52 protein-coding genes and 3 pseudogenes (2 of these 55 cut by a window edge) are annotated in these 57,671 nt (G+C 52.3%); 28 read left to right on the top strand and 27 right to left on the bottom strand.

What is annotated here, in order from left to right; genetic code table 11:
- From M2401_RS23160 to M2401_RS23140, 5 genes are all read right to left on the bottom strand, one after another.
- Window positions 1-415 carry the start of an ABC transporter ATP-binding protein gene (locus M2401_RS23160; protein ID WP_259106171.1) on the bottom strand. 506 nt of this gene lie to the left of the window's left edge, so the window shows 415 of its 921 coding nt (coding positions 1-415); the start codon lies at window positions 413-415; the stop codon falls past the left edge of the window.
- Window positions 412-1,323, bottom strand: a complete 912-nt coding sequence (locus M2401_RS23155; RefSeq protein WP_259106170.1) for a LysR family transcriptional regulator — start codon at window positions 1,321-1,323, stop codon at window positions 412-414. The genes M2401_RS23160 and M2401_RS23155 overlap by 4 nt, the downstream gene beginning before the upstream one ends.
- A gap of 569 nt (window positions 1,324-1,892) precedes the next feature.
- Window positions 1,893-2,282 (bottom strand): MarR family winged helix-turn-helix transcriptional regulator, encoded by a 390-nt coding sequence (locus M2401_RS23150; RefSeq protein ID WP_259106288.1) that lies wholly within the window; start codon window positions 2,280-2,282, stop codon window positions 1,893-1,895.
- A gap of 136 nt (window positions 2,283-2,418) precedes the next feature.
- Entirely contained in the window at window positions 2,419-3,981 is a 1,563-nt protein-coding gene (locus M2401_RS23145; RefSeq protein ID WP_259106169.1) for an MFS transporter, read from the bottom strand.
- A 408-nt stretch (window positions 3,982-4,389) separates the two neighbouring features.
- Entirely contained in the window at window positions 4,390-4,599 is a 210-nt protein-coding gene (locus M2401_RS23140; protein WP_259106168.1) for a hypothetical protein, read from the bottom strand.
- Window positions 4,600-5,029: 430 nt separating this feature from the next.
- Here M2401_RS23140 and M2401_RS23135 point away from each other — a divergent pair, with 430 nt between their 5' ends.
- Window positions 5,030-6,655, top strand: coding sequence for a methyl-accepting chemotaxis protein (locus M2401_RS23135; protein ID WP_259106167.1), 1,626 nt, complete (start codon window positions 5,030-5,032; stop codon window positions 6,653-6,655).
- Between the two features lie 128 nt (window positions 6,656-6,783).
- Complete coding sequence (locus tag M2401_RS23130) at window positions 6,784-7,023, top strand: hypothetical protein (protein WP_259106166.1); 240 nt, start codon at window positions 6,784-6,786, stop codon at window positions 7,021-7,023.
- A 636-nt stretch (window positions 7,024-7,659) separates the two neighbouring features.
- Here the strand turns inward: M2401_RS23130 and M2401_RS34715 are convergent.
- From M2401_RS34715 to M2401_RS23095, 8 genes and pseudogenes are all read right to left on the bottom strand, one after another.
- Window positions 7,660-8,700 (bottom strand): methyl-accepting chemotaxis protein, encoded by a 1,041-nt coding sequence (locus tag M2401_RS34715; RefSeq protein WP_409033973.1) that lies wholly within the window; start codon window positions 8,698-8,700, stop codon window positions 7,660-7,662.
- A 63-nt stretch (window positions 8,701-8,763) separates the two neighbouring features.
- A pseudogene (locus M2401_RS34710) lies at window positions 8,764-9,270 on the bottom strand (MCP four helix bundle domain-containing protein); the annotation flags it as partial.
- Between the two features lie 217 nt (window positions 9,271-9,487).
- The gene (locus M2401_RS23120) at window positions 9,488-11,827 is read right to left on the bottom strand and encodes a bifunctional diguanylate cyclase/phosphodiesterase (protein WP_259106164.1); all 2,340 of its coding nucleotides are present in this window, start codon (window positions 11,825-11,827) and stop codon (window positions 9,488-9,490) included.
- A complete protein-coding gene (locus tag M2401_RS23115) occupies window positions 11,824-12,840 on the bottom strand; it encodes a methyl-accepting chemotaxis protein (RefSeq protein WP_259106163.1) in 1,017 nt (338 codons plus the stop codon). Before M2401_RS23115 ends, M2401_RS23120 begins: the two co-directional genes overlap by 4 nt.
- 534 nt (window positions 12,841-13,374) lie before the next feature.
- Window positions 13,375-13,764 (bottom strand): annotated as a pseudogene (locus tag M2401_RS23110) (ExbD/TolR family protein); the annotation flags it as partial.
- Window positions 13,765-14,053: 289 nt separating this feature from the next.
- Window positions 14,054-15,010 carry an amidohydrolase gene (locus tag M2401_RS23105; protein ID WP_259106162.1) on the bottom strand — a complete coding sequence of 319 codons (957 nt, stop codon included), beginning with the start codon at window positions 15,008-15,010 and terminating at the stop codon, window positions 14,054-14,056.
- 133 nt (window positions 15,011-15,143) lie between these two features.
- The gene (locus M2401_RS23100; RefSeq protein WP_259106161.1) at window positions 15,144-16,088 is read right to left on the bottom strand and encodes a LysR substrate-binding domain-containing protein; all 945 of its coding nucleotides are present in this window, start codon (window positions 16,086-16,088) and stop codon (window positions 15,144-15,146) included.
- Between the two features lie 76 nt (window positions 16,089-16,164).
- Window positions 16,165-16,743: a TetR/AcrR family transcriptional regulator gene (locus M2401_RS23095; protein ID WP_259106160.1), complete on the bottom strand. Its 579-nt coding sequence runs from the start codon at window positions 16,741-16,743 to the stop codon at window positions 16,165-16,167.
- A gap of 68 nt (window positions 16,744-16,811) precedes the next feature.
- On the opposite strand from M2401_RS23095, the gene M2401_RS23090 reads away from it, so the two are divergent.
- Window positions 16,812-17,711 (top strand): alpha/beta fold hydrolase, encoded by a 900-nt coding sequence (locus tag M2401_RS23090; protein ID WP_259106159.1) that lies wholly within the window; start codon window positions 16,812-16,814, stop codon window positions 17,709-17,711.
- 259 nt (window positions 17,712-17,970) lie between these two features.
- On the opposite strand, the gene M2401_RS23085 is transcribed toward M2401_RS23090, so the two are convergent.
- From M2401_RS23085 to M2401_RS23070, 4 genes are all read right to left on the bottom strand, one after another.
- On the bottom strand, window positions 17,971-18,744 hold the full coding sequence (locus M2401_RS23085) for a hypothetical protein (protein WP_259106158.1): 774 nt from the start codon (window positions 18,742-18,744) through the stop codon (window positions 17,971-17,973).
- Between the two features lie 150 nt (window positions 18,745-18,894).
- Window positions 18,895-20,169 carry a beta-ketoacyl-ACP synthase II gene (fabF, locus tag M2401_RS23080; protein ID WP_259106157.1) on the bottom strand — a complete coding sequence of 425 codons (1,275 nt, stop codon included), beginning with the start codon at window positions 20,167-20,169 and terminating at the stop codon, window positions 18,895-18,897.
- Window positions 20,170-20,213: 44 nt separating this feature from the next.
- Entirely contained in the window at window positions 20,214-20,531 is a 318-nt protein-coding gene (locus M2401_RS23075; RefSeq protein WP_259106156.1) for a LysR family transcriptional regulator, read from the bottom strand.
- Window positions 20,531-22,009, bottom strand: coding sequence for an efflux transporter outer membrane subunit (locus tag M2401_RS23070; protein ID WP_259106155.1), 1,479 nt, complete (start codon window positions 22,007-22,009; stop codon window positions 20,531-20,533). The genes M2401_RS23075 and M2401_RS23070 overlap by 1 nt, the downstream gene beginning before the upstream one ends.
- A gap of 223 nt (window positions 22,010-22,232) precedes the next feature.
- Between M2401_RS23070 and M2401_RS23065 the strand changes: the two genes are divergently transcribed.
- The 4 genes from M2401_RS23065 (at window position 22,233) to M2401_RS23050 (ending at window position 28,293) form a co-directional block, all read left to right on the top strand.
- Complete coding sequence (locus M2401_RS23065; protein ID WP_259106154.1) at window positions 22,233-23,327, top strand: efflux RND transporter periplasmic adaptor subunit; 1,095 nt, start codon at window positions 22,233-22,235, stop codon at window positions 23,325-23,327.
- Window positions 23,324-26,440, top strand: coding sequence for an efflux RND transporter permease subunit (locus M2401_RS23060; protein WP_259106153.1), 3,117 nt, complete (start codon window positions 23,324-23,326; stop codon window positions 26,438-26,440). The genes M2401_RS23065 and M2401_RS23060 overlap by 4 nt, the downstream gene beginning before the upstream one ends.
- Window positions 26,441-26,787: 347 nt before the next feature.
- Window positions 26,788-27,570: a TetR/AcrR family transcriptional regulator gene (locus tag M2401_RS23055; protein ID WP_259106152.1), complete on the top strand. Its 783-nt coding sequence runs from the start codon at window positions 26,788-26,790 to the stop codon at window positions 27,568-27,570.
- An 84-nt stretch (window positions 27,571-27,654) separates the two neighbouring features.
- Complete coding sequence (locus tag M2401_RS23050) at window positions 27,655-28,293, top strand: TetR/AcrR family transcriptional regulator (protein WP_259106151.1); 639 nt, start codon at window positions 27,655-27,657, stop codon at window positions 28,291-28,293.
- Window positions 28,294-28,346: 53 nt separating this feature from the next.
- On the opposite strand, the gene M2401_RS23045 is transcribed toward M2401_RS23050, so the two are convergent.
- Window positions 28,347-28,841: a DUF302 domain-containing protein gene (locus M2401_RS23045; protein ID WP_259106150.1), complete on the bottom strand. Its 495-nt coding sequence runs from the start codon at window positions 28,839-28,841 to the stop codon at window positions 28,347-28,349.
- 82 nt (window positions 28,842-28,923) lie between these two features.
- Window positions 28,924-29,496 carry a TetR/AcrR family transcriptional regulator gene (locus M2401_RS23040; RefSeq protein ID WP_259106149.1) on the bottom strand — a complete coding sequence of 191 codons (573 nt, stop codon included), beginning with the start codon at window positions 29,494-29,496 and terminating at the stop codon, window positions 28,924-28,926.
- A 422-nt stretch (window positions 29,497-29,918) separates the two neighbouring features.
- Between M2401_RS23040 and M2401_RS23035 the strand changes: the two genes are divergently transcribed.
- Entirely contained in the window at window positions 29,919-30,818 is a 900-nt protein-coding gene (locus M2401_RS23035) for an SDR family oxidoreductase (protein WP_259106148.1), read from the top strand.
- A 117-nt stretch (window positions 30,819-30,935) separates the two neighbouring features.
- On the opposite strand, the gene M2401_RS23030 is transcribed toward M2401_RS23035, so the two are convergent.
- Both M2401_RS23030 and M2401_RS23025 read right to left on the bottom strand, forming a co-directional pair.
- A complete protein-coding gene (locus M2401_RS23030; protein WP_259106147.1) occupies window positions 30,936-31,187 on the bottom strand; it encodes a DUF1652 domain-containing protein in 252 nt (83 codons plus the stop codon).
- 303 nt (window positions 31,188-31,490) lie between these two features.
- Window positions 31,491-31,700 (bottom strand): hypothetical protein, encoded by a 210-nt coding sequence (locus M2401_RS23025; RefSeq protein WP_259106146.1) that lies wholly within the window; start codon window positions 31,698-31,700, stop codon window positions 31,491-31,493.
- A 179-nt stretch (window positions 31,701-31,879) separates the two neighbouring features.
- On the opposite strand from M2401_RS23025, the gene M2401_RS23020 reads away from it, so the two are divergent.
- Both M2401_RS23020 and M2401_RS23015 read left to right on the top strand, forming a co-directional pair.
- Window positions 31,880-32,122, top strand: a complete 243-nt coding sequence (locus tag M2401_RS23020) for a hypothetical protein (RefSeq protein WP_259106145.1) — start codon at window positions 31,880-31,882, stop codon at window positions 32,120-32,122.
- 649 nt (window positions 32,123-32,771) lie between these two features.
- Window positions 32,772-35,042 carry a patatin-like phospholipase family protein gene (locus tag M2401_RS23015; RefSeq protein ID WP_259106144.1) on the top strand — a complete coding sequence of 757 codons (2,271 nt, stop codon included), beginning with the start codon at window positions 32,772-32,774 and terminating at the stop codon, window positions 35,040-35,042.
- A gap of 114 nt (window positions 35,043-35,156) precedes the next feature.
- Here M2401_RS23015 and M2401_RS23010 read toward each other — a convergent pair whose 3' ends face one another.
- A complete protein-coding gene (locus M2401_RS23010) occupies window positions 35,157-35,381 on the bottom strand; it encodes a hypothetical protein (protein ID WP_259106143.1) in 225 nt (74 codons plus the stop codon).
- Between the two features lie 411 nt (window positions 35,382-35,792).
- On the opposite strand from M2401_RS23010, the gene M2401_RS23005 reads away from it, so the two are divergent.
- From M2401_RS23005 to M2401_RS34700, 4 genes and pseudogenes are all read left to right on the top strand, one after another.
- Window positions 35,793-36,134 carry a helix-turn-helix domain-containing protein gene (locus tag M2401_RS23005; protein ID WP_259106286.1) on the top strand — a complete coding sequence of 114 codons (342 nt, stop codon included), beginning with the start codon at window positions 35,793-35,795 and terminating at the stop codon, window positions 36,132-36,134.
- A 182-nt stretch (window positions 36,135-36,316) separates the two neighbouring features.
- Window positions 36,317-36,910, top strand: a complete 594-nt coding sequence (locus tag M2401_RS23000) for a TetR/AcrR family transcriptional regulator (RefSeq protein ID WP_259106142.1) — start codon at window positions 36,317-36,319, stop codon at window positions 36,908-36,910.
- Window positions 36,911-38,474: 1,564 nt separating this feature from the next.
- Window positions 38,475-39,257, top strand: a pseudogene (locus M2401_RS34705) (MCP four helix bundle domain-containing protein); the annotation flags it as partial.
- Window positions 39,252-40,115: a methyl-accepting chemotaxis protein gene (locus M2401_RS34700; protein WP_409033972.1), complete on the top strand. Its 864-nt coding sequence runs from the start codon at window positions 39,252-39,254 to the stop codon at window positions 40,113-40,115. The pseudogene M2401_RS34705 and the gene M2401_RS34700, both read left to right, overlap by 6 nt.
- Window positions 40,116-41,770: 1,655 nt before the next feature.
- Here M2401_RS34700 and urtA read toward each other — a convergent pair.
- Window positions 41,771-43,033 carry an urea ABC transporter substrate-binding protein gene (urtA, locus tag M2401_RS22990; protein ID WP_259106140.1) on the bottom strand — a complete coding sequence of 421 codons (1,263 nt, stop codon included), beginning with the start codon at window positions 43,031-43,033 and terminating at the stop codon, window positions 41,771-41,773.
- Window positions 43,034-44,146: 1,113 nt separating this feature from the next.
- On the opposite strand from urtA, the gene M2401_RS22985 reads away from it, so the two are divergent.
- The 11 genes from M2401_RS22985 (at window position 44,147) to M2401_RS22935 (ending at window position 52,029) form a co-directional block, all read left to right on the top strand.
- Window positions 44,147-45,121: a GTP-binding protein gene (locus M2401_RS22985; RefSeq protein WP_259106139.1), complete on the top strand. Its 975-nt coding sequence runs from the start codon at window positions 44,147-44,149 to the stop codon at window positions 45,119-45,121.
- Window positions 45,122-45,175: 54 nt separating this feature from the next.
- Window positions 45,176-45,679: a DUF1097 domain-containing protein gene (locus M2401_RS22980; protein ID WP_259106138.1), complete on the top strand. Its 504-nt coding sequence runs from the start codon at window positions 45,176-45,178 to the stop codon at window positions 45,677-45,679.
- A gap of 28 nt (window positions 45,680-45,707) precedes the next feature.
- Window positions 45,708-46,451: a nitrile hydratase subunit beta gene (gene nthB, locus M2401_RS22975; RefSeq protein WP_259106137.1), complete on the top strand. Its 744-nt coding sequence runs from the start codon at window positions 45,708-45,710 to the stop codon at window positions 46,449-46,451.
- A gap of 56 nt (window positions 46,452-46,507) precedes the next feature.
- Complete coding sequence (gene nthA / locus M2401_RS22970) at window positions 46,508-47,131, top strand: nitrile hydratase subunit alpha (RefSeq protein ID WP_259106136.1); 624 nt, start codon at window positions 46,508-46,510, stop codon at window positions 47,129-47,131.
- Window positions 47,132-47,141: 10 nt separating this feature from the next.
- Window positions 47,142-47,522 carry a nitrile hydratase accessory protein gene (locus M2401_RS22965; protein ID WP_259106135.1) on the top strand — a complete coding sequence of 127 codons (381 nt, stop codon included), beginning with the start codon at window positions 47,142-47,144 and terminating at the stop codon, window positions 47,520-47,522.
- Entirely contained in the window at window positions 47,519-47,698 is a 180-nt protein-coding gene (locus tag M2401_RS22960; RefSeq protein WP_259106134.1) for a CbtB domain-containing protein, read from the top strand. Before M2401_RS22965 ends, M2401_RS22960 begins: the two co-directional genes overlap by 4 nt.
- Before the next feature lie 25 nt (window positions 47,699-47,723).
- A complete protein-coding gene (locus tag M2401_RS22955) occupies window positions 47,724-48,467 on the top strand; it encodes a CbtA family protein (RefSeq protein WP_259106133.1) in 744 nt (247 codons plus the stop codon).
- Window positions 48,468-48,560: 93 nt separating this feature from the next.
- Window positions 48,561-49,565 carry a GlxA family transcriptional regulator gene (locus tag M2401_RS22950; protein ID WP_259106132.1) on the top strand — a complete coding sequence of 335 codons (1,005 nt, stop codon included), beginning with the start codon at window positions 48,561-48,563 and terminating at the stop codon, window positions 49,563-49,565.
- Window positions 49,566-49,812: 247 nt separating this feature from the next.
- Window positions 49,813-49,989, top strand: coding sequence for a rubredoxin (locus M2401_RS22945; protein WP_259106131.1), 177 nt, complete (start codon window positions 49,813-49,815; stop codon window positions 49,987-49,989).
- Window positions 49,990-51,153: an NAD(P)/FAD-dependent oxidoreductase gene (locus M2401_RS22940; protein ID WP_259106130.1), complete on the top strand. Its 1,164-nt coding sequence runs from the start codon at window positions 49,990-49,992 to the stop codon at window positions 51,151-51,153.
- Between the two features lie 105 nt (window positions 51,154-51,258).
- Complete coding sequence (locus tag M2401_RS22935; RefSeq protein ID WP_259106129.1) at window positions 51,259-52,029, top strand: MOSC domain-containing protein; 771 nt, start codon at window positions 51,259-51,261, stop codon at window positions 52,027-52,029.
- 363 nt (window positions 52,030-52,392) lie between these two features.
- Here the strand turns inward: M2401_RS22935 and M2401_RS22930 are convergent, their stop codons facing one another.
- Window positions 52,393-52,896, bottom strand: coding sequence for an HNH endonuclease family protein (locus M2401_RS22930; protein WP_259106128.1), 504 nt, complete (start codon window positions 52,894-52,896; stop codon window positions 52,393-52,395).
- 269 nt (window positions 52,897-53,165) lie between these two features.
- On the opposite strand from M2401_RS22930, the gene M2401_RS22925 reads away from it, so the two are divergent.
- A complete protein-coding gene (locus M2401_RS22925) occupies window positions 53,166-54,107 on the top strand; it encodes a cupin (RefSeq protein ID WP_259106127.1) in 942 nt (313 codons plus the stop codon).
- A gap of 37 nt (window positions 54,108-54,144) precedes the next feature.
- On the opposite strand, the gene M2401_RS22920 is transcribed toward M2401_RS22925, so the two are convergent.
- Window positions 54,145-55,050, bottom strand: a complete 906-nt coding sequence (locus M2401_RS22920; RefSeq protein WP_259106126.1) for a LysR family transcriptional regulator — start codon at window positions 55,048-55,050, stop codon at window positions 54,145-54,147.
- Window positions 55,051-55,256: 206 nt separating this feature from the next.
- Between M2401_RS22920 and tnpB the strand changes: the two genes are divergently transcribed.
- Window positions 55,257-55,484, top strand: a complete 228-nt coding sequence (tnpB, locus tag M2401_RS22915) for an IS66 family insertion sequence element accessory protein TnpB (protein ID WP_310504151.1) — start codon at window positions 55,257-55,259, stop codon at window positions 55,482-55,484.
- 77 nt (window positions 55,485-55,561) lie between these two features.
- Here the strand turns inward: tnpB and M2401_RS22910 are convergent, their stop codons facing one another.
- Entirely contained in the window at window positions 55,562-56,506 is a 945-nt protein-coding gene (locus M2401_RS22910; RefSeq protein WP_259106125.1) for a LysR family transcriptional regulator, read from the bottom strand.
- A 71-nt stretch (window positions 56,507-56,577) separates the two neighbouring features.
- On the opposite strand from M2401_RS22910, the gene M2401_RS22905 reads away from it, so the two are divergent.
- Window positions 56,578-57,318 (top strand): SDR family NAD(P)-dependent oxidoreductase, encoded by a 741-nt coding sequence (locus M2401_RS22905; RefSeq protein ID WP_259106124.1) that lies wholly within the window; start codon window positions 56,578-56,580, stop codon window positions 57,316-57,318.
- 219 nt (window positions 57,319-57,537) lie between these two features.
- On the opposite strand, the gene M2401_RS22900 is transcribed toward M2401_RS22905, so the two are convergent.
- On the bottom strand, window positions 57,538-57,671 hold the end of the coding sequence (locus M2401_RS22900; RefSeq protein WP_259106123.1) for a reverse transcriptase domain-containing protein. Its footprint extends 697 nt past the window's final position; only the last 134 of its 831 coding nucleotides appear in the window; the start codon falls outside the window, past its right edge; the stop codon is at window positions 57,538-57,540.

Genomic DNA, 57,671 nt, shown 5'->3' with positions numbered 1-57,671 from the left:
TTCCCCCCGACAGCTCAAGAGTGGACGCCTCACGCTTGTCCCAAAGCGATAGCTCGCGCAGCAAGCGCTCTAGCAAAGCCGCGTCCGGTGCTTTGCCAAACAATCCGCGACTAAATCGTACTGCCGACCAAACGCTTTCAAAGCCTTGGCTTACGAGATCTTGCGGTACAAGACCGATTTTGACCCTGGCTTCTCGATAATGCTGAGGAAGTGGCTGGCCATCAATCGCGATGCTTCCACTGCTGGGCCTGACTAGCCCACATATGGCCCCAATCAAGGTCGACTTACCTGCGCCATTGGGCCCAAGTAAGGCGAAGATTTCACCTGGAAAAATGTCAAGATTCACGCCTTTAAGGGCCTGAAACCCAGAGTCATAAGTTTTGTATAGATCACGTATGGAGACCGCGGGCGTCATTGCGCATCTCCCAGGCAATCCAGCACCTTCCCGCGTAGCCAGCGTTGAGCCGGATCCAGATCTTGGGTAGCGCTCCAAGCCATAGATAAATCATAAACGGGAGCAGGAAATGGCAGCTCTTCACTTCGAAGCTGTCCGTTGGCCGTCAGTGCGGCAGCCGCGTAATCCGGTACGGTAGCAATCAGCTTAGTACCAGGGAGCAATGTGCCAAGCCCATAAAATTGAGGTATAGCGCGAGTTACCTCACGGCAACGCCCGATGCCAGCCAGTTCTTCGTCAATGAATCCACTCAGATCACCCGCGAAAGACACCAATGCATGAGGCCGCGCGCAATACTCCTCCAAGCTGATCGGCTCGTTGGCTACTAGGTCAGCATGCACCATAACTGACCTGCTACGGCGTAATGTTCTTCGTTTGGCATTGGCTGGTAGGTCACCGGTATAGCAAATACCTAACGAAATCTCCCCGGAGAAAAGCTGTTGGTTGATCGTGAGGTAATTCGTTCGGCGGATTACGACCACCATGCCCGGAGCATCGTTGCCGAGGCAGCGCATCAGTTGGGGAAGTAAGGCAAGCTCTACATCATCGCTAAGCCCAAGCCGAATGACGTCTTTGCTGGTGGCCGGGTCGAACTGGCTGGTATGGCTGACAGCATCTGAAATCGAGTCGAGCGCTGGTCGCAGAACAGCTTCAATTTCAACGGCCCTTACTGTTGGTTCCATTTTCCGGCCGTTGCGTACAAAAAGTGGGTCGTTATACAACATGCGAAGGCGCGTCAACGCGGCGCTCACAGCGGGCTGGCCTAAAAATAGCCGTTCCGCCGCGCGAGTAACGTTACGCTCAAGCATAATCATCTCAAAAATGACGAGCAGGTTAAGGTCAACGTGGCGTAGATCGATACGAGTCATAGAGGTGCTCCCAGATATATACCGGGATCATCGACGAGTCCCCCGCAGCCGGGAATAGAGATGTCTGCAAAGGCACTTTGCTCAGACGCATAGGTTGCGGTGGAGATGGCAGCGCCCCTCCCCGCTCGCACATATCAGGGCATGAAGAACCAGTTCAATGATTGCCAACGCCTCAGTCGTTTTAGCGAGGGCGTCAGAGAGGCAATAACTGGCAGCGCTGGTGCCGACGGTGTTGCCTAAAGCGGCAGCCAGTTGTCGATCATTTTGGTGGTCATGCTGCGGCGAATCACGATGGACGTGGGATAGGATTACTCCTGATCGCAGACATGCCATAAACCATATGGGCCCAATGGTCTGTGATCAGCGCTTCGTTTGTATCAAAAACTGACGGTAGGAGCTCTCGCATAACACACGGAAACCATCGACTTTAATGCTGAATCCCAGAGGCAGAATGGGCCGACCGCTTCAGCTATCTCCCCCCTTCTTTCGAACGAAGTTGGTATGAAATGCCCAAGCGCCGCATGGGAGTAAAGAGTTTAAGCACCGCGCCGCAATGCCTATTCGCTTTTTTAAATCGCGTGTTGCCCTAGCGCCTCATAAACACCGTGAGTCGTGGATAACAAGGCGTCCGAGAGTTCAGGGCCCAGTATCTTTCGAGTTTCAGCTTGAGCCGCGACCCAAGCGCAATGTGACGCCTTGTATTTATGCATGCCGGCAGAAGTCAACTGCAGTCCAAACGATCGCTTATCAATCGTGCCCTCCGGCATCACCACGGTCTCGATCCAGTCCGCGGCGATTAGAGGCTTGATCCCACGACTCAACGTTGTCCGATCCATGCCCATCTGAGCTGCAAACTCCAAATTCGCAACCGGCGCCAACTGGTGTAGCCGCTGGAGGATCGAGAACTGAGGGACGCTAATCCCGTGAGGTGCCAGATGCGCCTCATACACTGACGTCATCCGACGGGCCAGGCGACGGACGCTCGTGCACAAGCACTGAGTAGTCATGAAATCTCCTTCAACCTCTCATAATGGATCAATACAGTGTGCATCTCACCTTGGTTTTGGCACAACGAATAAGGACAGAAGTTCTCGCTCATTCATCTGCAACAAACAATGCCTCAGCCGCCCTGGCCTCTGAAACGTCGCTCGGACTCCCGACCATCAGCCGTCGAGTAAGAACCAGGCATACCACTGCAAACCCAGCTGCAGCCCATGCTGCACTGCCGAACCCGGCCTCGAAGGCCGAGCGAAGCGATAAGGCTACACCGTCTCTGAGCGCTGGAGGTAATGTAGAAAGCGCTGATTCTGCGTCTCCAGCCGAGAACCGTTTGGCAATCCCTATAGCATCGACGGCCGAGATTCCCAGAGATTCTGTGCTCGGGACAAACCTCTTAAGCATCGCGGACAAGAGAATCGCGCCTAGCGCAGCAATGCCGAAAAGGAGGGAGGTGAACCGAATTGTCGACGCTATACCGGAAGCTACACCCGATCTGTTTGCCGGTAGTGCGCCCTGAACCGCCTTTGCGGTTTCGCCGTTTAGAATGCCGGCGCCGGTGCCCGCAACGATCATAGCCAATGCGAATAATGCGTAAGAGGAGTTAGCATCAGACAGTAGCGCCATTAGCACATTGCCACTGGCCGTAATACACAGCCCGAACGAGAGAATGGATTTGGAAGGCAAGGTGATTCTGGCGCTTAGGCGCGGAACAAGAAACATCGGAAGCGCGAATGGAAGCATCGAAAACCCAGCTGTCATTGGAGCAAAGCCAAAGGCATTTTGCAGGTAAAGCGGTAGGTAAAAAATCATCACCTGCGCTCCTACCGCATAACCAACCATGGACGCTACGGTGCCTCGAAAATAGACAGGACGAAATATCTCAAAATCCAACATAGGATTAGCCTGACGTTTTTCGACAATCACAAACAGAACGAGCAAGGCGATACCACCAAGCACACGCCACAGTACCGCCGGTGCGAGCCACCCCAGAGCGTTGCCATCAATGACCGCCCAAGTCAGTAGAAACAGGCCGGAGCTGAAAGTCAGTATCCCCGCAAAATCAAGGCGCTTCGCGTCTGGATCACTAGACTCTGGGATGATTTTCAGTGTGGCAATGACTAAAGCAGAACAGAGCGGAACATTGATCAGAAACGCCCATTCCCACCCAAATAGGCTGGAAATAACGCCGCCCAGGATCGGGCCGCAGGTAATCGCTACACCCAGGCTCGCGCCCCAGAATGCATAAGCCTTCGCACGATCTGCTCCGTTAAAAGTATGGTTGATGACTGCAAGTGACGCCGTAAGCAGCAAACTTGCCCCGGCCCCTTGGACTGCGCGCGAAATGTTGAGCATCAGTGGCGAAATAGACAGTCCGCAAGCGAGAGATGCAGCGCCAAACGTCACCATGCCGATGACTGCGCTGAGGCGGCGCCCAACTTTATCGCCGAATGATCCAGCGGCGAGAAGCAGGGCGGCGAAGGGAAGAACGTAAGCGGTGATGACCCACTGGACGTCAGCGAAGTCAGCATTCAGTGAGCTGGCTAGCGTCGGGAGAGCCACCGCTACAAGATTCGTGTCGAGCATGACCAAGGATGACACAAGGCAGATTACCACCAGGATCAGTCTTTGGTTCGCGGGTGGATCAACGTTCTGGTTCACGATAACTCTCCAATAGATGCGTAGACGCCCGGGCCAACGCCCAATCGACCAGATCATATCAGTGCATATGCATCGATCAAGAGGTAATCACGATTTTCTCGACGTAAGGGCACCTTCCGTGAGCCGACTGTGAGCCTGGATTACCCAGAACTGGGTTCGTGCCAGCACCTTGATCTCGCTGCTGGACGAAGCATACTGATGGGATATCGACTGGGATGATTGCTACCACGCCAAGGCAGGTGGTTGCGCAGGCAAGCAACGACAGCGTCGTCACACAGTTCAATATTGATGCGGAAAGAGAGGTACTACAAGCATCCGCAGTTTGGTAGATGGCACATCTTTATGTATGTCCAATTAGCGTATTTACAGACTTCATATACTCATTAGCGGCTAGCCGAACATCACTCTCTAACCTAAAAGGGCTTCGTTAGCTCTACTATACAGCTCTGCCGCTTCATCTTCGCCAATGACGTCAGCCCACAGCATACTTTCGACATTTTCCAACAACAGCTTAAGTAAAATATCGGGACGACCTTCCCTCGACCGGATCATGCTAATTTTCGTTTCGGCGTGGCTAAAAAAAACTTGACGCAAAGCGTTATTTTCTATCTTGCGCATCTCGTGCTTCAGTCCGAGTAGTGGGGGCAAAGTACGTCAACGCGAATTTGGAGCAATATTATAATTTAGTCAAGCCGTCTGACCTCACTCAGCACTCACATAACAGTACGCAGAATAAAAACGGATATTTTTGGATCCATTCTTACTCATTGCACTAGTACTATCAGTACTTCGAATATTACTTTTTCAGCTCAAACCTTACCCTGCCCTCGCCTTCTAAACCCCCTATACTATTCCCAATTCGAATAATACTATCGTCAAACACGTGCATGCACAGACTTGAAGCGTCTTGCGATGCTCTCTCCTATACGTGGAATATAGTGGTGCATAGCCATGATGAAAATTTCTTCATCTACCTTCTTGTGTCCTGATTGCGCGCTGTATATATTCAGACTCAAATCAATGCACCGCCGACGAACCGAGAAGCCTTATGTCTGTACGGAATATAAGTATCGCCCCGCGCGCCTTCCTAGGCTTTTCATTTATTGCTATTTTGGTAATTATCTTAAGTGTTTTTGCTATAGACCGCATGAAAACCATCCGTTCAGCGACAGTAGCACTTGAGACTAACATGCTACCAAGCATTGGCTTCCTCGCGGATGTTAACGAAGACATAATGCGCCTTCGCAACAGTATGTTTCGAATGATACTTAACAGAGACCTGGCGACGTTACAGCAGTCCGAAGCCACAACGACTGAGTTAATTAAAAAACTTAGCAGAGACAAGGAAAGTTATGCTGCTTTGCCTGCTGAATCAGACGAGAAAGCGCTATACGCCGCGCTCAATAAAAACCTCATAAATTTTCTATCAATACAAAATCAAGTTTTCGAGCTTTCTAAGAAAGATGATACAGAAAGTATGCGCAACATCATAAACACCACACTCAGAACTACCGGGGATCAGGTGATTGAGCAGGTCGCGGGAATTATAAGACTGAACAAAGACAATGCTGCTATTGCATCTCAACTCTCGGGCAAACAGTATGATTCAGCTACCCACGCGGTGGTCATAGTTTCTATATCAGCCGTACTACTTACAATTCTACTCGCGTGGATATTGACGGGAAGCATCGTCAAGCCCTTGGCGGCTGCGGTGCTTGCTGCCGACCAGATTGCAGAAGGTGACCTGACGAAACAGATCATTATATCGGGTAAAGATGAACCGGCCAGGCTGCTGGGCGCGCTAGTTACAATGCAAACCAATTTACGAGGAACAATCCAGAAAATTTCAGGTTCAGCCACGCAGCTAGCCTCTGCTGCAGAGCAGCTAACCGCAGTTACTGATGAGTCATCCCGTGGTTTGCAGCGACAAAATGATGAAATTCAACAAGCGGCAACAGCCGTCAATGAAATGACCGCCGCAGTTGAAGAGGTAGCAAGAAATGCAGTATCTACCTCAGAGTCGTCACAAAACTCAGCTCATACGTCGCTACGCGGACGTTCTAAAGTCGCAGAAACGGTGGCGGCCATCCAGGCGATGACGAACGATGTGCAGACAACCACCATCCTGATAGAGGGACTTGCGGAGCAGGGTCGCGAAATCGGTACTGTACTTGATGTAATTCGGTCAATTGCAGAACAAACTAACCTGCTGGCTTTAAATGCCGCTATCGAGGCAGCCCGAGCAGGTGAGGCAGGACGTGGGTTCGCGGTTGTTGCCGATGAGGTAAGAGCATTGGCTCACCGTACTGCACAATCGACTCAAGAAATTGAGCAAATGGTAGTGGGTATTCAAGGTGGAACAGGACAAGCCGTACAATCCATGACAGCCAGCACCAGTCGCACGCGCTCTACGTTAGAATTAGCACAGGCTGCAGGTGCGGCTCTAGAGGAAATCACCGAATCTATTTCCCATATCAATGAGCGAAATCTAGTAATCGCCAGCGCATCCGAAGAGCAAGCTCAAGTTTCACGCGAGGTCGACCGCAATCTGGTAAATATCCGGGATCTAGCAGCGCAGTCGGCGGCTGGGGCAAGTCAAACGAACGCGGCCAGTCAAGAACTATCGCGTTTGGCAGTTGAACTAAATTCTATGGTGGCAAAGTTTTCTATATAGACGATCTTTTGGTGCCAGCGCTTGCCTCTCGCAAGCAAGGCTCCAATCTTCCAAGGCTCACCGGTTGCGAGCATTCATGTAGCATTGAAGTTTTTCAATCTATCACAGTAAGGAATAGCAGGTGTTTCATGTTAGACTTAACAGATCTTTACGTAAGCTACACCCTTCTTCTTGACAAGATCGATCTTATGCAGAAGGAATCTATCAAGCCCGATCAATCATTCCTCAATGCTCTGTCAGAACTAACTACGGCCACGGAGCGCCTCAAGCAGCTTTTATTATTAAAAAATAGCTCACCCGACAATGGCCCCTATCTCAAATTGGTCGCCACAGTAAAAGCGGAGGTGAACTCCGAACACGCTCAATGACTGACAGAGGTCACTCACATTAAGGTTTCAGGCTTAGCATTCAGCCTTGATCCTAGTCCTCGCACAAAAACGGTCATCTGGCAAGCTCCCCCATTAGACGTATATTAGATAATCCATCAACTGTCAGACTGTCTTTTTGGAAGGCATCTATGCGCCTCAAACACAAAATGCTTCTGATAAGAGCGGCAATATATTTATGCGTAAGTATTCATATAACCTTTTGGTTTATTACCCCACCTGACTGAGCAAAAAAATGCCAAGCTGAGAGTTAACCAAGGCACCGAAATTTAAAAATCTGCCACTAAGGGTGTCGTATCGTTATCCGCTGGAGTAAGCATCTTAGATAACTGTATGTATATATTCGAAAAGGTACTCGCGACACCTTTACCCTCTTCTACCGCTCAGCGATACGGCAATAATGTGGCAGCCTATCCAGCAACGCTGTGCTCATCCTAGGGTCGCTGAACACGCACTATCAATCCGAGAAGCTCAGGCTGCAAATCAAAAACCCCGTGTTCTCCTGCTCAAACAGTGAGCAGAAGCAGTTGAACACCTGGTTCAGTTTTCGATCGGCAGAACAGCTTTCCAGATCAGCCGCAACACCAGTGAATCGTCACCTAAAGCTGCCCAGGGCAGCTACATTACAAACCTCGTCACCAGGCCGTTTAGGTCGATCGCTAAGCGCGAGAGCTCCTGACTTGCAGCCAGGGTTTGTGTGGCTCCAGCCGCCGTTTGGCCTGATAGATCACGAATGCTCACCAGACTGCGATCTACTTCACGAGCCACTATAGACTGCTGCTCGGCGGCGCTGGCGATGACCAGGTTGCGCCTGTTAATTTCAGAGATGGCTACAGTGATCTTTTCTAACGCCAAGCCAGCGCTACTTGCTCGCTCTAGCGTTTGTTCAGCATGAGTAGCGCTGTCTTGCATTGCGCCGACCGTGTCCAAGGTACCAGCCTGGATACTGCTGATCATGGTATCGATCTCCTGTGTTGAATTCTGCGTGCGCTGGGCAAGCGAACGGACTTCGTCGGCTACAACAGCAAACCCTCGCCCCGCCTCTCCTGCACGAGCGGCTTCGATTGCTGCATTTAACGCCAAAAGATTCGTTTGATCGGCAATCGCTCGGATCACCTCAAGGACTTTACTGATGTCCTGTGCCCGAGTAGCCAACCCTTTAGCCTGATCAGATGCCCCCATCACCCCATCAACGAGTCCCTGTATTGAGTCAATGGTTTCTTTTACCTGCCGATGTCCGTGCTGACTGTCCACATCTGAAGCTTTTGAGACTTGCGATGTCGACACGGCATTGCTGGCCACTTCCTCCACCGCAGTACTCATTTGGTTAACCGCCGTCGCGGCCAACTCGATCTCGTCATTTTGAGCTTGCAAGCTTAAAGTACTCTGCGCCATCACTGCGCTCATTTCTTCCGCCGCCGAGGCCAGCTGTTGCGATGACTCACTGATACCTTGAATGGTCGAACGAAGGTTTTGCTGCATCACAGATAACGCATCTAATAGGTGCGCCGGCTCATCGCTCCCGGCACTACTGATATCACTTCCAAGGTTACCCGCCGCGATCATCTGCGCCACACCCAAAGCTTCCCGGATAGGCTTGACGATGCTGGAGGTCAACAGCCATGCGAGTGTAAGCGTTAACAGAACTGCGATGACCACAACAGCCGCAACGACTTTCTGCGTCTGCTGGTAAAGTCTACCCGCATCACCTACTGCTGATGAGGCGCCTTGCTGATTTTGAGTAATGAGGGTCTCAAAATACTTCTCAAGCTTGAACCCCAACGGCGCCATTTGGCTGTTCACAATAATCTGGGCTTGCTCGACCTGCTGAGCCTGGATTGCCGTGATCAGTTGGTCAAGATTGCGCTGATAGTCGTTAAAAGCTTGATAAACTTCAGCAAGCAATGCCAGATCTGCTTTATCTTGAGTCAACAGTTTGTAGTCTTCAAGACGCTTAAGCAGCTCTTTACGCTCACCCGCGATAATACTCAAGCTTTGCCGATGAGTATCCATATTATTGCTTGCCATTAGACGCAGGGCTTCCATGCGAATAGTCATGATGTTATCACTGGCATCATGCATACTTTCAATCTTTGGCATCCACTGCCTTTCAATGATCTCAGCACTCGACCTAACGGACGCCATCTCTTTCAAGCAAAAGCCGCCCTCCAATATCAACATCAGAGCAACCAATCCGAATCCTAAACTAGCTCTCACGCCTATACGCATATTTCTAATGAACATTCGAAACGCTCCTGCATCCGTATTGGATGGCTATAATTTTTTTAAGTTGGTGAGTCGGCCATCGAGGGCTATGAGCCAATTTTGTTGAGTCAGTGTACTTCTGCGGTCAACGCATTATTATGCAGACGTAGTAACTTCTGCTTGCTCCATCTTTAATTCGCATTGGATTTTGCGATGTAATTGCCTGGCGTCAGGCACTGACTCATACCCAGTTTTCCGCCAAGAATGCCGACTCGATACGCGCCTGCATGAAAAGCTCGAACGCCATTGGGGGCAACGCTTTCGAGTAAAAATACCCTTGCGCCTCGTCGCAGCCCTTGTTGGTAAGCGCGTCTAGGGCAGCGAGTTCCTCGACCCCTTCGGCAATTACCCTCATGCCAAAACTATGACCCAACGCGATCATCGCCTTGATGATGGCGGCATCTTGAGGATTACTGGTCATGCCGCGGACAAACGATTGATCAATTTTCAGCTTGTCTACCGCGAATCGTTTCAGGTAAGCCATGCTCGAATACCCAGTGCCGAAATCATCAAGGGACATGCGTACCCCCAAGGCCTTTAGGGCGTTAATGGTCTCAATGGCTCGTTCTGAATGCCCGATCAAGATCGACTCAGTAATCTCTAACTCCAGTAAATGAGCCTTCAACCCACTTTCGTGCAGCGCCACTCGGACATCCTCAACAAGATCTCCCTGGCGAAATTGGACGGCCGAGCAATTCATTGCCACGCTAAGCTCACCAAATCCTGAGGCCTGCCATGCGACTGCTTGCCGGCAAACCTTGCCTAGCAGCCATTGGCTAATAGGTATGATCATTCCAGTCGACTCTGCCACTGGAATGAACTCACTGGGAGGGATCGCCCCCTCGCCGGGATGCTGCCAGCGCAGTAACGCTTCGGCACCAACCACTTTTCCAGTGCTTAATTCGATCTGCGGTTGATAGTGAACGTCCAACTCCTGGTGCAGAAAAGCCTGCCTTAGCTCCGTCTGGACATAGTGAAGTCGCAGTTCACGGGCACCCATTTGGGTCTCGTAAAATACCCAGGTGTTGCGCCCGTTCAGCTTGGCCTGGGCTAAGGCCATATCGGCAGCCTTTAGCAACGATCCAAAGTCGAAGCCATGCTTGGTATGAAGTGCGATGCCCACTGAAGCGGAGATAGAAAGTGGTTGCCCTTTAATAATCAACGGTTCTTGCAATACATTAAGCATGCGTGCCACCAACTCAGCTACCTGGTCGGGATCATCGTTCTCAACCAGCACAAGAAAATCATCGCCGCTGAGTCTTGCGACCGTGTCTACCAAGGGCTTCAAAGACACCAATCTTTGCGCCAGGCGCTGAAGAATAAGGTCGCCTTCAACATGGCCAAAGGAATCATTGATATTTTTAAAGTTATCCAAGTCAACATACAACAGTGCGAGTTTCTGCCCACGACCGCATTTGCTGATCGCATTATTTACGCGCTGGAGTAGGTACCGCCGGTTTGGTAATTCAGTGAGTTCATCGTGGAAAGCGCTGTGACTTAACTCGTCAAGCATTTGCTGACGACGAATTCGATTGGCCTGCAACCGAACCGTCAGGCTGATAATCAGAAGGAACAATCCGCCACAAACCGTTGATGCAGCCAGAACCGTGTACTTCCAATTAAGCAGGTAGTCCTCCGCGGCGAATCCTGTCACCAGTATCAGTGAGAAGCTACCAACTCGCTCAAAACTATAGACACGTTTGACGCTATCCACACGGGAATTGGTAATCAAGATTCCTTTTTGATGTCCAGCTGCGATAAGGTCATCAATCATGTCGGCTTGGTAGCTGCTTGCCATTTTGGCAGGGGGCGGCACGCGCAAGACGATGGTTGGAACATCAGCGCGGCGCAATGTTATGACTCCATGAGCACCAACATCCACTTCGCTGATGATCTCCAGAATTTGCTTGAGCGGCAGCTCTCCTACTATCCAGCCTGTGTGTTGCTGGCCATTAAAAATTGGTACAGCCATATTCAGAAGCTGACTAGCGTTATCGTGATCAAGCATTGCTGGCGTATTTGGGCTGGGGGAGTGCACCGCCAATGTAGCGCGAAAGCCTAACTGGTCTTGAGTGGGGTTGTCCGGTTTTCCATCGGAGCCGAATAGGAACCGGCCGTCAGTTGTGAGAACGTCATAATGAACTACCTGAGGAAATCGCCGATTCAGCGCCCTCAGCTGCCAACGCTCCGATGGCGGTGTGGTCGCAGTGCGCAATAGATCTTCATCCATGCGCGAGGCGATATTTAGAAGGTTTGCTTGCGCACCATCGAAAATCCCTTGCAAGCGTGTTTCGAGAATGTGATTCAAGTTGCCTACGTCCGCAGCCGCCTGATTGCGCGCCTGCTCATACGCTAATCCGAGCAGCGCAACGAGAAGCATGATTATTGCGAGCGCCAATGCTCCCCACCACCATATCTGCGGTTTCCGCGTAGCGGCGATTAGTGTCCGCGCACCTGTATCCACTGGCATCAGACAATTTGTGCACGTCATATCATCGTTGAGCAGATCGGCATTCATCATGGCGTCTCATAGTGAGAAGCGTGGAACCGGCTGGTCGAGTTTTGCGGTATTCGCGACAACTCTTGACTGGTGAGACTCGGTTGCGGTGTTTCGATAGGCGGCTGCGCAGAGCGGTTACCGGTGACCATGACCTCTCGATTTCCTTCTCCTTTAATCTGCGCAGTGCCATCAAGAGAGCTAACTTCGTCCGGCTTGCGTGGAACTATCGTCGAGATAAAATCAATGATTCGCTCAATGGCTACCTCTGCTGACTTGGCCATCTCCAACGTGACCGCCGCATGACCCGCGCTGTCATGCAATGCAGAGACAGTGGCGTCGGTACGCGTGAGGTAGTTGTCAATAATGTTACCGAATTCTGCGTGGGAGATAGGCGCAGGCTTTCCTTCAAGTAGGCGTTTATTCCCAGCGTTGGTTGTCTCTCGATCATCTGGCACTGCGCGATTTACATCATTCGCGGCGTCGAGAACCATCACACGTGCCGGATTTCGGATACGTCGAATGCTCAGAGAAAAAGCTGTGATGCCAGCTTTTGACTCAGATGGCTGGTCAGGGCGTTGGATCGAACGCAATGTGTTTCTCGCTGGCCCCTGCTCCGGCGTGTTATTTTTAAGGACAAGCTCACGGCTTCTCACGTCCTTGTGCTGGAAAGTCATTTCCAGGGCTTCGTCGAGCTGTACCGAACGCTTTCTCAGTCCATCGGCTCCGCTGCCTGCCACCAAACTCATTTCGTCAGCAGCGGTGGTCAATTTTCCCGTTGAATGGTCGATAGTTTCTATCGTAGCGCGCAGGGCTGCCTGCATCTGTCTCAGAGCATGCAGTAACTCAGCGAGCTCAGATGCGCGTTGACCGTCAACGTCTCCGCTCATATCACTATCTGAAATACTTACAACTCCGCTTGAGATTTGGCTACTCTGCCGGAAAGTATGCCTAGACAATATCCAAGCAAGCAGCATCGCGACCACGACCAATAGAACTGAAACGGTACCGACAATGACTTGCACGGAGGTATACAAGGATTGACTCCCCTGGCTGCTGAATTGGCGCCGCATAAGATTGAATTTTCACCAACGCTCAAAGACTATTTTAGCCAGCGTCAATGCTGACCTAGGCAGGCCAAGAAGCACCAGCGTGATGACCGCTTTCCCACACGCCCTGACAACGGCCGCATCGTCCCCATAGCTACATCGACGAAATGATGCCAATTTGCCACGACCGAGCTGAAGATTAACACCATAGGATGATGATTATAATACCACTTGTCTTTTGTACGCCTATACGTGTGTATGATGAGAAACCAAGCTATTACTGGCTGAGCCCCTGGTGGTCGTCAAAGCAACGTTCTCAGATAGGATACTTTTGTTCCGATTTTTGTATATCGATCTGCCAACTATCACTGCGAGTGATTGTTGAGCGCATACTTCTAACGCGGCTAGGAATGCCTATTCCTACCTCTGAAGGGGGAATAACAATAGAGATCTTGACGTCGGATATATAGACATAACGCGGGTGAGATACTTTTTGCCGTCGTTCATGCTGTGTGATTCAGTCGTGATCAGTGGCAACTTGGTAATCCCGGCCTTCTCGATTGAGGTCATGATCCGGGCCGCTTCGCCGTAGCTCACGTAGTCGTCAGCTCTCAACCGCACCCGCATGACGGCATTTTTGCTATTGGCGGTCTTTAGATTGGTCTTCAGCAAATTCAGCTGGATCTCGTCTTATTCATGAACAGCTTGCCACCTGTCGTCGCTGCTTACGACCAATGGGTCTGTCTTTTCGACCGACGCCGAAGGGGAGGTCTTGGGTAGGTTGAGGAGGATCGAGTTAGTTAGCAGCGGTGTTCGCCTGGTATCGCTAAGCACCTCATCGCTGTCTGGTGTGGAGAAAGAGAGCTCGGAATACCTACTACAGATTTTGGCAAGCCGATGGCGGTACAGCATTGAACAAGGCCACAACAGAGCATGCCCGGAGTTCATCCTTCGCCGGTTCGTGTAGAGCAACACGCATAACTGCATCCCACCGCGGGCCCAAGCGCCATTAGCTTAGCGAGTACGAGCCAAGCAGGCCCTCTTGTCAACGGCGCTTTGCATAGGAGTATGACTTCCAATCCCACGGCGGCTGCCTAACTGGCTAAAAAAGATGGCAAACGGATTCCCAAAAGAAACCGAATGCCGAGCCCACTGTTTTGTCAGCGTTCGCCCATGCCCGTGTTCATCCAGAGACGCCTCGCTAAAATACTCTTTGGCCAAGACCATAAAAATGTCTGGCGTTGTCTGCAAATACCCTCTGGGCGGCTAAAGATTGATTTTGCAGGAAGCTCTTCGCCAAACCGATGGTTTGCTCAAGGCTCCCAAGATGTTCGCTATTTGGCCAGTCGCTACCGAAAACAACTTTGTTCTCGCCAAAAAGACTCCACAGGGCATCAAGCCCCTCCCTATAAACACTAATGTCGAACCGCGCATTTTTGGCGCTTGGCTCCAAGCGTGGAATCTCGGAAAGCTTCATGAATACCGTTGGCCGCTTGGAAAGCTCGGTAAGATCGCTGATGTATGCTTGCCGGTCTGCTCGGGGGACATTTGCGTTAGGCAGATGGTCGATCATGATGGGCAATTCAGGTACGCGGTCGCTCAAAAGCAGCAGATTCTTGATCAGTCGAGGATCGGGATTAGCGGAGTCCAAGGTTCGCTTGTTTTGTGACAATGTCTTTAGATCTGCAATAAATGCCGGGGTTTGCAAAGCATTGCCCAAGTCGCGATCCCAGAGGTTTCCATATCGGCTGCCTAAAAACAGCGGCTCCGCTTCAAGCCTAGTGTAACTCTGGGCAAAACCCTTCTCGCCCAAGGGTAAATTCCCTACAAAGCCCGCCATTCGTTTGTCAGACTTTACAGTATCAAGCAGCCAAAAATTGTCATCTATCCATGGACTGGCCTCAACCGCTATGGCGCTCTGAACCCCCAGAGGGGCTGCGTTACGAAAGTACTCTGGCGCAAGCGCGGGGGCGTAGATGGAGTCATTCTTCTCCGGCCATGGAATGCCTTGGGGCCGACGAGGATCGAACTGATGAATATGGGCGTCTAAAATGGGGCCTGAATATTGACCATCTGAAGCCTGCAACGGACGACTGGCATGGAATGCCGCTAACCCTATACCACTGACGACACCTTTCAAAACCGTGCGACGATGCATGATTGACTCTCTATTGTTGTTTTAAGGCAACATGTTGAGCCGCAGCCACGATGCATTACCAATGCAATTTAGGTTGATACCGATACCTATGTCCTATCGCTGTCCGGCTGCGCCTAGCCAGTGCGCCTTAGCGCTAACTCGTTTCATGTGCACGCTTTCGTAGCAACTCGATGAAGTGCTGCAACTCGCGACTGACGGGTTCATCCTTGCGCCGCAATAAGCCAAAAGGCTCCATCTGCGCATCCAGAGTTACAGGCAAAGCCCTGACAAGGCCCATCTTTAGATAGTCACGCATGGCTGACTCCGATAGAACCATCACAGCATCTGTCAACTGCACCAACTGCTGCATGGAGTACACGGAGCTGCATTCAATGATATCGGCTGGCGAGGACAGCTCGATGCGCTGCAAAGCCTCTTCAATCGCGATGCGCGCCGGACTTGTGTCGGGTTGCAGGATCCAGGGCCAATCCCTGACCAACTCGGCCCATTGAAGATTTTGACGACTGGCTAAAGGATGGCCGCTATGAACAACGGCTATCAGACGCTCATTCCCCAGAGGCTCAAACTCATAGTCATCACGGTCATTGCTGGGGCTACGGCGCGTAACGGCGATATCCACACGCCCTTGCTCAAGTAACTGGATGACCTGGTCACTCGTGTCCCCCATGATTCTTATACGTAATTGTGGGTTGAGGGCCTTGATTTGCGCAACTGTGTTCATCACCAGATCCGGCGCAGCGCCCATGATGGTACCTATCGATAAATACCCGTATCCACCCTGTTTACGCACAGCCAGATCGGTAGCACACCGATCCAGCCCACTGATGGCCGCCTCGGCGAAACGCAGCAACTCGCGCCCCAACGCGGTTGGGCGCATACCTCGCGGCATCCGCTCAAACAGCTCACATCCGAACATATCCTCAATTTCCTGCAGCATACGAGTTGCGGCGGGTTGGGACATGCTCATAGTCACAGACGCGCGATGCATATTCAGACTGGTACCCAGAACGACCAGCATCTGCAGATGCTTGTAACGCAGTCGACTGAAAAGATGCTGCGGGGATCGCTCGATGCTCATTCCCACCTCAATTTACGATACCTTAAAAGTATCTATCATCAGATTTTCTAAGCATATTGACATTAACCGTGAAGAATTATGCTTCGGTTCGCGCAGCCTCCTCCAAACTGCCCGCCAGGCATGCTTCCAGAATTTCGTCTGATAATGCACTCACTCCGCTAACGGAGCGTGCAAGTACAACCGCTCCCACCGCCTTTGCTAGAAGATTGATCCCCCTCTGACGGCGATCCGCAGATTGAAACTGCCCTTGTGCCGCAAGCGCCTTTTCGATTCTTAGCAACCAGCCCTCAATCCCCCCTTCAAAGACCTGCTTTATCTCTCGGGTTTGCCGAGCAGCATCTGAGCCAAGGGCTGCAGCAGGACAGGCTTGCCGAAGATCATCTCGGTGCCCTGCAGAGATGTAACGGCGCAGTATCGCGTCAATTGTGCTGTCGTCAGCTTCTACGTCGAGCTCATCAAAGGCACTCTGAGAGGCCGCCATGACCAGCTCTTCTTTGGAGGAAAAATGGTTGTAAAAACCCCCATGGGAGAAGCCTGCTTCTTTCATAAGATCAGCCACACCAATCCCGTTGTAACCATGCTCGCGAAATAATCGCGCTGCCGTGGTCACGATCTGGCGCCTGTTCTCCTGCATCTGCTCTTTAGAAACTCGCATTTCCCTTCCTCCATACCCGTGACGCCCAAATAATGAGGATGATCGTCATTAATAAATTGACAGCTTTAATGATGATCATCATCATAACACCGAGTGTCAACAACACCAATCCATTAAGGGAGACTGTCATGAGCACTTGCCACATCAACGCTCCAACGCAATATGTCGAAATTGATGCCGATCGTTTTGCCTATCGTCGTTGGGGTAAAAAGGGGGGAACCCCCCTCCTTTTTATCCAGCATTATCGAGGCGGTATGGATCATTGGGATCCACTCATGACTGACGGTCTGGCCGAAGGTCGGGAAGTGATTTTGTTCGATGGCCGGGGCGTAGCGGGCTCATCTGGACAACCGAGAAATAGATTTGAAGCCATGGCGGATGACATCGCAGCGTTGATAGAGGCTTTAGGCGTTAGACAGGTCGACATCGTTGGCTTTTCGATCGGAGGCTTCCAGGCGCAGGAGGTTGCACTACGTCACCCGAAACTTGTACGCAAGTTGATTTTGCTGGGTACAGGCCCTCGCGGAGGTGATCCATGGATCGACCCCCGCATGGCGGAGATTGCACCGAAGCCCGTGCACGACGTCGAAGACTTTGTGTTTCTCTTTTTTGGCAAGTCAGAACAGGCCAAGCGGGCCGGTAGGGCATTTTGGGATCGCCGCCATCAGCGTGTAATAGACGAAGATCCGCTAAGCTCGCCGGAAGTGGCGCATGCCCATTGGGACGCATACCAGGCTTATATGGTACCTGTGGGTGAAAAACCCTACTCTCATCTCGCCGCCATCAAGCAACCTACGCTGATTGTTAACGGAATTGAAGACATCATGATCGCGTCTATCAACTCTTTTTACCTTGCTCAGAATATCCCAAATTCGCAGTTGATCCTTTATCCTGACGCTGGACATGGGTCGCACTTTCAGTATCCAGAACGTTTCTTAAAGCACGCTACTCAGTTCTTGGCAGAATAAATCCCTAGCAAAGCCTCTTTAGCTGCACCCCACCAATCTGCATTGTACTTGATGAGGTGCAGTCGCCCCTTGTTTAACGCTTGATCGTTAACTTGGCCACTACGAAACTATCAGACTCAGGACGCGTGAGTTTGATCTCTCGCATCGAATAGTTTATGCAATTAAACCGAATTAATGCAGCACTGATGGTTTGTTGATACGTTCTAAAATATTGCCAACAACGTATCAACTGCAGCACAGACTCAACACAACAATACATCTACCAACACAATACTGTACCAGCCAACTCCTTTGAAAACGCTCGCAGCATCCTTCGCTCGACATGTCTATGAGCCAGCAAATCCCCTCCTGCTGAAAGATACTCTTGCTCAATATCAATAATCTTGAAAGAGTGTAAATCCACTGAACCAATAGGTATGATGTCTTCTGGAGTAAAATATATAGCCTTTACAATTCTCCTTTTGACGTCAGGAAGCGTCCAGAAATCGTCAAGACTCACCACTGGGCTTTCGAACCAAAATCGCGTCCAACATTGGCGAAGCAGTCCTTTCTCTATGATGACTTCTCTTTCGAAATCCTTGAGTGCAAGCAGCACAGCGACGATTTCGTGCTCTTTAATTCCAGGGTATTTCCAAATACCGTTAGAGTCAGCATATTTAAGCAGGCCGATAAACGTTGAAATATCAGCATGCTTAGCGTGTTTTCTAAACTGGAACCAATGTTTGCGCCATCGTGAGAAGAAAGACGTTCTCAGTGCAGCTGATACTTCGGGAATTTCATCCTGCCGTGGCGAAACTACATACTGATGTCTCAAACTCCGCATCGGGCAAAAGACATCATCTGGGTGTACGAAAGTAAGATTACTATCTCGCCCAGTATCATGATTTAGCCCAAGTGCCGCGGCGCACAAGGGGCACAAAGCCGGTAAACACGAGCTTGCTATCGTTGTGACATCCAAAAAACCTGCGTACTTCTCACGGTATTGACCAGGCGTGATTCTTTTTCCAGTGAATGGATCCGCAGCAACTCTCACGGATGTACCCCCGACATTAACCAGAGCGTCATCAAGCTATTACCAATCAAATTCAAAAAACAGACCAGGCCCGAGACCTGGTTTATAGAAAGCCGCGAACAAGGCGCAAAACCGACTATAAAACGCAGGCCTATGCCACTCAGGCCAGGGTCAATTCTCCCAACGCTTGAACAGGACGCTGGCGTTAACACCGCCGAACCCAAACCCATTTGAAAGCGCGTACTCGATTCGCATCGGCTGAGCGTCACCATGCACAATATTTACTTTGCCGACAGCTTCGTCCGGATGCTTAAAATTCAGAGTCGCAGGCACAATCTGGTCTCGAATTGCCATGATGGTGAAGATTGCTTCCAAGCCTCCGGCCGCGCCTAGTAAGTGACCGGTGGCCGACTTCGTCGAGGTAACTGCAAGCATAGACTCTTCGCCAAACACGGCCTTAATCGCTGCAAGCTCCCCTTGGTCGCCTACTGGGGTAGAAGTGGCATGCGCATTCAAGTGTTGAATTTGCTGCGGATTAATACCCGCTTGAGCTATCGCCTTCTGCATTGCCCTGCGCGCACCATTTCCATCCTCAGGCCCGGCCGTCAGATGATAAGCGTCGGCGCTTGTACCGTAACCCACCAGCTCTGCCAGAATATTAGCCCCCCGCGCCAGCGCATGATCAAGCGACTCAATCACCAACAACCCTGCCCCCTCACCCATGACAAAGCCATCACGATCCCTGTCAAACGGGCGAGATGCCAATGTAGGCGTCTGGTTATAGCTGCTGGACATAGCACGTGCCGCAGCAAACCCTGCCAAAGCGACCCTATCAATAGCAGCTTCCGCCCCGCCGCAGATAGCGATGTCTGCCTCTCCATCACGGATCAATCTGGCTGCGTCGCCGATGGCCTGCACGCTGGCAGCGCATGCGGTTACCGGAGCTCCAATAGGGCCCCGCAGTCCATGAGCGATGGATACATGGCCGGCCGCTAAATTACCCAAAAAGGAAGGGATCGTGAATGGCGACAGCCGCCGTGGGCCCTTTGAGTCCGTCGTGCGCACAGCCTCCGTGATAGATCCGAATCCACCAACCCCGGTGGCAATGATAGTCGCGGTGCGCTCCCGCTCTGCCTCCGTTTTCGGGTGCCAGCCTGCTTGGGCTAACGCCTCGTTAGCGGCAGCCAGCGCGAACATGATGAACCGATCCATCTTTTTCTGTTCTTTGGGTGGGACTGAAGCGTTGGGATCAAACCCTGCTTCAGGATCCTCCTCAAGCGTAGGCACCACGCCCGCGATCTTGCAGGTCACATCTGCCGAGATGTCGTCACCCAGGATACGAATACCTGAACGGCCTTCCAGGAGGCGGCGCCACACCTTTTCCACCCCCAATCCAAGGGGAGACACGACGCCCATCCCGGTAACAACAATTCTTGTACGATACATTTAACTTCGTTCCTTCAACTCATGCGTGCACAGTCAGCACACGTTTAGATATGCTCATTGTCAGCGTCGGTTATTGATAGCACCGTTTTTTGCACAAGCCCCAGGGCAGGAACAATGTCCCGAGCGAGCTGAATAGCCTTGGGTGTTGGGCACATTTTGCGATAACCACGAGTAAACAACGGATCATTGAAGTAGCGCCGCAACTTGCCGAGCGCATTACTCACCGCAGGCTGTCCTATCGAAAGGCATTGCGCCGCCTTACTGACGTTGGTCTCTCTAAAAAGCACTGCGAACGTGACCAGCAGGTTCAGATCAAGCTCGGAGAGCACCTTCTCTCTCAACTCCACTGCCTCGTCGGCCATCACTGTGCCGCCTTTGCTACAACCGTCAATGGAGGTGCTTTCCATCCTCCACCCAACGATTTGTAGCATTCAACAGCAGCAACTGAGGCGGCTGACTGTGCCAATAGTTTCTGTTCCTGGGCTTGCTGCAGGCGATCATCGGCGTCAAGCACCTCTATAAAACTGACGCTGCCTTGCTGAAAAGCTGAAAAAGCAGCGGCCCGCGCGTCAGTCAGAGAACGAACACCCTCCTCCAGAACAGCGTTTTGTATTTCGCTTTGTACCAATTGAGTCATCGAGTTTTCGACATCGGCGGTAGCTTGCAATAACGCTTGCTGATAAGCCGCAAGGGCCTGCGCGTCACGACCCTTGGCAAACTCCACTTCGGCTCTCACGCGACCAAAGTCAAACAGGCGCCACCGCAGACCGAAAACACCTTGGGCAAGATTTGCGTCACCGGATAGCAAATTTCCACTGACATTAGTGGCCGAGCCCAACAGTGCCCCAAGGGAAAACTTGGGGTAGTAATCAGCGATGGCTTCTCCGATCCGCGCGTTTGAAGCCGCAAGGGTTCGTTCGGCAGCAATCACATCGGGGCGACGCCTAAACATATCGGCCCGCCCACCTGCGGTATCGATGCCTGGTGCAGTCGGGATCGGTGCCCGCGAGGCTAGCTCTTGGTGAAGGGTGCCAGGCATTACGCCGGTCAGGACTTCCAGAGAGTTCATCGTGCTTTCAATAGCGCTGCGCAACGGTGGTACCTGTGCCGATACGGTCGATAGCACCCCTTCGGCCTGCTTCAATTGAAGCCGGGCTACCACGCCTTTGGCATATTGCAATTGCAGTAACTTGACCAAGTCAGCCTGCGTTTTTTCCCGGCCCTGTACAACATCCAGGCGAGCCTGGAGCGTGCGCAGTTGGATATAGCCTGTAGCCGCCGATGACGTAACGATCAGTCTGACCGCGGCCTGCTGAGCGACAGCCGCCTGCTGATCGGCTTCAGCGGCCTCAAGACCACGGCGCAGGCCGCCAAAAATATCAACCTCCCAACTGACCCCTGTACCTACCTGGTAAAGGCTGCTGTTGCGATCAAAGCCAGGACTTGCGCTGGCCAGGCGCCCGCTAGGGTCTTCAAGCGACTGATGCGTTCGTGATGCCTGGGCATTGAACTCACCGGACGGCAACAGCGCGGATCGCGCCCCCAGAGTCAACGCACTGGCTTGGTCGACGCGGGCAACGGCTTGCTTGAGGTCAAGGTTCTGCGCCAAGGCCTTATTCACCAGTGACTCAAGCTCCTTATCGCCGAAAGCAGCCCACCAAGTGGACATAGCGGCAACAGGCAGCCCGGAATTGCGCTGTTCAACACTCTGCTGGCCGCGAAACGACGCCTGACCAGGTGATTCAGGCGCTTGGTAATCAGGCCCTACGGCGCATCCCGCCAAGAGCATTGCCGGAAGGAACCACGCGCAGCGCTCAATTCGATGAGGAGAGAGTTTCATGGGTAAGTCCTGTGATCTCGTGAAGCAATTATTTCCACATTCCAGACATTGTCAACACATTATAAAATCCGTAACCATAAAAAAGAACTCAAAACGGGAAAATGCCGAATAAACCGTATTTATGGATGGTAACCATCTATCACCAAAAAGAATAATGAGTTACGTATTTGCAAAAGCGTAAACAAAAACCAATAATGCGGGCCTGAATTATCTGGAGCTCGCCATGTCTCTACGCCCTGCTGCACTCTTCTCCCTAACCGTCGGCGCGTTATTTCTCGCGGGCTGTGGTCACCCACCCGAAAACGATCCACGGCTCGTAGATCCGGTGGTGGACACGGCAACTGCGCGGCCAGACATCTCATCAATACAGACCTTTACAGGCGTGGTTGCGGCGCGTGTACAAAGCGATCTGGGCTTTCGGGTATCCGGCAAAGTGATCCAGCGTCTGGTCGACGTGGGACAACGCGTACACAAAGGCCAACCCTTGATGCGCATTGATCCGATTGACTTGAATCTTGCGATTACCAACCAGAAAGGGGCTGTTGCATCCGCGAAAGCCAAGCTTGTCCAAGCGCAGGCGGATGAAGCGAGGTTGCGCAGCTTGGTCGCGGCTGGCGCGATCTCCGCGATGAGTTACGACCAGGCGGTATCGGCGCTCAGCAGCGCGAAGGCGCAGGTTGAGGCAGCACAAGCGCAAGCAGATGTGGCCAGCAATGCGAGCCAATACGCTGAGCTGAAAGCAGACGTAGACGGTTTGGTCGTCAGTACCGCTGCTGAACCTGGCCAGGTAGTTGCCGCAGGCCAGACGGTCGTCCAACTCGCCAAAGATGGCGCACGGGAAGCAGCAGTCGAATTGCCAGAGACTCTGCGTCCTGCATTAGAGTCTGTCGCCCAAGCGACTCTTTACGGCACTCAAACACAAAGCACATCCGCGAGGCTGCGTGAGCTTTCAGAAGCCGCAAACCCTGTCACCCGGACTTACTCTGCCCGCTATGTCTTGAGCGATCAGCTGAAAAGCGCACCACTGGGCGCTACGGTCAAGATAGCCATCCAGGCAAATCGAACGTCGGACAAGCCAGCCCTGACAGTGCCGTTGAGCGCACTGCGTAACAGCGGAGACGTCTACAGCGTATGGGTTGTCGACCATGCCTCCATGACAGTCCAAGAGCGTGCAGTGATCGTGCGTACCCTGGGCCTGGAAACGGCAACCGTTGCAGGCGACCTGAAAGCTGGCGAAACCGTGGTTGCCCTTGGCGCTCACCTGCTGCATCCCAATCAGAAGATCCGTCTAGGCAATGAACTGGCGGTGACACCATGAGCGCATTCAACCTTTCTGCCCTGGGTGTGCGCGAACGCTCGGTAACCCTTTTCCTGATCATCGCCATTACTCTCACAGGTTTCGTAGCGTTCATGAAACTGGGACGCGCGGAAGACCCCGCGTTTACAGTGAAGGTCATGACCGTGACGACGGTTTGGCCAGGTGCAACTGCTGAAGAAATGCAGAATCTGGTAGCAGAGCCGTTGGAGAAACGCCTGCAGGAACTCAAGTGGTACGACCGCGTTGAGACCATTACACGCCCCGGCCTGGCGCTGATGACCCTGACGCTCCTGGACGCCACTCCTCCGAAGCAAGTGCCCGATGAGTTTTATCAGGCTCGCAAGAAGTTGTTCGATGAGACACGCAAATTGCCATCTGGCGTCATGGGCCCCTACGTCAACGATGAATACTCGGATGTCTCATTCGCCCTTTATGCATTGAAAGCGCCAGGACTGCCCCATCGCTACCTGGCCCGCCAAGCCGAGGATGTGCGCCAGGACGTGCTGCAGGTTCCCGGCGTCAAGAAGGTCGATATCCTGGGTGAGCGCCCTGAGCGTATCTTCGTCGAGTTTTCCTACTCGCGGCTCGCTAACCTTGGAGTGAACGCGCAGGAAATTTTCGCCCAACTGCATAATCAGAACGCGATCACACCAGCAGGCTCTATCGAGACCAAAGGGCCTCAAGTCTTCGTTCGCCTGGATGGCGCGCTCGACGATCTCGATAAAATCCGCAACACCCCGATCGCGGCATCGCAAGGACGCACCCTCAAGCTGAGTGATGTCGCCGAGGTCAAAAGAGGCTATGAAGATCCGTCTACTTTCCTGATCCGTCATGATGGCGAAGAAGCCCTGGTGCTCAGTGTTGTTATGAAGGACGGCTGGAACGGCCTGGATCTAGGTAAATCACTGCAAGCCGAACAGCAGAAAATCTCGCAAAACCTGCCGCAAGGCATCAGCTTCAGCAAGATCACCGACCAGGCGGTAAACATTACCGAAGCTGTCGACGAATTCATGATCAAGTTCATCGTGGCCCTGGCAGTGGTGATGGTCGTGAGCCTCGTAAGTCTCGGCTGGCGCGTGGGTATCGTGGTGGCTGCCGCCGTGCCGCTAACATTGGCAGCTGTGCTGATCGTGATGCTGGCCACCGGGCGGGTATTCGACCGAATCACCCTGGGCGCCTTGATTCTAGGCTTGGGCCTTTTGGTGGATGACGCCATCATCGCCATCGAAATCATGGTGGTTAAGCTTGAAGAAGGCTATTCGCGAATCAACGCAGCCTCCTATGCATGGAGCCATACAGCGGCGCCCATGCTCGCGGGTACTTTAGTCACGGTCATTGGCCTGATGCCAGTGGGCTTTGCCCAATCGACTGCTGGTGAGTACGCGGGAAATATTTTCTGGATTGTGGGCTTTGCGCTGATCATTTCCTGGCTGGTAGCGGTGTTCTTCACACCTTATCTGGGCGTCAAGCTGCTGCCGGATATCAAGAAAATCGAAGGTGGCCACGAAAAAATCTATTCCACGCCTAACTTCCAACGCCTGCGCCGATTGATCAGCGCCGCAATACGCCATAAATACCTCGTGGCCGGGATAGTGTTTGGCCTGTTCGGCCTGGCAATCGTGGGTATGGGCTCGGTAAAACAACAATTCTTTCCTAGCTCCGACCGCCCGGAATTGTTGGTGGAAGTCCAACTACCCGAAGGCAGCTCCATCAACGCGACAAGCGCCGCCACCCAAAAAGTTGAAGCGTGGATCAGAACTCAACCCGAAGCAAAGATTGTCACCAGCTATATCGGCCAAGGCGCGCCGCGCTTCTTCCTGTCCTACAACCCGGAATTGCCTGACCCCTCATTCGCCAAGATCATCGTGCTGACCGACAGCGAGCAGGCGCGCGACAGCCTCAAGCTGCGCATGCGTGAGCAAGTGGAAAAACAACTGGCTCCAGAGGCTCGTGTTCGCGTGTCGCAACTGGTATTTGGCCCGTACACCCGCTTCCCGGTCGAGTTCCGCGTGATGGGCCCGGATGCCGGAAAACTGCGCGAAATTTCCCGGCAGGTGGCCGACGTCATGCGCAAGAATGTGAACATGCGCCAGGTCAATACCGACTGGAGCGAGAAGCAGCCAACCTTGCATTTTGTGCTGGATCAGGATCGCCTGAACGTGATTGGCCTGACATCCGCACAAGCGTCTGAACAACTACAATTCCTCCTGACCGGCACCGCTGTTACCCAGGTGCGTGAGGACATTCGCACCGTCGACGTCATGGCACGGACTCAAGGTGAAGAGCGGCTTGACCCTGCTCTTATCGAGAATATGACCCTAACCAGTAAAACCGGCCAGCTGATTCCAATTCGCCAGATAGGCCATGTGGAGATCCGCGCCGAGGATCCGATCCTTAAACGGCGCAACCGCATACCCACCATCACAGTTCGGGGCGACATTAACGAAGAAGCGCAACCTCCTCAGGTCTCGATGGAGGTCTACAACGAACTGCAACCCATCATCAGCGCCCTGCCGGCGGGATATCAGATCCAGATTGGTGGCAACATCGAGGAAGCACTCAAGGCCAACAACGCTCTGGCTCCGATATTCCCAATCATGCTGCTGTTTACCTTGATCGTGATCATCATTCAGGTTCGCAGCTTCGCCGCAATGACCATGGTGATTCTGACAGCGCCGTTGGGGCTGGTGGGTACTGTTCCGATCCTGCTGATCTTCCATCAGGCATTTGGCTTTAACGCCATCCTTGGGTTGATTGGTTTGTCCGGGATCCTGATGCGCAACACCTTGATCCTGATCGGCCAGATTCACACCAATGAAGCTGATGGACTGGATCCATATCACGCGGCGGTTGAGGCTACAGTGCAACGCGCGAGGCCAGTGATCCTCACGGCGATGGCGGCGGTACTGGCATTTATCCCACTAACGTTCTCGGTTTTCTGGGGATCAATGGCTTATACCCTAATCGGCGGCACAGCCGCAGGTACTGTCCTGACCTTGGTGTTCCTACCCGCCTTGTACGCGATCTGGTTCAAGATCAAGCCACCTAAGGCAGGCGACCCGCACAAAGCCATTGCACACACCAAGGCACCTACTGAAATCCCCGCCCCTTAAAACTCGCGAAATTGCTGGCAGAAGCCAGCAGCACGCCTCGGCGAGAACTTACTACCAGACGGTATGCGGATTTTTCTGCATCCCGCCTGGCCGTTATATATAGAAAGCAAACAACTATCACCAGTACGAATGAATGTGAAAGTTCCCTTTATGCCATTATCAATATGCCTGATATATCAGCCACCTATTTTTTTGATATTCACTCTTCCAGTCTTAGGAGCTAGCGAGTAGGCTTGAGACACCTGTGAGGCTGAGGCATTACCAGTATCAATAAAACACGTTATCAGCAATATTAATATCATGCCTTCTCAGCCAATCAAGCGCGCTACGTACCAGAATTGTGAAGCTTGAAGTACGATACACACTTCGCGTTTATCTTCTCGCCAGGAATTCATATTCCGCCGGAAGTTTCCGCTTACGCGGCAGAGTTAAAAAATATGGAACGCATGACTGAAACATATCGTTCAACTCCAGCAACGTCTCCAGAAGCAGGTTCAACGCGAGACGATGCGGAGTCGATCACATTGCCAACCTCCGGACAGCGTGGCCCCGCAACGCACGACCGGCGCTCTCAAATCATAAGCGTCGCCAATGACCTTTTCCGAGAGTTCGGCTACCGTAAAACCTCCGTGGCCGAGATCGGCAAGGCAATGGGCATCTCGACGGCGTACATATATCGATTTTTCAAGTCCAAGCAAGCCATTGGCGAAGCGATCTGCGCCCATACCCTTGAGCAAATGGATGAACGCCTGAGAGAAATACTCAGCCTTGAACTCTCACCCACCAAACGATTCAGGCTGTTCATGAGTACCGCTCTTACGCTGAGTTACGAGCTGCTGGTCGTTGAGCGCGAGGTAAATGAGGTGGTTGTCGAAGCCGTTGAAGGTGACTGGTGTACGGTGGCAGGCCATCACGCTCAGATTTATTCGATGCTGGAGCAAATCATTGACGAAGGTAGGCATAAGGGAGAGTTTGAGAAAAAAACCCCTTTGGATGAAGTCGTTGATGGCCTCGCGGAGCTTATCGTGCCATATATCAACCCTGCCTGCGTCTCCAAGCGTTCTTGGCATGAACTGCAAAAAGGGATGAGCGCAACCACCAATCTGGCACTGCGCAGCCTTGCGATCTGACGTGTGTAGCAGCGTAGATGAATGAAAGCCCTAAACAATTTCGGGTAGAATAACCAGCTAAGCCCTACTCTGCTTCGAAGGCATATGCACAGCGAATCTGATTCTGACGCCATCTTACTTCCGACATCCGGTCAACGCGGCCCCGCTGACCATGAGCGCCGCGCGCAGATCATAGACGTCGCAGACGATCTGTTCCGTAATTTCGGCTACCGCAAAAGCTCTGTCGCTGACATCAGCAAGGCGATGGGAATCTCCACGGCTTATATATACCGCTTTTTCAAATCGAAGCAGGCGATTGGGGAAGCCATCTGCGCGACAACACTTGAGCACATTGACGAACAGCTGCGGGCGATTGTCTCGCTGGAGATGTCCCCAACCAAGCGGCTCAGGCTGTTCATGCAAACCGCGCTCAAATTGAGCTACGAGCTTTTCGTAGTGGAGCGAGCGGTCAACGATGTGGTGATTGCTGCGGTCGAAGGCAACTGGTGTACGGTAACCGGTCACAAAGAACAGATGTACTCAATGCTGCAACGACTCATCACCGCTGGCCGACAAGCCGGGGAGTTCGAGAAAAAAACCCCTCTAGATGAAGTCACCGATGGACTGGCAGAAATTGTCTTGCTCTACACGAGCGCCCGTAGCATGGACGACCGATCTTGGGCCGCACTTGAAAACGGCATGAATGCGGCAACAAATCTGATACTGCGCAGCCTGGCACCATGAGCGAGCGCCAAGATCGCCCCTAGGGAATCACTCCAGAGGGGCTATTAGTCATATCAGCCTGCTACCTTTACGGCTAAAGCCTTCAGCTTCTCATCTAGGACCTGTGCAGCGGCAATCAATTCATCATTTCGCTCCACAACCATTAGCGACGATGGTTTTACATACATCAAGCTGCTCCTCCCACCAGGCTCCTCCACCAGCAAGAATTCCACAGGAGCAAAGAGACCTGCTCTGAGGTCAAGACTTAGCATTGTTATGGCTATAGTCGGGTTGCCCAGGATTACTCTCAGCGATCGGCGAAACGTACCGACCTTGGCCATCCAATCACCATGGTCGATCAGCCCGAACAACATGAATCCACTGGGGCCCGCATATCCTTCGACCTCTTCCCGATAGTCATCCCAAGTAGCATTTTTATCGGCAAGGGCTTTCAGATCCACTGGGCAGTCGCCAATGTCATTGAGCAAATCCAAGCGCAACTGCTCGTACGACTTTTCAGAGGAGAGATGGATACGCACTCCTTCAAAACCACGCTCGTCAATCTTCATCTGCATTACCTCCTTAAGAAATCCGATTAAATAACCATGGCGTAACCGAAATACGAAATCACTGCGGGCAAGCTGAAGTTCGTCATTTACTTTCGAGCAAGTTGCGGGTGGCTAAGGAGAGCACCTCATCGGACAATGCGCTTCCTTTGGCGATCCTCGACATCGTTAAAGCCCCCATCATCGTGCACATTGCCAGTACAGCTTGGCGCCTTCGCTCAGAAGATGCTTGCCCCTTTTGATACATAGCGAGGAAAGCAACAACGCATTCGAAACCTTCAACAGCCTGGGCTCGAACAGACTCATTACTCCTCGCCAGATCGCTACCCCAACCCGCGTATGGACAACCAGACTCCTCATCGCGGTGATCTACGCACAGGTAAGAATTGATAATGGCCTCATAAGCTACCAACGGTTCCGCATTAACCGAAGCTTCGGTCAAATGCGAAACTAACTCTTGCGAAGCCGCAGCGATTGATTCAGCGACCAGATGAGCCTTTGAATTAAAATGGCCATAGAACCCGCCGTTTGTGAGCCCCACCGCCGACATGATTCCCGCAAGGCTGCTGCCTTCGATACCCAAGCGTCGGAATTGGACGTGAGACGACTCAATGATTTTTTTTCTGGTCGTAGCTGATCTTCCCGCAGCTTTGTTCATTAAACCCACCTTTGCTGATCATCTGCATAAGGAATGATTAACAATATATTATAATCGTAATACCTTATGCAACGCATTATTAGCCAAAATCCCTGACTCCGAACACACAATTTTAATTACGCATTACTATCACCTGATTTAATTATCATCAAAACAAATAATCAACCAGGTTTTAAGGCACTTTTCGCCGAGCAAAAAAGGATCGTGCCTAACCGCTTATCTTATTCTTATCCGTGATACATCAAGCGACAGGCGTTGCAATCATTGAGCCCCTGCATTCACATTAGAAAATAAATTGAGTGCTGGTAAAGGGATCCTTAATTTTTAAAATCTTTAAATTGAACATTTTTATTCAAACGAATCTCCATTTCTGGGCACGTCGGCAAATCTTGGCCGATAACATCGCTGATGGAGATAGGAAAATGACAGGTCGCAATCAGTATTCAATGCAAAATCCCCTGACACAGTACCCTCGCCCCCCTTTCCCGGCACAAAAGCAAATGCCACCTGGTACAGGGAGCGAAATGAATCCCGTCCCTGATCACGGGGAGACTACCTATGTGGGTTCAGGAAGGCTGGCTGGCCGCAAAGTGCTCATTACCGGCGCAGACTCAGGAATAGGCAGAGCGACAGCCATAGCCTTTGCAAGAGAAGGTGCAGATATCGCGCTCAACTATCTCCCCGAAGAAGAAGCGGACGCTAACGAGGTCGTCGCATTAATCGCAGCGCAGGGCCGCAAAGCTATCCGGATCCCTGGCAACCTCAGAAGTGAATCGTTCTGCCAAGAACTGGTTAAAAGCGCACATGAGGGATTAGGTGGCTTGGACGTATTGGTGAACGTAGCAGGCAAGCAAATTGCTCAACAGAGCATTGCCGACATCACCACCGAGCAGTTTGACGACACGTTCAAAACGAACGTCTACGCACTCTTTTGGATATGTAAAGCAGCTTTACCACTTCTTCCCCCTGGGGCGACAATCATTAACACTGCATCAATCCAGGCTTATCAACCCTCAGAAAACCTGCTTGACTATGCACCGACAAAGTCTGCGATCGTCGCCTTCACCAAATCGTTAGCCAAGCAAGTTCTCAACAAGGGGATTCGGGTCAACGCTATTGCACCGGGGCCCATCTGGACACCGTTACAACCCAGCGGTGGCTGGCCGGAAGAACAAATCCCTGAGTTCGGTTCGCAAGTGCCTATGGGACGTCCCGGGCAGCCCGCTGAATGTGCTCCGATCTATGTAATGCTGGCGAGCCAAGAATCCAGCTACATCACTGGTGAGGTTTTCGGCGTAACCGGTGGCTATTTCCTACCTTAGTCGCAAGTAGTGATCGCACTGAGCTTTCACACCGAGCGTGACAAGTAATAAAAACCGCTGGCTGCGTTGCTGACGTGACCAGCGGGTTCTTCTCTTATGTCCAATGCTAGCTGCAAGTTAAGCTTGCAAGCGCTGCTGAATCGAGACCTGCCCCATCTTCATTTCCTCTTTAAGCTCGCCTACCAGGCCCGCGATAGCGCGACTGGTGGAGAATCTGCTGAAGTCGATACCAGTTACGGTAAATGCATTGATCTCTTCAACACTGCCAATCCGGATTGTCATGGTGTGATCGGGTTGGATGCTGCAAACACATTTTTTCGGCAAGAACGCGCTTTCAATGATGTGACGGAGTTCAAGGGTAGAGATCATTTCTGCGACTCATAAAATGTAGGCATCCTCTGGTAGAGGAATGCAAGATAGCCAATCACGCTACAACCTTTTGACGCCAAATTCACGTCATTCCCGACGAGCAACCGAGGCGTATTTCGTGCGAGGCGCGGCGTAGTGGTGCGCGATTGTGTATTTGCAATTTTTCGCCCTCCCGACCACGCAGAAGCCTTAGAGCAACTGATGACGACCGGGCGGATAGCAGTCCATCGACGATACTTTCCTCAAGCTCAGCCGCTTGGCTACCAACGTCGAAAACGGTGGTAGCCAGACATAGGGTTTCTACTAACTATTGGCAACCTTCAACGCTAACGCTTCAAGTTTGCGATCCAGAACGGTCGCAGCCTCCAGCAGAGGCTGATTCTCCTCAACAACCATAAGCGATGAGGGCTTCAAGTACATCAAACTGCTTCTGTCTCCTTCCTCCTCGATCAAAAGCAGCTCAACCGCAGCAAACGCGAACGCATGGCTGGATCGGAAAAAATTCTCCAGCATGAATATTTTTTCATCTAGCGCCTTGCAGTCCGTTTATCGGCCCCTATAATGGATTTCAAGCAGGCGTTCTGATTTCTCAGAAGTTTAATAAGTCGTCCTCATCGCCGATTACGGTGAGAGTTCGAGGGATCATGGCTGATAGGAAGTAGTTAGAAAATTTCCATACTAAGGGAATAGCCATGAGATACCTATTGATCCTCCTGATCAGCACCACTGCGGCATGCAGTCACGACTCTTTGTACTTTGGAAGTTACACGCGCGTGGGCATCGATGCTTCAGCGACAGGTGCAGGTATCGGTGTAAAAAACGCCGCGCTCAATATTGCACCACCGAAATCGACGGGGCAACTATACGATGTAATCGGCACCACAGACATGGATTTGGGTTATACGTACGCAGTCATCAAAGAGGAATTGCCATAGGTGACGCTGCTAACTGCGCAGCACAAAAAATTAAATCGACTCATGTCGATGCATTATCTGACGGGGGCAAAACCTCCGGAGCTGTGGTTTTCGGCGCCTATACATCTTGGGCGTTGCTTGATTTGAGCTGGGGAGACGCGACTAGCAAGGGCATACATTTAGGGTATAAGCGAGGCGTCGGAGTACGTGTTCCCGTACGCGAAGATAGCGTCGGTGCCGTGTACGCGAACACAATGCTTAATACCACCAACAAAGCGACGTTAGGCACGCCAAAGTCCGAATTCGGCGGCGTACGCTATTCCCAGACGTTTGCTACTGGTAAAGCTGCAATAATAAAAGCGTCGGGGCGCTCCGCCCAACTCAATGGCGGGGACAATTCTTATGCGGGCTGCGTGCAATAAATTCGCAAGCATAATGCTGTTAACATGGCTATTGTCTGGCTGCAGCTGGCACTATGTCGACAGTGCTGGCAATGAAAAAATCTTAGGCCTTTCAATTATTACACTAGCACAGCACAAGTGCACGCTTTCGGCCACAGTTACATCTGCTGGATTTACTTTGAATACGACACATGATTCTGGCGGGCTGAACTTGGGTTACAAGACTGTATCATCAGTTTATTTTAATCATGATGTATCAGGCTCATCAGATGACACTAGCCTACAGTTATTGTTCATCAAAAACAGCAATGGTGCTGGTTTCATTGAAAGCAATTGTCGAGCATTGTCACCAGCAGCGCAAAAGGAGATGTCGCACAATGGGGAACCCTCACGCTCTTGATATCGATCATCTTCACAATAAAGACTCGGGACGCCATGTATCATTATGTATAGTCGGCTGCTCAGTACTCGCAAGCTTGTCGGCCTGTTCGACATTTGATCAAGATAGAGAACGACTGGTCTCCCAAGGAAATTGGATCGGAGAGCACTCTTATTTTAAACCAGAGAAACTGAGTCAGAAATTCTCTGCTGAACGGCCTTCAGGTACTGCGCCTGTATTGGGGTTGGCACTGGCAGGGGGAGGTACAAAAGCGGCATCGTTTTCAATGGGCGTGTTACAGGGGCTGACTGAAACAGGGCTTATGGAAAAAGTGGATATTATCTCAAGTGTTTCTGGTGGCGGCTACGCTTCACTTTGGTATTTCCAATTGCGCCAGGCTCACCCCACCGAGCCGATGAGAGATTTTTTTTCGGATTGTCTTCCAAAAACTTACCAGGCCATGCTGCCAGCACCATTGGGCAACACCCCTCCGCCCTGCCCTGCGTCGGTTACAAACTATCCTGATGCATATGGTACCGATACCTGGCGATATCAAAATCAACTACGCGGCTACTCCGACCTATTCGCTCAAGATCGAAGCCCATTCTATAGGCATGCATTCGACTACAGAACCACAACTGAAGATAAACGAGTGAATGCGGATGTTGCTGTTATTGGTCTGCAAAGCATCGCGTTGGTACCGCTCAATCTTCTTATGAATGGAGTTTTCGACTGGGAGCGGGACGTCTCAATGTCTAGAGGGCGTTATGACTATGGCATCAATCGAACCTATGGTGCCGAGCCATACCGATTCACCGACTCAAGCCAGGCGTTAAACTATCGCCCTCAAGGTAATGTGCTCCAAAGTCAAGAATTATCCTTCACAGAGCTAGCGGCTCTACATGAGCAAGGCAAAGCTCCTTTATGGATCATCAATGCAACGGCCGGCGAAGATAGATCCCCGTGGGATTTCGCGCCCCAAAAAGATTTCGTCTTCAGTTCATTTGAGATCACGCCCTATGGGTCAGGCTCAGGTTTGTATGGATACCATAGGCAGCAGCTGCCGGAAATGACTCCTCTGCAGGCCGTATTCAACTCAGCTGCCTTTTTAGACACTCAGCAGAAGGTCGCAACTCAACCGCCGCTGAGAAATCTGGTGAATCTCGGGCTTGACGTGTCGACTTTTAGCTGGGGGAGTTCATACCGCAATACTTTTTCTAGTGCTAATACTGATGCTCGCTATGCGACGCACATGGCCCTTCCCTGGCCTCTATACTACGTACATCACTTTTCGCCAGATCCGGACAGCGTATTCGTGCATCTGTCAGACGGTGGTCAGTCTGAAAACCTTGGGGCTTACGCCTTAATCCGCCGCGGGGTGCCGAACATAATCATTTCTGACCATGCTCAAGATCGAAATGCCCAGCTAGGTGACCTCTGCCGACTGCAAAAAGAAATCAAAAAACAGGGACTGTATTTAAAAATACCCGGACTCAATGAGATGGAAACTGTTTGCTCAGATCCCCAAAAAGGATACGACCAGTTTCAATGGCAACATCCAGTCATGCTCGGGTGTATTACCAGTAACGGAGACGCCGCCGACACCTGCACAAAACCTGAGACCGATAACGACTCCGGCTACTTTGCACGGCTTTTCATCATCAAGCCCGCGCTAGCAAACCTTGAACTAAAAAATTCTATTCGAGCTTTCGGAACGTGCAAAAATAGCGAGGCTTGTAAAGCAGTGCTTGCGAAGGCGTGCATAGCTGATCCCGATAAAGCTCAAATCCAGACTACCACTCTCACGGGGCAACCGGAGCCCTGGCGGTACGAGCACCTCCCCTCCTGCGAGTTAATAGGCTTCATCAAAGTCAATGCTCAAGATAAAGGCATGGCGAGCGATGGCTGCGCACACTTTCCTCAGCATGCCACAGATATGATGACGCTAGATTCCTCACCTTGGATATACGGCGCAATGCGTGATCTTGGCTCCTATTATGCAAAGCAGATCAATACTCTCTTTATAAACGGCGAAGTCGACACAAGTAAATTCCAAGTCGTGCTGGATTATCAGAAATACTCGCGACTTGAGGCTAGATTCATCAGCGACCTTGAACATGCACACCAGCAAGGAGACTACCTGAAATGCCTGGCAATCTGATGACAAGTCTAAATTTAGATCAGATGGGCTGCCGACAATGGTAGCTTTCCTCTGGCCAGAGGCTCAGCTGATGGTGGCTTTCGTCACGATTTAGGTTTCGCAACCTTAGCCGCATCAGCAATGTTCACCCCCGTACCACAGGCCCAACCAGGCTGCGTACGGGGGCAGATCACTGGCCTTGATGACAGACTTGCCGATAGTGCTTACCGCAACGCTGAAACAGCGCTGCGTAAGCTGCACACCGATCACCGTTATCCAGGTTCCAGGTTCCAGGTTCCAGGTTTTGTCGATGATAATGTTACGGATCGTCTGCATTGTGGGAATCTGAACCTCTTTCACGACCACGTCTCCGTGAACAGCTGTGATAGCGCCACTGGCTCACAACCTTGGCTATAACCCTCAACTTTGACTGAGGGCTAGAGAACCCCAGCCATCAGTGCGGGGACTTTTCGTTGTATTTTTAAAAATACTGAGAAAATGATCAGCGCATTTTAATGCACTGCCACCCCCTCATTCGTGATGCTTTAGTGCATTATATTGCACTGCTGTTATGTTTGGAGGCGGGCATACGATGCGTTGGCAGGCAAGGCATCCAGTGAGGCGTATTTCGATGCCATGCGTTGCAAGGCCCAGTGCTTCCTCACTCTACTCGATCTAATCGTGAACATGCCGGATAGCGCTCGCAATGCGAAGAGTTTCCGTTCAATAATCTGGACTCGGCTTGACGGAAAGGGGGTTGATGTGAAAGAGATGACGCTAAAAGAGCGCAAAACCTACATTCAAGCAGTGGCCGCTGAGGTCGCCCAAGGGAAATTGACGCTCGGCGGCGCCGTTAAACGTCTTCGTGAAAATCTTCTAGGCGTGAATCAAGAGCGGTTCGCGGTGGCCTGCAAAATTTCAAAGCGGGCTCTGTCGCAGCTGGAGGTCGATCGCGGCAATCCGACCCTCGCGACCCTGGAAGCTGTATTTAAAAAGTTCGGTCTTACAATAAGCCTTGCTCACCTGAATCCGGCAGATCTCAACGCCGCAGCCGTCCTAAAAAGCAAGGCTGGCTTTGGCATTCCCTTCCCTTCTCCAAACAAACCGATTTAGGCACACTAGCCACCTGCCTGCGGAGGAGGGAATGTAGTGGCACAGTGCATCGTCTGTAGCAAACTCAAGCTAGCTCGTCCAGCCATGATCCCCTCGCGCGTCAGGCTCGTCCGTCGAATACCGCATTGCACACAACCGCTCCAATATTCAATAATAACCGTTCTTTTATCCTGGGATTGATTATGGGGCGTCATCGCGAATTCAGACTGGACGATGCTCTGGATGCTGCACTCCAAGTGTTTTGGAGCAAAGGCTATGAGGGCACATCCTTCACAGATTTGGTCAACGCTACAAACGTCGCTCGGCCAGGTCTGTACTCCGCGTTTGGTAATAAGGAAGCGCTATTTTACAAGGTGCTCGACCGTTACCAGGACAGACACCTTCGGTTCATGAGCGATGCATTGGAATTGCCAACTGCCAGCGAAGTCATAAAGGCGACGCTCTATGGATGCGCGAAAATACAGACGCAACCGTCTAATCCGAAGGGATGTTTGGTTGTTAACAGTGCGATCGTCAGCTCAGATGAAGGTGAAGCGATCCGCTATGAGTTAGCAAAACGACGCGACCAGTGCGAGTCCGCACTCAAAGCCCGTTTGCAGCGCGCCAAGACAGCTGGTGATCTGGATGAAGACTACAAGCCCGCAGACCTCGCAAGATATGTCATGACCGTCGTCCAAGGCATGTCAATTCAGGCGAAAGCGGGCGCAAGCCGGAAACAACTTCTGGCGGTAGCTGACTTCTCGCTTCGCGGCTTGAGCGCGAGTCTGACTGTATAGCTATGAAAAGAGTTGTCATTCGACTCCTTTCGGGGTGACGTAGTACGGTACTGCGGGATTCCCGATGACCGGTTCGCTTTATATACTTAAGAAACAGCGCTAGGGGGCGTCGTCCTCGATACCGAACTCGATAGCACGCCGCGCGTGCCGCTCATGGTTGCCGGCAAAAAGACATACACCGTCAATCTTCTCCACGACAAAACTCGACTAGTCAGTGGGCGCACCTGATCGCTTGCTCACAATTACCTCCATACCCAGCTTTCTGCGCTACGTCTCTCAAAGGTCGCACTCGCAGGTGTTTTCGCTTTCTCGGGCAGGCATCAATGCCCTATGACAAAGCCGCTTCCTCTAAATCTTGATGCAGTACCGACCATGTGATTTATAGCCGGCCGGGCAAATCCCCTCCTTGGGAATAACCTTCCTTGATGCAACCGTCACTGCGACGCAATATTTTCCTTCCTCAACCCATCCAGGCGGACACGTACCATGTTTGAGTATCGCAACACGTGTATCACTCGACATAGGAACGCACATATCGCCGTCAGATGTGTATCCCGATGGGCATGAGCCGCGTTTCGGGATGGGCCTTGCAACACTCATTTCGGGTTCCCTATATCCATCGACGTTGGTGAATCAGGCAGAAAAGGCGTACACCCCATGGACAGAAAAGATTTTCACCCATGCCCCTATCTGCCGTTTCCGCCATCTCGACACCTCAAAAAATCGTGCCGCGAATTTTCATACGCACCTTACTCACCTGAGAGCGCATCACTCGCCCAGAACTCACTTGGGTTAGCGGCTCTAGACTAAAACTCAGAGATTCAAGATCGGCATGCAAGGACTGCTCTCTTGGTGCTGGGTTGAAGACAGGTCACTCAAGCCCGCCTGGCTTATATTTCAGTAACGATCGGTTCTATAGGCGATACACTAGAGGCAAGAATCCACTCTGGTCAACAGAATTGGGGGTGAAGAAGAATAAATGCGTAATGCCTGTGGCTGAAACGGTCTCAACCATAATTTCCAGACATTCCAGTGGATAAATTGGCGATGTCGATGATGAAAAAAGAGCTTGGGATTGACATTGCGGGCCGAGAATCATGTATGCGCCAGCTTAGGCACATCCTTGGCGCGTCAGAAAAAAATCACTAAACCACCCACCAAATGTACGGCTCGGCGAAGAGAAACTCTTGGTCAAGAGGTGGGCTCATCATTCCTGATGGATCTCGGACTGAGGTAATTATTTTTTTCAGTACCGAAAGGTATCTATAAAATATAAATCTATATTTTTTATAGTGGTAGTAGACGGCCAGCTCGAACACGACCAGAAATAGATACTATCTAATTGATTTATAACGATATTATTATTTTTTAACCGCTCTCAATTCCCTATAAAAAATATCGCTATTGATACCTTTTGGTATAGAAAAATTATTCGAAGACCCGATTTTTAAAACTATTTTTCTGCTTACGCATCAAGACGTCTCAAGCTTCGCCGATAGGTAAATCGCAAGCGGCCGTGATGGCCATCGCCTCTTGCCCCCTCCCTCATTCAGAGCGCCCATAAATGTCTTGGATCACAAATCTGAAGCTCAAAGTAAAACTGCTGTCTGCATTTGGCCTGTGCGCTGTGATAACCATAGTGGTAGGTGTGTTAGGACAATCCGGGATCACGAGGCTGTATGCCCTGTTTCAAGACTCCATAGACAACAATCTTTTTTGCATCACCAAAGTGGACGCCGTAAAGGCGAACGTAACATCCACCAACCGCGACCTGTTCGCTGTTTTAGGGCTGGCAAGCAGCAAAATAGGACAGGAACAAATCTCATCTTCAATTCAGTCGCTAAAGGAGAGCGCGGATCAGGTAATGGTCGACTTCAAGGCTTATCGCACCGCACCGCTGGATGATGATGAGCGGGTAGCAGGGGATGCATTTTTGGTCGACTGGCCCATTTACGTCAGTAACATGGACGCTGGCCTGGCGCTTATCAAAGCAGGTAATTACGAACAAGCCGGAAAATTCATCGTCAATGACGTCACTTCAAACTACCGCAAAATCATGAGCGAGCTGAAGATCATCACGGAGTCCAACTCTCGGCAAGCGGCGGAGTCGGCGGCTGACGGAATCGCAACCAACGATCATGTCACCCTGGTGCTGATCATCGGTTCACTGCTGGCATTGATCTGCGCAGCAGTCCTAGGGTTGGTCGTTACACGCATGATCACTCAACCTATCTACAAGTCTGTAGAAAGTGCGTCACGTGTTGCCCGCGGCGACTTGACCCAAGTAATCGTGGCCCATAGCGACGATGAAACCGGGCAATTACTCAAAGCGCTTGCCAACATGCAAAGCAATCTGAAAACCACTGTCCAACAAATCGCCGATGCTTCAAATCAGCTCGCCTCTGCTGCAGAGGAGCTGACCGTTGTCACCGATGACAGCACGCGCGGCTTGATACGTCAAAATGGCGAAATCCAGCAAGCCGCCACGGCGGTGAACGAAATGACCGCGGCGGTAGAGGAGGTGGCGCGCAATGCAGCAAGTGCCTCAGAGGTGTCGAGTCAAGCCGCTGAAGATGCAATGAAAGGGCAAGATCAGGTGCAGCAGGCGGTCAAGTCGATGAACACGATGGCCCTGGAGATTAACGACTCGACGGAGCTAGTCGGCGCACTGGCAAGCCAGATTCGGGATGTCTCGCAAGTACTGGATGTTATCCGAGGAATTGCGGAGCAGACGAATCTATTAGCACTTAACGCAGCCATCGAAGCCGCTCGCGCAGGTGAACAAGGCCGAGGTTTCGCCGTCGTAGCAGATGAGGTGCGCGCCCTTGCACACCGCACCCAAGTGTCGACTGGTGAGATCGAAGGAATGATTAGCACTGTACGAAACGGTGCTGAGGAGGCTGTAAAGGCTATGGCGAAGAGCCAAGCTCTCGCGGTCAGTACCCAGTCCCTCGCAACCGAAGCTGGCTTGGCGCTTGAGCGGATAAGCAACAGTGTCAGTCAGGTCAACGAGAAAAACCTCGTTATCGCCAGCGCAGCTGAGGAGCAAGCCCAGGTTGCCCGGGAGGTTGACCGCAACCTGGTAAATATTCAGGACTTGTCGACGCAGACTTCCGCGGGTGCTAACCAAACCAGCGCGTCCAGCCAAGAGCTTTCGCGGCTCGCGGTATCATTCAATGCGATGGTGGGGAAATTCACGTTGTGATTTACGTGAGCAGGTAGTGCTGACAGCTTGCTTGCGGAGACTTGTAAACTCTAGCCAAAATCTCTCGCATTTGGTCAGAGGGTCTGGACACCTGGATCTCATACCTGATTGCAAACACGCTATTTGAAAGAGGTGACTCTCGGCCGGCCAGCAGCGTGGTCGAGTTGAGACTCTAACGCTTTGTGATCCGGCCAAAAACACTAAAAGGGCTATAACTAGAACGGCCTATAAACCAGGGTGGGGCGTTGAGTATATCGCCCCTACCCCACCGGCCCTAAGCACGACGCGTGCCCCTCAGGATGGATCAAAGAGAATCTTTCCGGGATCAAAGTTTCGGCTTTGAAGCTCCGGCGAGAGACGAAATGAACGCGAAAATCGTCCGTCGACTGTCACGGAGTGGAAGGAATATTCCATATCCTAGTGCCGATGATCGCGTCGGCATCTGGAGAAAGTTGCAGGCGCACGAAGGTGCTAGTAGGAAAATCGTAAGCCTCAACCTACCGCATAGAGACGAGCTTTTAGGTTCAGTGATTCAGCGCTGCCTGGGACAGGCCGAATCGTCAGCCACTTGGCAAATATGTCTAAAGCACAGCGCGACACCGGTTCATCAGAAAAAATGCCGGGAACGACTTCGTGGTTTGACAGGATAATGGACATGGGATTCGGGGAGTTAGCTGGGCCTCTCCTCAGGCATAACGCAGAGAAATGCGCTGAGCTCACTACAAGCAGGTGAACCTGCTCACTGCAATTGTTAGAACCTCCAGGCCACAACGCGAGTGAGAATCATGCCCGGCTCAAACGAACGTAAGGCGACGTAGTTTCGCCGAGAACCGACGAAACACACAGCATTTGCTATCCGTTGATCACCCAGATGAGAGACAAAGAAAAGCCCGCGATGGGGAGCGGGCTTATACTTCTTACGTAAGCAGGCTCAACCTACCGAGTCGAGCGTGAAAAAAACGTGAAGAGCGCTTACGGAGCAGCCACCGATACACCTGCGACGATAGAGGAATACCTCGTGCCAAGGACTTCTTGAATTGCACTCTGCGAAAGCTGACAAGACGCTTCAAGCGATAGGACTGTATTTACCCACAAGGTCGTGTGGACATCTGTAGGCAGCTCCACGGGAGACTGTAATCTAGACCGGAGATGACTGACCTCCGCCGCAACGAAACGTATTGAGGAAATGGCACCGAGGCATATGACTACCATGCCTAACGTGAACACCACCCTGACCGACCTAAACTGCATCGTGCTGCCCTCCCCCTATCGATACCTTGCCCCTAACCTCAGCGTTTTTAAATCAAAAGCTTCGGTAATAGCCCGCACGCGCTGAGTTTTATCGGCCGACAGCTACGCCCTGCTTATCACGCAACTACTGGTCTCGCAGCAATTTTAGCTTCCCCTTGGCTCGCAATATCTTGATGGTTCGACTCAAATTTAGCTGAGATCGGAATACCGCACGCTACAGCATAGCCATCAGACAAAAATACCAGGATCAGCCGCTAAACCTCACAAAAAATGAAAGAGCACTAGATTTGACGCGATGGCTACGTTTGATAGTCGAGTGCTGGAGCACTGAACATTTTGAGTTGGAAAGAGGGGCGCTTCCGGACTGCGCAGGAAGCTCCCTCTGTTTACCTGCCGAGCTCTTACTACCCTTTTACCGGATAGTCAGGTTTCTTGTCGTTCCCTGGAATAAAGGGGCTCCAAGGTTGGGCGCGAATTGGCTCCTTGGTTTTCCATACGACGTTGAACTGACCGTCTGCCTTGATCTCGCCAATCATCACCGGCTTGTGGAGATGATGGTTGGTCTTGTCCATGGTCAGGGTAAAGCCCGACGGCGCGGCGAAGGTTTGACCGGCCATGGCGTCACGCACTTTATCCGCGTCCGTTGACTTGGCTTTCTCGACTGCTTGAGCCCACATGTGAATGCCTACATAGGTAGCTTCCATCGGGTCGTTGGTTACCGCCTTGTCGGCGTTCGGCAGGTTGTGTGCCTTGGCGTAGGCTTTCCAATCAGCGACGAACTTGGTGTTGACCGGGTTCTTCACGGACTCGAAGTAATTCCAAGCCGCCAGGTTTCCTACCAGTGGTTTCGTGTCGACGCCGCGCAACTCTTCTTCACCAACCGAGAACGCCACCACAGGTACGTCGGTGGCTTTAAGACCCTGATTACCGAGTTCCTTATAGAACGGCACGTTGGAATCGCCGTTGACGGTGGAGATCACAGCAGTTTTGCCGCCTGCGGAGAACTTCTTGATGTTGGACACAATGGTCTGGTAATCAGCATGGCCGAACGGGGTGTAGACCTCTTCGATATCGCTGTCCTTCACCCCTTTGGAGTGCAAGAACGAACGCAGAATCTTGTTGGTAGTGCGCGGGTAGACGTAGTCGGTGCCCAGCAGGAAAAAGCGCTTGGCCGCCCCGCCGTCATCGCTCAATAAGTACTCAACGGTAGGGATCGCCTGCTGATTAGGGGCCGCGCCGGTGTAGAACACATTCGGCGACATCTCCTCCCCTTCGTACTGCAACGGATAAAACAACAAGCTGTTTAACTCTTCAAAGACTGGCAGAACTGACTTGCGCGATACCGATGTCCAGCAGCCAAAAACTACGGCCACCTTGTCCTGGGTGATCAACTGGCGCGCTTTTTCAGCGAATAACGGCCAATTGGACGCCGGATCGACGACCACTGGCTCCAGCATTTTGCCGTTTACGCCGCCCTTGGCATTGATCTCATCAATGGTCATCAGCGCCATGTCTTTGAGAGACGTCTCGGAGATGGCCATGGTGCCGGAAAGAGAATGCAGGATGCCAACCTTGATGGTCTCAGCAGCCTGCACCGCCCAGGTGAGCCCCATCGCTGAGATAAATGCCGTTGCCGTAAAAGCCTTGATCAAACTACGACGCTTCATTGATACCTGCTCCATATTTTAAATAATTGTGAATGGTCGATCGAGACAGCCGGGCAGTCGAATCGAAGGGTTGCTCTGTCACCTCGTTGCCAGGGCACTGAGGTGCGCCAAGTGCCGCCTGCGCGAGAAATTTATGCGTACTTTTTATTAATGCGGCTTAGTGACACTTGAGCTCATCGCAAGGAATGTTCCGCTTTCGCAGGCATGGCCTGAAAAGCAGTCATTACGGCTCACCGATACCAACCAGCGGGCCACATTGGTAAAAACCGTCTGTAGGGGACGCGATCAAAAATAGCGCCGACCGGAATTTTGTAAGCGTGCGCACTGCATGAGTGCCTGGATGACATTGAATATCCGCCTATGGCATCCAAACGATCGGCTCCGGCGTATCCATTTATGTTCAGGAGCCTCGCAGGCAGACCCATCGTTAGGCGTGCTCTATACAATCCTCGAATGAGCCCAGCGGAAAAGCACGGTCATATCATTATTTCGATAACACTTGCAGCCGCCGCAACTATCACTGTTTATGATAATTAACGAGCAATTGCCTTCGGCAATCAACTTGTATCCTGCGGCACGCATGCCCGCGCAAACTTTCCGGTTTTCACATCGCTACAGCCAGCATTCACCAGCCGAACCAAATCCATCGCTAGTCGGCTGTCAAAACCACATTAAGGGCTGACCCAGGCAAAGATTTATCCATGAACAAACCGGCGCGTTCAGCCAGGAGTGAGCGTCGGACGGAACCAAGCGAGCGACCGTTAACCTCATGAAATGAGCACTGAATTAAGTTCATCATCCAATTTCAAGAGGCTTCAGGAAGCGCTGAGCCACGAAAACGGGGGCTTCCACCACTCGGACACTTCAGCCATTTTGGAGCGCAACGCCCCACTACGGTGCAACGCACCTGCCAAGCAGCTACGCGTCTGCAAATACAAAAGATCGCAAAGTGTCCTGTATGGTCGATTCACTCAAATAAGGACGTCCTTATTGACCAAATGTGACAATAAAAAGGTACGTGAGGACAAGCCTCGAAAGATGGCCTTGTTATCGCAATGCAGTGTCGAGGCTGATGGAACAGCAACGAAACCTACTGCATAACGGTGCATAAAAATGTCAGCTTCGAAAATTCCCGTAACAGTCATCTCAGGCTTTCTTGGCGCTGGCAAGACCACACTGGTCAACCATCTGCTTAGTCAAAACCAGCATTACAAAATCGGCGTGGTCGTCAACGAATTCGGCGAAGTGGGTATCGACGGACAGTTGATTGTCTCCGAGCAGGAGGCGCTGATCGAGATCAACAACGGCTGCGTGTGCTGCACGGTGCGCGCTGACCTCGTAGCCAGTGTCAAGGAGATGCTTGAGCTTGCGGGTCACCGTCTTGATCGCCTGATCATCGAAACCTCTGGCTTGGCCGATCCTGCACCGGTGTTGCAAACATTCCTCGCAGATCCGGATCTACGCACACGGGTCGAGCTGGAGTCAGTGGTAACAGTGATTGATGCCTTGCATCTGAGCGGCCAATTAAGTGACGAGATCGTTCGCGAGCAGATTGCATTCGCTGACACTCTGATCCTCAACAAGACCGATCTGGTTAGCCAAGACACATTGGCAAGCATTCGCAACCAAGTTCGTTTGATCAACCGCACCGCAACTGTGGTGCAGACGAATCACTCACAAGTAGCAGCCGGGGCCTTACTCGGAACCAAACGTTTCTCCCTGCCAAACCTGCTGATGATCGAGCCAGACATCCTTGAGGACGAAGGCCACGATCACGAGCACGACGCCTCAATATCGTCATGCTCTGTGATTACGTCCGGAGCGCTTGATCCAGACCGATTCAACCGCTGGATCAACCAACTGGTCAATGATCAGGGTCAGCGCCTGATGCGCATGAAAGGCCTGCTCCATTTTTTCAGCGAGGCCCGGCGCTTCCACTTCCACAGCGTGCACATGCTGCTGGAGGCAATGCCTGGCCGTCGCTGGGAAGAAAGCGAGATTCGTGACAACCGTTTTGTGTTCATTGGTCGTGATCTGGACAGCGAGCAGCTGCGCCAAGGCTTTCTCGACTGCCTGCACACCGCTTGAGCTTTTTTTAAAACCTGCCCAACAAAACGCCCCACAAACGACAGGAAAAACCTCATGAAAAAGCAAGAAGCCTACACCGTCAGCATCGGTTTGCTCGCTGTACTCGACACCTATCTCACCGCCACAGTTTGGCATGTCCCGGTGTGGGTCACGTTCATTGCGTGGGCCTCGTTTTTCATCGTTGGCGGCGGCAAGGCTGGGTTCGTGCGTAGCGTGGCTTCGAACCTTACCGGTCTTGTGATCAGCTCGTTGGTATTGCTGGGCATCGCTACGGTCAGCGAAGCGCCATTCTTCATTGCAATCGCGGTAGGCGCTGGTAGTGCTCTGATGGTTCAGGCTTCCAAGGTGCCTCTTCTGAGCATTCTACCGGCGATTGTATGGGGTTTTGCCTCGACCGTTGGCACGACGGCTGTGGGCGGCAAACCCATGACGACTCCAGGTTTGGAGAATCCTGCGCTGATCGCAGCGGGCGCATTGATTACCGGCGCGGTCTTTGGTTACGTCTCTGAATGGCTGGGAGACGCATTAACCAGCAAACCCCGCGCTCAGTTGGCCTGACTCCCTCATTCACACACTGGAGCGATTGATGAAACTACAACACTACCTCGGCGGCTTGGAGAATCTCGGGCCGGTGGACTTGGAGAAGCAGGTCTTCGTTCAGGCATGGGAGAAGCGCATCTTCGGCATTCACACCGTCATGATGGCCGAAAGCGCGCATCTGGTCGAAGCATTGCCCAAATACCCGGTAGACACGCTTCCCACAACATTCAAGAGCGACTGGACTTGGGCGTCGTTGCGCACCGGCGCAGAGGGAATGCAACCGTTCGAGTACTTTAAATTCCGTTACTACGAAAAATGGCTGGGCGGCATCTCCGGGTTCTTTGTAGACAAGGGCTATATCGGTGGTGACGAGTTAAAAAGCAAGGCTGACTTCTATCGTAAGGAGCCAGATGCACCGCTGCCGGACAAACCCAGTGCGCCGATCCGGGAGCAGATCGTTCGCTACCTGATGGAAGGTGATTCCGGGTTGCGTCCCTACGCAGATGCCCCGCTGTATGCGCGAGACGACACCGTGACGATCGCAGATCCAGTCGCAGTAGATCACACCCGCCTCCCCGGCTACCTGCGCAACAAACGCGGGAAAGTCGTCGAAGTCTATCCGGGAGCGTTCGCCTACTTCGTCAATACAGGCCTGGATGGCATTGGCGAGCCAATGCCGGTGTACCGAGTCGCCTTTGAAGCTGCGCAGATCTGGGGCGAGGAAAAAAGCGAGCCCAACACCACGATCTATGCGGATTTGTTCGAAGCCTATTTACAGCCACCGCGTTGATTTTTGAGTTCACTTCAAAACAGAGTCCGACGAATCGTTATTAAACGGAGCACTTCATGAGCCAACTCTTCGAGTATGAAAAACAGCGAGAAGCCGAAAGCGCAGCCAAAGTGCGTGCGCTAGAAGCATTGCTGATTGAGAAAGGTGTAATCGGCAGCGACTCAGTCGACACCGTTCTTGCCCACTTCGAAACCGTGGCAGGCCCCTTCAACGGGGCAAAAATTGTCGCCCGTGCCTGGGTCGATGCCGAATACAAAGCCAGGTTATTGGCCGATACGCCTAAAGCCATCGCTGAACTGAACCTGGCCCAAGGTATGGACGGCGCCGAGGGTGAGCACATGCTGGCCGTCGCCAACAGCCCTGACGTGCACAACCTGATTATCTGCACACTTTGCTCTTGCTACCCATGGCCGATTCTTGGCTTACCACCCTACTGGTACAAAGATCCGGTATTTCGTGCGCGTGGAGTACGCGAACCTCGCGCAGTGCTACGTGAGTTCGGCGTTCCAATCAGCGAAGAAACCAAAGTCGAAGTATGGGACAGCAGTGCTCAGATACGCTGGTTCGTGGTACCCGAACGTCCTGCCAATTCGGAGCACCTGAGCGAGGAGCAGTTGGCCAAGCTGGTCACTCCCGAATCGATGATGGGCGTAGCGCTGATCGAACTTAACGCCGCCTGAGGACTGCGCCATGTTTACGCGATTCGAAGAGTTCGCCGCCAACAGCATGCTCGGCCACAAAGACTCACCGCCACGCTCGCAGGGCCGCTTGCACTTCACTCAGGACTGGCAACGCAGTCTTTACGGGCTGGCACTTGCCTTGTCCAAGGCCGGTCACTTCGAGTGGGAAGCCTTTCGCCAGAACCTGATCGGGTCGATCTCGACCTGGGAGCAACTTCCCTGCGATAACCAACCTCCATGGGACTACTACGAGCGATATCTGGAGGCTTTGATCAAGGTGCTGCAGCAGCATTCACTGCTCGAAACGGGCGAGCTTCAGGCTCGGCTGACTGCTTTAAAACCTGACTCCGATTTAACTGAAAGCAACTCTAATCTGAGGAACATCGCATGAGCAGTACAGTACTTACGCACGCCTCCAGTCGTGCCCGCAGCAGTCAACTATTAGTGACGTTCGGCTCGATACTAATGGGCTTGTCGCTGGTGTATTTCGCCGGCTTTTCGCACCTGGATCTTATTCATAACGCAGCGCACGACACCCGCCACAGCTCGGGCTTCCCCTGCCACTGATTGACCTTGCCGGAGCACCTTAAGCATGTTCAAACGCATCCTGACCACCGCTTGTTATACCGGCGCCGTTGCCGCGCTTCTTCTGACGCTGCTACAAAGTCTGTGGATCTCCCCGTTGATTCTCCAGGCGGAAGTCTTTGAAAACGCGGAGGCGGCCCAAGAGCAGACTCAGGCACACCAGGCTCACGAGCATGCTGAGGGTGCACATGAGCATGAACATGATGCCCAGGCATGGTCACCTGAAGACGGCTGGCAACGCACGCTGTCGACCTTTGGCGGAGACCTCGTAGTCGCCATTGGTTTCGCTCTATTGCTCTGCGCACTTTACAACCTGCGCGCGCCGCCCAAAGCCTGGCATGGCGTGTTGTGGGGGCTGGCGGGTTATGCAACGTTTTGCCTGGCACCGGCTGCAGGTTTACCGCCGGAACTGCCGGGCACCATGGCCGCCGAGCTGTCCTCACGCCAGGACTGGTGGGGCGCAACGGCGTTGGCGACCGCAGTTGGATTGGCCTTGATTGTGTTTGGGAGGCATTGGCTGTTGAGTGTTGTGGCGGTGCTGCTAATCGCGGCGCCACACGTTGTGGGCGCTCCTCAACCGGCAGAACACCGTGCACTGGCACCGGATGAGCTCCAGGCACATTTCCGGATAGCTTCGTTGCTAGTCAACGCAGTCTTCTGGATGGCGCTGGGGGGCTTGAGCGCCTGGTGGTACTCACGTCAAAAGGACAGTTCTTCAGAGGCCTCCTCACAGGCGGTTTCATTCAGGTAACAGGCCATCAAAAAAGGGTTGCTAGATGCCTTGGTTTCTAGCGACCAACTCCACAACCTAGCAGAGGGGCAAAGGCGCCCCCGAGGATCGGGGATGAGAAAAATAATCGTTGGCCTGCTCGTTTTTCCGGGTTTTCAACTGCTGGACATCGCTGGGCCTAAAGACGCATTTGCTCAGGTCAAAGTCTTGAGTAATGGCGAATGTGAATACGAGATGCTCACCATCGGAACCACTCGTAGCCCACTCCTCTCATCCAGTGGCCTTACTGTAATACCCGATCGCACGATTTTTGATCCATGCCCGCATCTAGACACGGTCATCGTGCCAGGAGGTTTGGGTATTTTTGATGTTTACACCGACTCGGTTTTGTCCGACTGGCTTAAAGCGCAAAGCAAATCGTGCCGTCGACTGGCGGCCATCTGTAATGGGGTTTTTGCATTCGGAGCAGCCGGACTAATTGATCGCAAGTCAGTGACCACACATTGGATGGATGCCGTTCATTTGAGCGAGCTATTTCCCTCTGCCAAGGTTGATCCTGACCATATCCATGTGAAAGATGGAATCATCTACACAACTGCAGGTGTCACCGCTGGGATCGACCTGTCTTTACTGATGATTGAGGAGGACTTTGGAAAGCGAATGGCTGTCGACGTCGCTAAATACCTTGTGGTGTATTTGCGTAGAGCCGGTGGTCAGTCGCAATTCAGTCCCCTGCTCGAAATGCAAGGTGATGTGGGAACCCAGGTTCAAGCTATTCAGGAATACGTCCTCTCAAACCTGCATCTCGACCACACCTTAGCCTTATTGGCAGAACGGGCCCATATGAGTTCGCGAAACCTCTCAAGACTATTCACCAAAGAAACGGGGCTTCCTCCCATGTCGTTTCTGGCCGACGCCCGTATTGATGCTGTTCGTCGCCACCTCGAAGCAACGGAGCAATCCATCAAGGAGATCGCTCACAAATGCGGCTTTGATAGTGCTGACAGCCTTCGCAGAGTATTTCTAAAACGGCTTTCCATCAGTCCGATCGAGTACCGGCAACGCTTTCGCACCGGTGGATCAAATGTTGAGTCGGAAAAGCACGACTTCACTTCTTGATCATTTTTTCGATGACTCTCAGCCAAGCAGTCCGCCAGTTCTGCGGCAGAAAAACACTGCTGATTGGCAGGGTTCAGTTGCTGTTAAGAGTTCAGGGCATGCTGCAGAACGCTGATAATTGCGACCTCTTCGCAAGCCTCTGAGCGCCCATGGAGGTTATTTCCATGGCAGAAAACATCAAGCTCAAGGACGAACAAGGGCATCAAGCCGACCTGCGGAATTTAAAGTTATCAGCGAAAGGCGATTTATGAAAATTTGGCAGTGTGTAGTGTGCGGTTTTGTGTACAACGAACTTTTAGGTTTGCCAGGAGACGGCATAGAACCAGGCACTGCATGGGAAGACGTCCCAGATGACTGGATTTGCCCAGATTGCCAAGTGGGCAAGGCGGACTTCGAGATGGAACTTGTGCAAGGTGGGGTTTAAGTGAAACCGCTCATTATCATAGGCACAGGGCTCGCCGGTTACAGCGTCGCGAGCGAGTACAGAAAGTTGGACGCAACCCGGGAAATCGTGATGATTTCCGCTGACGATGGTGCGCAGTATTCAAAACCTATGCTGTCGACCGCCCTTGCGCAGAAAAAGACAGCAAGTCAGCTCGCAAACTCATCCGCCCAGGATATGTCGAAACGCTTGAATGTTGCCGTCATCCCGCATCAGCGGGTACTTAGCCTAGCGCCGCAGTCACGAACTATCAGTACGTCTATAGGCGAGTTTTCTTACGGGGATCTGGTGCTTGCCCTGGGAGCGGATCCTATTCCGTCGAAATTGCAGGGTGATGGGGCTGATCAGATACTGTCGGTCAATGATCTCGCTGATTATAGCCGCCTTAGAGCCAAACTGGAGGGAGCGAGACGGGTACTGATCATCGGCGGGGGGCTAATAGGATGTGAGTTTGCGAACGACCTTTTGGCAGGAGGGATTGTTCCACTCGTGGTTGATCCCAACCCCACTCCACTCGCAAAACTGACCCCTGAAGCTATCGGCAACTCACTCAAAGATGAGTTGGAGCGCGCGGGCGTCATCTGGCACCTCAACACCAAGGTCGATCGAGTAAACCTCAAACAAAACCAATTAACCGTGATGTTGACCAACGGGCTAAAGCTTGAAGTAGACGGAGTAATTTCTGCGATTGGACTCACGCCGCGGACAGAACTTGCCAAAGTCGCCGGTATCGCTACTGCGCAAGGTATTCTTGTAGATGCTTATGGCGAAACATCCGTGCCTGGAATATTTGCGCTGGGAGATTGTGCTGAATATCTCGATGGCCGATTGATGCCTTACGTGCGCCCAACATTGATAGCAGCGAGAAGCATAGCGGCCACGCTGGCAGGAACGCTTACACAGATCCACTTTCCGATCATGCCTATTACAGTCAAGACGCCAACGCATCCAGTTGTTGTCCTGCGGCCTGGTTTAAGCGTGAAAGGTGAGTGGTCAGTTTTCAGAGAGCTGGATATCGAACACTGGCTGTTCAGAGATGACGACAATCGCCTGCATGGATTTGCTGTAAGTGGTACGTCCGCGAAGAGTCATCCCAGCCTCACCCGGGAAGTAGGCTCAGCGTACCCAAAACCTCCCGCGGCGTGAACCACCGCCTGCGCGCAGCGCGAATCTCATCGAGCAGAGAAGACCTGATGAACTATCTATTTGCTATTTACTTCAGTCATATCGATTCGGACGGAGTTTGAAACCATGGGAACACTTAAGTCACTCTATAGATACCCACTCAAAGGGTTCAGTGCACAGGCTCTGGATGGTGAAGTTCTTACAGCTGATCAACCCTTTCCATTCGATAGATTGCACGCGTTGACACGGCCCGGCAGTAAAGTCGATCCGCAAGCCCCGCAGTGGGCTCACAAATCCAATTTCGTAATGCTTATGCAGGACGAGGTATTGGCCACCCTCGACACTGACTATGACGTGGCCAGTGGGAGGCTACAGGTGCAGCATCAGGGGCAGTTAGTGCTCGACGTTTCACTGAATGATCCCCAAGGCCGACAAGAGTTTGAGACCCTGATCACCCGTATGCTAGCGCCAAAGAATACAGCGCAGCCGATCTCCCTGGTCAGCGCTATGCCTGGTTCGGAGTTACATTTTATGGATAAGCCTGACGCAGTTATCTCGGTGATCAATCTGGCGAGTGTAAGAGCTCTTAGCCATGACTTGGGATGTGAGATCGATCCCATGCGCTTTCGCGCCAATCTATACATTGACGATGCCGAGCCATGGGCTGAGTTTGATTGGATCGGGCATTCGATTGACCTAGGTCAGACCCGCCTGGTCGTGGATCGGCGAAATACCAGGTGCGCGGCCACGAACGTAAATCCGAAAACGGCCGAGCGTGACCAAACCATTCCTAAATCGTTACGTAATCTCTACGGACACTGCGATATGGGCATCTACGTCAAGGTTGCTCGCGGAGGCCGGATCAATTGCGGCGACGAGATCAAGGTCACGATGTGAGTCTGCATGCGCCTTAAAGCCTTCCCCCAATGACTCACAGGTGAATAGAAAGGTTTCATCCTCAACTTTATCGCGCTGGAGGCATGAGCTCCAATTGGATACGCACGGCTGCCAGCACAGAAATGGCAGCCAGAATTCGTTGCATGGCTTTTGATTAAAGTATGCAGATCGTCAGCAGCGCAGTAAGTCCCTGCCGGGCCCCGTCCGGTAAGCGTTCACTAGCGCCCAATCCATTGAGTCAACCATGGGCATAACGGACAATCGGTGCCCTCCAGAAGGAGCACCAATCTTCTTCAGCGACGCTGGCAAATATTCCCTCCCCACTGGATCTCAACAAGAGGACAGCAGTGATCCGAGCATCACTTACTCATTGATTGAGCCAGTAAGCGGCCAATGATCCACTGCGAAATTTGCGATCCCCGCACTCCGATCCAAGATCGCAGTTCGGCTATACGCAGGTGTTTTTCCTGCATGCTCGGCTGCCAAAGCGAGTACCGATTGGAATCCTGATTTGCCGTAAAGCTTGTGGGTCGAAATTTTGGTCTCGACCGAGTTGTTGCTGCAGGCACTATTTACCCTTGTCTCAAGCAGAAGCAGGTTCCCGATGCGATGAACGTTCTCTTCATAAGACACTTCACTGTGGAATCCATAAGCCTTGATTCCAAATGAAGGCGACTGCGGAATGATGTGCTCGATGGTAATACCATCACGAACAAGGCTCGCCAAATCTTCAATGGCATAAGGCGCTTTTCTGCACTGCTCTTCCACCGACAGCAGGATGCGGAGGGTACCCGCATTGCTATACATGTCCTCATTGAGACGGCTGCGGAACTTCTCAGAAGGCATAAATCGTTGGCAGATGTTCATGAGCTCGTCCGCGACCTCGTTGTTTTGCAACGTCCCAAGGCCACGCACAGCCGACGCGGCGCGCGAGTGAGATTGAGCAGCTACTTCCGCATCACACTCACCCCAACCTTTAAAAGCCAAGATCGGGAGGGAATCAACACCCCTTTACACACAAGTGATGTGCTGGTGCGGTTATTCATAGCGCCGTACCGGACTCGTATATTGAATCCACCGTGGCGTGCTGGCTCCCGCAGCGTGCTGATGATGAGACCCCAAAACGAGACTTCATTATGAACAGTGCAATTCAACCGCATTCAAACCTGGAAGTATCTCCACATGAGATCGATGCCGAGTACTTCGAGTACAGCAAAGCGGCAAACCCGATCAGCGCAAACTTGATCACCCGCATCCCGTACCAGAGCTTTCCTGCCTCGCTCTATGATTCGGGCCCGTCTCGAACAGTTGCTCTCGATTTGAGCGAAAAACTACAGTGTGAAGGCCCGGCAACCGGCCCAGGTCTTTGCGCTAGTTTTATTCGACTAAACGCCGGTGATGACGTCACATTAGCGCCTAACGCGACCTCTCAGGTTCTGTATGTGATCGATGGCAGCGGCAGCCTTGCGTACGGCGAAGAGGCATTTGAATGGACGAAAGGTTGTTTTATTGCCCTGCCAGGGATGAAAAGCACAATCCTCAAGGCGTCGGCGGACGCGCGACTCTACTGGGTACATGATGAGCCTCTTCTGCGCTACTTAGGCGTGTGCAGAAGTGAAGACCGCTTTACCCCGACTCTGTACCCTGCGGATGTCGCATCGGCAAAGCTTCGTGAAGCCGCTGATGATCCGCGTGCACAGGATCGCAGCCGTATCAGCATTCTGCTGGGTAACAGTAACTTCCCTCAGACACGTACAGTGACCCATGTGCTGTGGGCTATGTACGGGATCCTTCCAGCCGGCTCGATCCAAAAACCCCACCGGCACCAATCCATCGCCCTGGATTTCATCATTGACTGCCCAACCGGGTGCTATTCGCTTGTCGGTACTGAACTGGACGAAAATGGCCAGATTCGCAATCCAAAACGCGTAGATTGGACACCAGGGCTGGCGTTCGTCACACCACCTGGCTATTGGCATGCCCACTTCAACGAGTCGGATCGCGAAGCATTTCTGATCCCGATTCAGGATGCAGGTCTACAGACATATCTGCGATCACTGGATATTCGGTTCAGCTAAATGGACTCCCGGTATGGCTAGCTCATACCGGGAACCATCACTGCCACAGAGGCGGGTCAACCACACGGTCAGCAATGAAATCGATGAAGCATCGCACCTTCGAAGAAACGATTCGCTTCGGGGGATATACAAACCAGACGGCGCCAGATTCCTGTGAGCCTTTGACCTCCCAACCAGACAGCCAGCGCACCAGTCGACCATCGCGCAAACTGGCGCTAGCAAGCCAATCTGGGAGCAATGCCATGCCCAACCCACTACTCACCGCAATTAGCTGAGCGTCAAGGTCATTTATCCAAAGTAAAGCACCAACGGGCAGCGAAACCTGCTCGTTGTCGTTGGCCCATATCAACCCCTCGGGGTATTCACGCCCGATGATCATCAGGTCGACGGGCAGTTGATCAGGGCAATCCGGTTGAGGATAACGAGTGGCAAACTCTGGACTTACACATAGGAAAGTCTTTACCTCAGCCAGCTTTCTCGCCTTGAGATTGGAGTTGGCCAACCTGCCAATTCGAATCGCAAGATCGATTCCAGTGGCGATCAGATCGACTTGTGACTCCTCAAGACTGAGATCCAGTGTGATGTCCGGATAGCGCTCGATAAACTCGCCTACTAGAGGGAGTATATGATGACGTGCGAAAGCAGGAGGAAGACTAACCTTCAACCTCCCTCTGGGATTTTGATTGAGGGCGGACGTTGCCGCCCTGGCTTCTGACAATTCAAAGAGGACTTTTTGGGCATGGTACAAGAACGTCTGCCCACCCTCCGTCAACGCGAGTTTTCGTGTTGATCGATTGAAAAGTGCAATGCCGAGATCTTGCTCCAAGTCTTTGATGTAACGCGAAACCGTAGAAGCTTTGATCCCCAAACGCTCTGCTGCTTTGGAGAAGCTATTCCCATTGGCAGACTCTACGAAAGCGGTCAGTGCTGCTAGGTAGTCCAAGTGCGCCTCTCTGGTTTGTTGGTGTCGCTAGCCCGTCTGTTCGGGCACTTGAGCCTTAAGATCGATTGGAAAAACCCGGTTGCTTCTGAGACCACAGCTTTTGTCATCTCGGAAGGGTATTCCATCGTAAGAGTTCAGTGAAGTCATGCTACGGTGGTGATCTGTTTTCAGTATCTGGTGAGCTGGCCGATCTCTGATCCACAAGGCTGCGCTCGTTTCGTACGCTGTCTTTTCCAACGATTCGCGTTGATGCCATCTGGCTCGCCACCGAACCCTTGGACATGCGTGCCGGCACCGAGACTGCGTTGGCCAGAGTAGTCGCGGTGTTCGGTGCGGCGCAGCCGCATTGCGCTTACCTCTTTGCCAACCGCCGGGCCAACCGCATGAAAGTCCTAGTGCACGACGGCGTCGGTATGCGACCGAGTTACCAATGATGCAAACAGATCATGTCGACTCTGCGCGGCAGGTACGCTGTATTTCGTATCTTTTCACCGGGAAAGCGGTTACCAGCCTAGGCGGGCAGCTGCCGCTGAATGGTCAACCTTGCTCTCATAAAATCAATGAAAGCGCTTAGTTTGCGTGGGATATGCATTCGGCTTGGATAGTACAGATGGAACGGCGAGACGCTGGGCCACCAGGGCTCAAGCAGCGCTATCAGTTGCCCGCTAGCGATCTCAGCTCGTACCTGGGCTTCAAACGCACAACCGATGCCGGCTCCGGCGCGGATTGCCTGCATCAAGGTGTCTGCATCATTGCTAATCAGTGGGCTGGGAGGTTGGATTTCGATTAAACGGCCATCCTGACTGTATTCCCATCGGTAAACGCCGCCAGCCAAACGGATATTTAAGCATCGATGCAGGCGCAGATCCTCAGGCGTGCGCACGAGATCGCGATCTCGCAGGTAACTCGGTGCTGCGAAGGTAGCTATACGATGACTGCCTCCCATGGGTAACGCGACTACGTCCTGCGCAAGGTTTTCGCCGACCCTAATGCCGGCATCAAAGCCACCTGCCACCAGATCCAGCAGTGCGTTGTCGCAATGGATATCCAGGGTGATGTCAGGATAGGCGTCCATGAACGCCGCCAAGTGAGGCGTCAGGACAATGTCCGCAGCAGTGCGGGACACATTGAGTCGCAAAAGGCCGGTAGGTTTATCTCGTAGTTCGTTTACGTCTTCGATGGCTGATGCAAGGGTCGCAAGCCCCGGTTGCGCGCACCCCAAAAAACGTTGACCAAGCTCGGTCAGGCCTACTTTTCTCGTGGAGCGTTCGAGCAGTCGCACGCCCAGCCGGCTCTCTAGTGTCCGCAGGGTTTGTGAAAGAGCCGAGGGCGAGATACCCATCACTACAGCCGCTTTGGTAAAGCTTCCGTATTTTGCGACCTGGGCAAAGGCGGCGATGCCGGACAAGAGGTCTGGCCGAATAGCATTATTGTGAAGCAAAGCTTCATATTGCATGCCGATTGCGCCTATTAATAAAGGGAGTGATCGAGCCTACCATGGTGCCTACATTCACAGGAGCGCCATGTATGGGTAAGTTAGAAGGGAAAGTTGCCATCGTGACAGGGTCTTCAAAAGGCATCGGTGCAGGTATTGCCGAGCGGCTGGCGGCGAATGGTGCAAAAGTCATCATCAACTATTCACGAAGCGTGGAAGACGCCAATCGCGTGGTAGAGCGTATTGTCGACGCAGGCGGTGAAGCCATCGCGTTCAAGGCTGACATCTCTCGTCCCGCAGATATCGGGCCTTTGATCGACTCGGCTGTTCAAGCGTTTGGCAGGCTGGATATTCTGGTGAATAACGCTGGCGTATATAAACCTGACTCACTCGACGAGTTGAGTGCTGACAGTTTCGACGAGCATTTCAACCTGAACGTACGCGGGCTGTTGCTCACGACACAAGCAGCTGCTCGGGTAATGAATGCCGGCTCAGTCATCGTTAATATCAGTTCTGGCCTGGCCCACAGTCCTTATCCGCAGGTGCACGTGTATTGCGCAACAAAAGGAGCGGTGAACACGCTGACCCGCTCCCTGGGCATGGAGCTAGGCCCTCGGGGCATTCGTGTTATGGGCATCGCACCGGGGTTTGTTCATACAGAAGGAAACGCGGAGTCTGCACGAGGCATGGATGAATTTTTCATCGCCAAAACCCCGCTGGGCCGCGTAGGCAAGCCTGAGGACATTGCAGCGGCGGTAGCGTATGCCGTATCGGAAGATGCAGGCTGGGTAACGGCTACCACGCTTGATGTCGCTGGCGGTATGACCTTTTGAGATTGGCCGATTTCTGCCCTTCGTCCCTAGCATCAAGTTTCGCTAGAATACCTAGCCCTCCCACTACATTTGAGCTTTAAGATCGATTGGAAAAACCTCTGTTACTTCTGAGGCCACAGCCTTGGTCATCTCGGAAGGGTATCCCATCGCAAGAGTTGAGTGGTCGCGGTAGGGACGGCAGTTACCTGCCGCCCCCCGCACAGATACGTACGTGCGGAACTACCGCATACGGCTCCTGCCTCGGGTATGTGACGCAAAGCGATACTCAGGGTAAGGATGTGCATTTCTAGGTCTCGGGATATAGAGATCGGCAAGGCGTCCGTAACGTGACCATTGAAGCCGATTACGCTGGC

The organism is Pseudomonas sp. JUb42 (genome assembly GCF_024807945.1).
Lineage (GTDB): Bacteria > Pseudomonadota > Gammaproteobacteria > Pseudomonadales > Pseudomonadaceae > Aquipseudomonas.
Note: the sequence above shows the minus strand (reverse complement) of the source record. Positions and strands in the feature narration are given on the sequence as shown.

Bases quoted from the DNA above. Each gene is read 5' to 3' on its own strand.
- M2401_RS23155 (WP_259106170.1), bottom strand. From the start codon at position 1,323: ATGACTCGTATCGATCTACGCCACGTTGACCTTAACCTGCTCGTCATT.
- M2401_RS23150 (WP_259106288.1), bottom strand. From the start codon at position 2,282: ATGACGTCAGTGTATGAGGCGCATCTGGCACCTCACGGGATTAGCGTC.
- M2401_RS23140 (WP_259106168.1), bottom strand. From the start codon at position 4,599: ATGCGCAAGATAGAAAATAACGCTTTGCGTCAAGTTTTTTTTAGCCAC.
- M2401_RS23135 (WP_259106167.1), top strand. From the start codon at position 5,030: ATGTCTGTACGGAATATAAGTATCGCCCCGCGCGCCTTCCTAGGCTTT.
- M2401_RS23130 (WP_259106166.1), top strand. From the start codon at position 6,784: ATGTTAGACTTAACAGATCTTTACGTAAGCTACACCCTTCTTCTTGAC.
- M2401_RS23120 (WP_259106164.1), bottom strand. From the start codon at position 11,827: ATGATGAATGCCGATCTGCTCAACGATGATATGACGTGCACAAATTGT.
- M2401_RS23105 (WP_259106162.1), bottom strand. From the start codon at position 15,010: ATGCATCGTCGCACGGTTTTGAAAGGTGTCGTCAGTGGTATAGGGTTA.
- M2401_RS23100 (WP_259106161.1), bottom strand. From the start codon at position 16,088: ATGAGCATCGAGCGATCCCCGCAGCATCTTTTCAGTCGACTGCGTTAC.
- M2401_RS23095 (WP_259106160.1), bottom strand. From the start codon at position 16,743: ATGCGAGTTTCTAAAGAGCAGATGCAGGAGAACAGGCGCCAGATCGTG.
- M2401_RS23090 (WP_259106159.1), top strand. From the start codon at position 16,812: ATGATGATCATCATCATAACACCGAGTGTCAACAACACCAATCCATTA.
- fabF (WP_259106157.1), bottom strand. From the start codon at position 20,169: ATGTATCGTACAAGAATTGTTGTTACCGGGATGGGCGTCGTGTCTCCC.
- M2401_RS23075 (WP_259106156.1), bottom strand. From the start codon at position 20,531: ATGGCCGACGAGGCAGTGGAGTTGAGAGAGAAGGTGCTCTCCGAGCTT.
- M2401_RS23070 (WP_259106155.1), bottom strand. From the start codon at position 22,009: ATGAAACTCTCTCCTCATCGAATTGAGCGCTGCGCGTGGTTCCTTCCG.
- M2401_RS23065 (WP_259106154.1), top strand. From the start codon at position 22,233: ATGTCTCTACGCCCTGCTGCACTCTTCTCCCTAACCGTCGGCGCGTTA.
- M2401_RS23060 (WP_259106153.1), top strand. From the start codon at position 23,324: ATGAGCGCATTCAACCTTTCTGCCCTGGGTGTGCGCGAACGCTCGGTA.
- M2401_RS23050 (WP_259106151.1), top strand. From the start codon at position 27,655: ATGCACAGCGAATCTGATTCTGACGCCATCTTACTTCCGACATCCGGT.
- M2401_RS23045 (WP_259106150.1), bottom strand. From the start codon at position 28,841: ATGAAGATTGACGAGCGTGGTTTTGAAGGAGTGCGTATCCATCTCTCC.
- M2401_RS23040 (WP_259106149.1), bottom strand. From the start codon at position 29,496: ATGAACAAAGCTGCGGGAAGATCAGCTACGACCAGAAAAAAAATCATT.
- M2401_RS23035 (WP_259106148.1), top strand. From the start codon at position 29,919: ATGACAGGTCGCAATCAGTATTCAATGCAAAATCCCCTGACACAGTAC.
- M2401_RS23030 (WP_259106147.1), bottom strand. From the start codon at position 31,187: ATGATCTCTACCCTTGAACTCCGTCACATCATTGAAAGCGCGTTCTTG.
- M2401_RS23025 (WP_259106146.1), bottom strand. From the start codon at position 31,700: ATGCTGGAGAATTTTTTCCGATCCAGCCATGCGTTCGCGTTTGCTGCG.
- M2401_RS23020 (WP_259106145.1), top strand. From the start codon at position 31,880: ATGAGATACCTATTGATCCTCCTGATCAGCACCACTGCGGCATGCAGT.
- M2401_RS23015 (WP_259106144.1), top strand. From the start codon at position 32,772: ATGACACTAGCCTACAGTTATTGTTCATCAAAAACAGCAATGGTGCTG.
- M2401_RS23005 (WP_259106286.1), top strand. From the start codon at position 35,793: ATGACGCTAAAAGAGCGCAAAACCTACATTCAAGCAGTGGCCGCTGAG.
- M2401_RS23000 (WP_259106142.1), top strand. From the start codon at position 36,317: ATGGGGCGTCATCGCGAATTCAGACTGGACGATGCTCTGGATGCTGCA.
- M2401_RS34700 (WP_409033972.1), top strand. From the start codon at position 39,252: ATGCAAAGCAATCTGAAAACCACTGTCCAACAAATCGCCGATGCTTCA.
- urtA (WP_259106140.1), bottom strand. From the start codon at position 43,033: ATGAAGCGTCGTAGTTTGATCAAGGCTTTTACGGCAACGGCATTTATC.
- M2401_RS22985 (WP_259106139.1), top strand. From the start codon at position 44,147: ATGTCAGCTTCGAAAATTCCCGTAACAGTCATCTCAGGCTTTCTTGGC.
- M2401_RS22980 (WP_259106138.1), top strand. From the start codon at position 45,176: ATGAAAAAGCAAGAAGCCTACACCGTCAGCATCGGTTTGCTCGCTGTA.
- nthB (WP_259106137.1), top strand. From the start codon at position 45,708: ATGAAACTACAACACTACCTCGGCGGCTTGGAGAATCTCGGGCCGGTG.
- nthA (WP_259106136.1), top strand. From the start codon at position 46,508: ATGAGCCAACTCTTCGAGTATGAAAAACAGCGAGAAGCCGAAAGCGCA.
- M2401_RS22965 (WP_259106135.1), top strand. From the start codon at position 47,142: ATGTTTACGCGATTCGAAGAGTTCGCCGCCAACAGCATGCTCGGCCAC.
- M2401_RS22960 (WP_259106134.1), top strand. From the start codon at position 47,519: ATGAGCAGTACAGTACTTACGCACGCCTCCAGTCGTGCCCGCAGCAGT.
- M2401_RS22955 (WP_259106133.1), top strand. From the start codon at position 47,724: ATGTTCAAACGCATCCTGACCACCGCTTGTTATACCGGCGCCGTTGCC.
- M2401_RS22950 (WP_259106132.1), top strand. From the start codon at position 48,561: ATGAGAAAAATAATCGTTGGCCTGCTCGTTTTTCCGGGTTTTCAACTG.
- M2401_RS22945 (WP_259106131.1), top strand. From the start codon at position 49,813: ATGAAAATTTGGCAGTGTGTAGTGTGCGGTTTTGTGTACAACGAACTT.
- M2401_RS22935 (WP_259106129.1), top strand. From the start codon at position 51,259: ATGGGAACACTTAAGTCACTCTATAGATACCCACTCAAAGGGTTCAGT.
- M2401_RS22930 (WP_259106128.1), bottom strand. From the start codon at position 52,896: ATGAACATCTGCCAACGATTTATGCCTTCTGAGAAGTTCCGCAGCCGT.
- M2401_RS22925 (WP_259106127.1), top strand. From the start codon at position 53,166: ATGAACAGTGCAATTCAACCGCATTCAAACCTGGAAGTATCTCCACAT.
- M2401_RS22910 (WP_259106125.1), bottom strand. From the start codon at position 56,506: ATGCAATATGAAGCTTTGCTTCACAATAATGCTATTCGGCCAGACCTC.
- M2401_RS22905 (WP_259106124.1), top strand. From the start codon at position 56,578: ATGGGTAAGTTAGAAGGGAAAGTTGCCATCGTGACAGGGTCTTCAAAA.